This is a genomic window from Aliiroseovarius salicola, from assembly GCF_027891095.1.
GTDB lineage: Bacteria > Pseudomonadota > Alphaproteobacteria > Rhodobacterales > Rhodobacteraceae > Aliiroseovarius > Aliiroseovarius salicola.
The window spans coordinates 115,343-171,852 of the sequence record NZ_JAQIIO010000004.1 but is presented as its reverse complement, the minus strand read 5'-3'; the positions used below and the strand labels follow the sequence as shown (position 1 = coordinate 171,852).

The 56,510-nt window shown below is 55.4% G+C and carries 55 protein-coding genes and 1 tRNA gene (2 of these 56 running past the window's edge); 29 read left to right on the top strand and 27 right to left on the bottom strand.

The genetic code is table 11. From position 1 onward, the window contains the following. From O2N63_RS09295 to lexA, 5 genes are all read left to right on the top strand, one after another. Nucleotides 1–113, top strand: the final stretch of a protein-coding gene (locus tag O2N63_RS09295; RefSeq protein ID WP_271053989.1) for a uracil-DNA glycosylase. It extends 526 nt beyond the left edge of the window; the window shows 113 of its 639 coding nt (coding positions 527–639); its start codon lies off the left edge, out of view; it ends in the stop codon at nucleotides 111–113. 4 nt (nucleotides 114–117) lie between these two features. Continuing rightward, nucleotides 118–921 (top strand): indole-3-glycerol phosphate synthase TrpC, encoded by an 804-nt coding sequence (trpC, locus tag O2N63_RS09290; protein ID WP_271053988.1) that lies wholly within the window; start codon nucleotides 118–120, stop codon nucleotides 919–921. A gap of 9 nt (nucleotides 922–930) precedes the next feature. Then, nucleotides 931–1,410, top strand: coding sequence for a cyclic pyranopterin monophosphate synthase MoaC (gene moaC / locus O2N63_RS09285; protein WP_271053987.1), 480 nt, complete (start codon nucleotides 931–933; stop codon nucleotides 1,408–1,410). A 106-nt stretch (nucleotides 1,411–1,516) separates the two neighbouring features. Then, entirely contained in the window at nucleotides 1,517–2,689 is a 1,173-nt protein-coding gene (locus O2N63_RS09280) for a molybdopterin molybdotransferase MoeA (protein WP_271053986.1), read from the top strand. Between the two features lie 178 nt (nucleotides 2,690–2,867). Further along, nucleotides 2,868–3,572: a transcriptional repressor LexA gene (gene lexA, locus O2N63_RS09275; RefSeq protein WP_271053985.1), complete on the top strand. Its 705-nt coding sequence runs from the start codon at nucleotides 2,868–2,870 to the stop codon at nucleotides 3,570–3,572. Nucleotides 3,573–3,643: 71 nt separating this feature from the next. On the opposite strand, the gene phaR is transcribed toward lexA, so the two are convergent. From phaR to O2N63_RS09260, 3 genes are all read right to left on the bottom strand, one after another. Further along, nucleotides 3,644–4,204, bottom strand: a complete 561-nt coding sequence (phaR, locus tag O2N63_RS09270; protein ID WP_271053984.1) for a polyhydroxyalkanoate synthesis repressor PhaR — start codon at nucleotides 4,202–4,204, stop codon at nucleotides 3,644–3,646. Nucleotides 4,205–4,367: 163 nt separating this feature from the next. Next, nucleotides 4,368–4,811, bottom strand: a complete 444-nt coding sequence (locus O2N63_RS09265) for a Phasin (protein WP_271053983.1) — start codon at nucleotides 4,809–4,811, stop codon at nucleotides 4,368–4,370. 243 nt (nucleotides 4,812–5,054) lie between these two features. Then, on the bottom strand, nucleotides 5,055–6,863 hold the full coding sequence (locus O2N63_RS09260; protein WP_271053982.1) for a PHA/PHB synthase family protein: 1,809 nt from the start codon (nucleotides 6,861–6,863) through the stop codon (nucleotides 5,055–5,057). A 171-nt stretch (nucleotides 6,864–7,034) separates the two neighbouring features. On the opposite strand from O2N63_RS09260, the gene phaZ reads away from it, so the two are divergent. Next, the gene (gene phaZ / locus O2N63_RS09255) at nucleotides 7,035–8,393 is read left to right on the top strand and encodes a polyhydroxyalkanoate depolymerase (protein WP_271053981.1); all 1,359 of its coding nucleotides are present in this window, start codon (nucleotides 7,035–7,037) and stop codon (nucleotides 8,391–8,393) included. Between the two features lie 85 nt (nucleotides 8,394–8,478). Here phaZ and O2N63_RS09250 read toward each other — a convergent pair whose 3' ends face one another. From O2N63_RS09250 to O2N63_RS09240, 3 genes are read right to left on the bottom strand one after another with little or no spacing between them, the layout of a single operon-like run. After that, a complete protein-coding gene (locus O2N63_RS09250) occupies nucleotides 8,479–9,189 on the bottom strand; it encodes an alpha/beta fold hydrolase (protein WP_271053980.1) in 711 nt (236 codons plus the stop codon). A 44-nt stretch (nucleotides 9,190–9,233) separates the two neighbouring features. Next, nucleotides 9,234–10,223 carry an alpha/beta hydrolase gene (locus tag O2N63_RS09245; RefSeq protein WP_271053979.1) on the bottom strand — a complete coding sequence of 330 codons (990 nt, stop codon included), beginning with the start codon at nucleotides 10,221–10,223 and terminating at the stop codon, nucleotides 9,234–9,236. Next, complete coding sequence (locus O2N63_RS09240; RefSeq protein WP_271053978.1) at nucleotides 10,220–10,966, bottom strand: alpha/beta fold hydrolase; 747 nt, start codon at nucleotides 10,964–10,966, stop codon at nucleotides 10,220–10,222. The genes O2N63_RS09245 and O2N63_RS09240 overlap by 4 nt, the downstream gene beginning before the upstream one ends. A 165-nt stretch (nucleotides 10,967–11,131) precedes the next feature. Here O2N63_RS09240 and thrS point away from each other — a divergent pair, with 165 nt between their 5' ends. From thrS to O2N63_RS09215, 5 genes are all read left to right on the top strand, one after another. Then, a complete protein-coding gene (thrS, locus tag O2N63_RS09235) occupies nucleotides 11,132–13,078 on the top strand; it encodes a threonine--tRNA ligase (protein ID WP_271053977.1) in 1,947 nt (648 codons plus the stop codon). Nucleotides 13,079–13,531: 453 nt separating this feature from the next. Then, the gene (locus tag O2N63_RS09230; RefSeq protein WP_271053976.1) at nucleotides 13,532–13,834 is read left to right on the top strand and encodes a BufA1 family periplasmic bufferin-type metallophore; all 303 of its coding nucleotides are present in this window, start codon (nucleotides 13,532–13,534) and stop codon (nucleotides 13,832–13,834) included. A 139-nt stretch (nucleotides 13,835–13,973) separates the two neighbouring features. Further along, complete coding sequence (bufB, locus tag O2N63_RS09225; RefSeq protein ID WP_271053975.1) at nucleotides 13,974–14,855, top strand: MNIO family bufferin maturase; 882 nt, start codon at nucleotides 13,974–13,976, stop codon at nucleotides 14,853–14,855. Beyond that, nucleotides 14,852–15,628: an HvfC/BufC N-terminal domain-containing protein gene (locus O2N63_RS09220; protein ID WP_271053974.1), complete on the top strand. Its 777-nt coding sequence runs from the start codon at nucleotides 14,852–14,854 to the stop codon at nucleotides 15,626–15,628. The genes bufB and O2N63_RS09220 overlap by 4 nt, the downstream gene beginning before the upstream one ends. Nucleotides 15,629–15,630: 2 nt before the next feature. After that, nucleotides 15,631–16,179 (top strand): DoxX family membrane protein, encoded by a 549-nt coding sequence (locus O2N63_RS09215; RefSeq protein ID WP_271053973.1) that lies wholly within the window; start codon nucleotides 15,631–15,633, stop codon nucleotides 16,177–16,179. A 62-nt stretch (nucleotides 16,180–16,241) separates the two neighbouring features. Here O2N63_RS09215 and O2N63_RS09210 read toward each other — a convergent pair whose 3' ends face one another. Together O2N63_RS09210 and O2N63_RS09205 are read right to left on the bottom strand one after the other, a co-directional pair. Next, the gene (locus tag O2N63_RS09210) at nucleotides 16,242–16,598 is read right to left on the bottom strand and encodes a hypothetical protein (protein ID WP_271053972.1); all 357 of its coding nucleotides are present in this window, start codon (nucleotides 16,596–16,598) and stop codon (nucleotides 16,242–16,244) included. A gap of 34 nt (nucleotides 16,599–16,632) precedes the next feature. Then, entirely contained in the window at nucleotides 16,633–16,968 is a 336-nt protein-coding gene (locus O2N63_RS09205; RefSeq protein WP_271053971.1) for an arsenate reductase family protein, read from the bottom strand. Between the two features lie 253 nt (nucleotides 16,969–17,221). On the opposite strand from O2N63_RS09205, the gene O2N63_RS09200 reads away from it, so the two are divergent. Beyond that, a complete protein-coding gene (locus O2N63_RS09200; RefSeq protein ID WP_271053970.1) occupies nucleotides 17,222–17,428 on the top strand; it encodes a cold-shock protein in 207 nt (68 codons plus the stop codon). A 72-nt stretch (nucleotides 17,429–17,500) separates the two neighbouring features. Here the strand turns inward: O2N63_RS09200 and O2N63_RS09195 are convergent, their stop codons facing one another. Further along, a complete protein-coding gene (locus tag O2N63_RS09195; RefSeq protein ID WP_271053969.1) occupies nucleotides 17,501–18,280 on the bottom strand; it encodes an HTH domain-containing protein in 780 nt (259 codons plus the stop codon). A gap of 104 nt (nucleotides 18,281–18,384) precedes the next feature. Next, the gene (gene thyX / locus O2N63_RS09190) at nucleotides 18,385–19,293 is read right to left on the bottom strand and encodes an FAD-dependent thymidylate synthase (protein WP_271053968.1); all 909 of its coding nucleotides are present in this window, start codon (nucleotides 19,291–19,293) and stop codon (nucleotides 18,385–18,387) included. A 197-nt stretch (nucleotides 19,294–19,490) separates the two neighbouring features. Between thyX and O2N63_RS09185 the strand changes: the two genes are divergently transcribed. The 4 genes from O2N63_RS09185 to O2N63_RS09170 are packed head-to-tail and all read left to right on the top strand — an operon-like array spanning nucleotide 19,491 to nucleotide 23,085. Next, on the top strand, nucleotides 19,491–20,474 hold the full coding sequence (locus O2N63_RS09185; protein ID WP_271053967.1) for a hypothetical protein: 984 nt from the start codon (nucleotides 19,491–19,493) through the stop codon (nucleotides 20,472–20,474). A gap of 3 nt (nucleotides 20,475–20,477) precedes the next feature. Continuing rightward, the gene (locus O2N63_RS09180; RefSeq protein WP_271053966.1) at nucleotides 20,478–21,827 is read left to right on the top strand and encodes a surface lipoprotein assembly modifier; all 1,350 of its coding nucleotides are present in this window, start codon (nucleotides 20,478–20,480) and stop codon (nucleotides 21,825–21,827) included. Nucleotides 21,828–21,885: 58 nt separating this feature from the next. After that, nucleotides 21,886–22,314 carry a VOC family protein gene (locus O2N63_RS09175; RefSeq protein ID WP_271053965.1) on the top strand — a complete coding sequence of 143 codons (429 nt, stop codon included), beginning with the start codon at nucleotides 21,886–21,888 and terminating at the stop codon, nucleotides 22,312–22,314. A gap of 45 nt (nucleotides 22,315–22,359) precedes the next feature. Continuing rightward, nucleotides 22,360–23,085 (top strand): DUF1194 domain-containing protein, encoded by a 726-nt coding sequence (locus tag O2N63_RS09170; protein WP_271053964.1) that lies wholly within the window; start codon nucleotides 22,360–22,362, stop codon nucleotides 23,083–23,085. Here O2N63_RS09170 and O2N63_RS09165 read toward each other — a convergent pair. The 3 genes from O2N63_RS09165 to O2N63_RS09155 form a co-directional block, all read right to left on the bottom strand. Then, nucleotides 23,079–23,576 (bottom strand): MarR family winged helix-turn-helix transcriptional regulator, encoded by a 498-nt coding sequence (locus O2N63_RS09165; RefSeq protein ID WP_271053963.1) that lies wholly within the window; start codon nucleotides 23,574–23,576, stop codon nucleotides 23,079–23,081. The genes O2N63_RS09170 and O2N63_RS09165 overlap by 7 nt on opposite strands. A gap of 132 nt (nucleotides 23,577–23,708) precedes the next feature. Further along, on the bottom strand, nucleotides 23,709–24,008 hold the full coding sequence (locus O2N63_RS09160; RefSeq protein ID WP_271054211.1) for an FAD assembly factor SdhE: 300 nt from the start codon (nucleotides 24,006–24,008) through the stop codon (nucleotides 23,709–23,711). A 17-nt stretch (nucleotides 24,009–24,025) separates the two neighbouring features. Next, complete coding sequence (locus O2N63_RS09155; RefSeq protein WP_271053962.1) at nucleotides 24,026–24,430, bottom strand: helix-turn-helix domain-containing protein; 405 nt, start codon at nucleotides 24,428–24,430, stop codon at nucleotides 24,026–24,028. Between the two features lie 88 nt (nucleotides 24,431–24,518). On the opposite strand from O2N63_RS09155, the gene O2N63_RS09150 reads away from it, so the two are divergent. After that, a complete protein-coding gene (locus O2N63_RS09150; RefSeq protein WP_271053961.1) occupies nucleotides 24,519–25,721 on the top strand; it encodes a pyridoxal phosphate-dependent aminotransferase in 1,203 nt (400 codons plus the stop codon). A gap of 11 nt (nucleotides 25,722–25,732) precedes the next feature. Further along, nucleotides 25,733–26,137, top strand: a complete 405-nt coding sequence (locus O2N63_RS09145) for a hypothetical protein (RefSeq protein ID WP_271053960.1) — start codon at nucleotides 25,733–25,735, stop codon at nucleotides 26,135–26,137. Between the two features lie 216 nt (nucleotides 26,138–26,353). Here O2N63_RS09145 and O2N63_RS09140 read toward each other — a convergent pair whose 3' ends face one another. From O2N63_RS09140 to O2N63_RS09120, 5 genes are all read right to left on the bottom strand, one after another. Continuing rightward, complete coding sequence (locus tag O2N63_RS09140) at nucleotides 26,354–27,712, bottom strand: MATE family efflux transporter (RefSeq protein WP_271053959.1); 1,359 nt, start codon at nucleotides 27,710–27,712, stop codon at nucleotides 26,354–26,356. Between the two features lie 45 nt (nucleotides 27,713–27,757). Further along, entirely contained in the window at nucleotides 27,758–28,891 is a 1,134-nt protein-coding gene (locus O2N63_RS09135; RefSeq protein WP_271053958.1) for a lytic murein transglycosylase, read from the bottom strand. 164 nt (nucleotides 28,892–29,055) lie between these two features. Next, nucleotides 29,056–30,072, bottom strand: a complete 1,017-nt coding sequence (gene ppk2 / locus O2N63_RS09130; protein WP_408629799.1) for a polyphosphate kinase 2 — start codon at nucleotides 30,070–30,072, stop codon at nucleotides 29,056–29,058. Between the two features lie 261 nt (nucleotides 30,073–30,333). Beyond that, complete coding sequence (locus O2N63_RS09125; RefSeq protein WP_271053957.1) at nucleotides 30,334–32,625, bottom strand: glycosyl hydrolase family 28-related protein; 2,292 nt, start codon at nucleotides 32,623–32,625, stop codon at nucleotides 30,334–30,336. 270 nt (nucleotides 32,626–32,895) lie between these two features. Beyond that, nucleotides 32,896–34,557, bottom strand: coding sequence for a lysine--tRNA ligase (locus O2N63_RS09120; protein WP_271053956.1), 1,662 nt, complete (start codon nucleotides 34,555–34,557; stop codon nucleotides 32,896–32,898). Nucleotides 34,558–34,748: 191 nt separating this feature from the next. On the opposite strand from O2N63_RS09120, the gene O2N63_RS09115 reads away from it, so the two are divergent. Then, nucleotides 34,749–35,120 carry a tellurite resistance TerB family protein gene (locus O2N63_RS09115; protein WP_408629807.1) on the top strand — a complete coding sequence of 124 codons (372 nt, stop codon included), beginning with the start codon at nucleotides 34,749–34,751 and terminating at the stop codon, nucleotides 35,118–35,120. A 262-nt stretch (nucleotides 35,121–35,382) separates the two neighbouring features. On the opposite strand, the gene dacB is transcribed toward O2N63_RS09115, so the two are convergent. The 3 genes from dacB to mgrA all read right to left on the bottom strand — a co-directional run bounded on the left by dacB (nucleotide 35,383) and on the right by mgrA (nucleotide 38,663). After that, entirely contained in the window at nucleotides 35,383–36,849 is a 1,467-nt protein-coding gene (gene dacB / locus O2N63_RS09110) for a D-alanyl-D-alanine carboxypeptidase/D-alanyl-D-alanine endopeptidase (RefSeq protein WP_271053954.1), read from the bottom strand. Nucleotides 36,850–36,988: 139 nt separating this feature from the next. Beyond that, nucleotides 36,989–37,597 carry a nicotinate-nucleotide adenylyltransferase gene (locus O2N63_RS09105; protein ID WP_271053953.1) on the bottom strand — a complete coding sequence of 203 codons (609 nt, stop codon included), beginning with the start codon at nucleotides 37,595–37,597 and terminating at the stop codon, nucleotides 36,989–36,991. Between the two features lie 34 nt (nucleotides 37,598–37,631). After that, nucleotides 37,632–38,663: an L-glyceraldehyde 3-phosphate reductase gene (gene mgrA / locus O2N63_RS09100; protein ID WP_271053952.1), complete on the bottom strand. Its 1,032-nt coding sequence runs from the start codon at nucleotides 38,661–38,663 to the stop codon at nucleotides 37,632–37,634. Between the two features lie 76 nt (nucleotides 38,664–38,739). Here mgrA and ettA point away from each other — a divergent pair, with 76 nt between their 5' ends. From ettA to O2N63_RS09085, 3 genes are all read left to right on the top strand, one after another. Further along, nucleotides 38,740–40,395: an energy-dependent translational throttle protein EttA gene (gene ettA, locus O2N63_RS09095; protein WP_271053951.1), complete on the top strand. Its 1,656-nt coding sequence runs from the start codon at nucleotides 38,740–38,742 to the stop codon at nucleotides 40,393–40,395. Between the two features lie 4 nt (nucleotides 40,396–40,399). Beyond that, a complete protein-coding gene (locus tag O2N63_RS09090) occupies nucleotides 40,400–40,978 on the top strand; it encodes a hypothetical protein (RefSeq protein WP_271053950.1) in 579 nt (192 codons plus the stop codon). 331 nt (nucleotides 40,979–41,309) lie between these two features. After that, nucleotides 41,310–41,471, top strand: a complete 162-nt coding sequence (locus tag O2N63_RS09085) for an RSP_7527 family protein (RefSeq protein ID WP_271053949.1) — start codon at nucleotides 41,310–41,312, stop codon at nucleotides 41,469–41,471. 6 nt (nucleotides 41,472–41,477) lie between these two features. On the opposite strand, the gene O2N63_RS09080 is transcribed toward O2N63_RS09085, so the two are convergent. From O2N63_RS09080 to O2N63_RS09070, 3 genes are all read right to left on the bottom strand, one after another. Further along, nucleotides 41,478–41,858, bottom strand: a complete 381-nt coding sequence (locus O2N63_RS09080; protein WP_271053948.1) for an acyl-CoA thioesterase — start codon at nucleotides 41,856–41,858, stop codon at nucleotides 41,478–41,480. 87 nt (nucleotides 41,859–41,945) lie between these two features. After that, nucleotides 41,946–42,374 carry a homoprotocatechuate degradation operon regulator HpaR gene (gene hpaR / locus O2N63_RS09075; protein WP_271053947.1) on the bottom strand — a complete coding sequence of 143 codons (429 nt, stop codon included), beginning with the start codon at nucleotides 42,372–42,374 and terminating at the stop codon, nucleotides 41,946–41,948. Then, nucleotides 42,371–42,769 carry a hypothetical protein gene (locus tag O2N63_RS09070; protein ID WP_271053946.1) on the bottom strand — a complete coding sequence of 133 codons (399 nt, stop codon included), beginning with the start codon at nucleotides 42,767–42,769 and terminating at the stop codon, nucleotides 42,371–42,373. The genes hpaR and O2N63_RS09070 overlap by 4 nt, the downstream gene beginning before the upstream one ends. A gap of 299 nt (nucleotides 42,770–43,068) precedes the next feature. Between O2N63_RS09070 and O2N63_RS09065 the strand changes: the two genes are divergently transcribed. From O2N63_RS09065 to pta, 6 genes are all read left to right on the top strand, one after another. Beyond that, entirely contained in the window at nucleotides 43,069–43,767 is a 699-nt protein-coding gene (locus O2N63_RS09065) for a glutamine amidotransferase-related protein (protein ID WP_271053945.1), read from the top strand. A 541-nt stretch (nucleotides 43,768–44,308) separates the two neighbouring features. Then, entirely contained in the window at nucleotides 44,309–45,694 is a 1,386-nt protein-coding gene (locus tag O2N63_RS09060; RefSeq protein ID WP_271053944.1) for an aminotransferase family protein, read from the top strand. A 92-nt stretch (nucleotides 45,695–45,786) separates the two neighbouring features. Next, nucleotides 45,787–46,377 (top strand): GNAT family N-acetyltransferase, encoded by a 591-nt coding sequence (locus tag O2N63_RS09055; protein WP_271053943.1) that lies wholly within the window; start codon nucleotides 45,787–45,789, stop codon nucleotides 46,375–46,377. Between the two features lie 54 nt (nucleotides 46,378–46,431). Continuing rightward, a complete protein-coding gene (gene pdxR, locus O2N63_RS09050; protein ID WP_271053942.1) occupies nucleotides 46,432–47,895 on the top strand; it encodes a MocR-like pyridoxine biosynthesis transcription factor PdxR in 1,464 nt (487 codons plus the stop codon). A 115-nt stretch (nucleotides 47,896–48,010) separates the two neighbouring features. Continuing rightward, nucleotides 48,011–49,786, top strand: a complete 1,776-nt coding sequence (xsc, locus tag O2N63_RS09045; protein ID WP_271053941.1) for a sulfoacetaldehyde acetyltransferase — start codon at nucleotides 48,011–48,013, stop codon at nucleotides 49,784–49,786. A gap of 101 nt (nucleotides 49,787–49,887) precedes the next feature. After that, nucleotides 49,888–50,901: a phosphate acetyltransferase gene (pta, locus tag O2N63_RS09040; RefSeq protein WP_271053940.1), complete on the top strand. Its 1,014-nt coding sequence runs from the start codon at nucleotides 49,888–49,890 to the stop codon at nucleotides 50,899–50,901. Here the strand turns inward: pta and O2N63_RS09035 are convergent, their stop codons facing one another. The 3 genes from O2N63_RS09035 to O2N63_RS09025 form a co-directional block, all read right to left on the bottom strand. Then, nucleotides 50,902–51,774: a phosphate acyltransferase gene (locus tag O2N63_RS09035; protein ID WP_271053939.1), complete on the bottom strand. Its 873-nt coding sequence runs from the start codon at nucleotides 51,772–51,774 to the stop codon at nucleotides 50,902–50,904. It lies immediately after the preceding gene. Nucleotides 51,775–52,140: 366 nt separating this feature from the next. Further along, nucleotides 52,141–54,930, bottom strand: a complete 2,790-nt coding sequence (locus tag O2N63_RS09030) for a bifunctional aconitate hydratase 2/2-methylisocitrate dehydratase (protein ID WP_271053938.1) — start codon at nucleotides 54,928–54,930, stop codon at nucleotides 52,141–52,143. Between the two features lie 451 nt (nucleotides 54,931–55,381). After that, a tRNA-OTHER gene (locus O2N63_RS09025) sits at nucleotides 55,382–55,457 on the bottom strand. A 193-nt stretch (nucleotides 55,458–55,650) separates the two neighbouring features. Between O2N63_RS09025 and O2N63_RS09020 the strand changes: the two genes are divergently transcribed. Then, nucleotides 55,651–56,510, top strand: the 5' portion of a protein-coding gene (locus O2N63_RS09020) for a tyrosine-type recombinase/integrase (RefSeq protein WP_271053937.1). It continues 346 nt past the right edge of the window; the window shows 860 of its 1,206 coding nt (coding positions 1–860); it begins with the start codon at nucleotides 55,651–55,653; the stop codon falls past the right edge of the window.

The window sequence follows — 56,510 nt, the reverse complement described above, 5'->3', positions numbered from 1 at the left end:
AAACCGCTCACCCCTCGCCCCTCTCGGCCCGGCGCGGTTTTTTCGGCTCACGCCCGTTTTCATCCGTCAATAATTGGCTTACAGATCAGGGCCAGACCCCAATAGCATGGTGAACACATGACCCAGACCGTTCTCGACAAGATCAAGGCTTACAAGCTGGAGCATGTGGCCGACTGCAAGGCCCGCCGCCCGATTGCCGAAGTCGAGGCCGCCGCGCGCGAGGCTTCCCCCACCCGTGGGTTTGCGAACGCCCTCTTCGAGGCCTCGAAAACCGGTTATGGGCTGATTGCAGAAGTGAAAAAAGCGAGCCCCTCGAAAGGGCTTATCCGCCCTGATTTCAATCCGCTCGAAATTGCCAAGGCTTATGAAGCTGGTGGAGCCACCTGCCTTTCCGTGCTCACCGATGGGCCGAGCTTTCAGGGCGCAGACGAGTTCCTCGTGGCGGCCCGTTCCGCCGTCTCACTTCCTGCCCTGCGCAAGGATTTCATGTATGATACCTATCAGGTGGCCGAGGCGCGTGCGCTGGGGGCCGATTGCATCCTGATCATCATGGCCTCAGTCTCTGATGCTCAAGCACAAGAGCTTGAAGACGCGGCCTTTTCCTGGGGTATGGATGTCCTGATCGAGGTGCATGACGAGGCAGAGTTAGAACGAGCCGTGGCGTTGAAATCTCCGCTTCTCGGTGTGAACAACCGAAACCTCAAGACATTTGAGACCACACTCGACACCACGCGCCGACTGTCGAAACTGGCCCCGGACGACCGTCATCTGATCTGCGAAAGTGGGCTTTTCACCCCGCAGGATCTGGCCGATATGGCCGAATACGGCGCCCGCACCTTCCTGATTGGCGAAAGCCTGATGCGTCAGGATAATGTCGAAGCCGCCACCCGCGCCCTTCTTGCCAACCCTGTACCTGCTTGAGGTATCACCATGTCTGACAGCCCCCTTACTCATTTCGACGCCGACGGACAGGCCCATATGGTGGATGTGTCCGACAAAGCCGTGACTGACCGCATGGCGCTGGCCGAAGGGTTTGTGAAAATGACCCCGGAAACGCTGGCGCTGATCACCGATGGCACCGCCAAGAAAGGTGACGTTCTGGGCGTGGCGCGACTTGCGGGCATCATGGGCTGCAAGCAGACATCAGCCCTGATCCCGCTCTGCCACCCGCTGCCGATCACCAAGGTTGCGCTGGAACTGGAACCGGCACCCGACCTTCCCGGCGTGCGGATCACCGCCACCGTCAAGACCGGCGGGCAAACGGGTGTGGAAATGGAAGCGCTCACCGCCGTTTCCGTTGCTGCGCTTACCGTCTACGATATGCTTAAGGCGGCAGAAAAAGGGATGGAAATCAAAGATATCCGCCTTCTTCGCAAGGAAGGTGGCAAGTCGGGTGTGTATGAACGCTAAAACATCAAATTTGATGTAGTTCAAGGAAGTCAGACGCAAAACCTGCCAGTTCGGATCCTGCCCGCAAATCCATCCGGCGGGACCAATTCAACCACGAGGCCATATCATGATCCCCGTCACCGAAGCGCTGGCAAACCTGTTTTCACTTGTTGATCCGCTGGACACGGAAGACGTCCCACTGGCCCAGGCAGCCAACCGTGTGCTCGCTTCGCCAGTTACTGCAACCCGTCAGCAACCTCCTTTCGCCGCCTCTGCAATGGATGGCTACGCCGTGAACGGGGTAGAAGCCGACCCGGAGGCGATGTTCCGCGTGATCGGTGAAAGCGCGGCTGGCCACGGGTTTGATGGCAAGATCGGCGCGGGCCAATGCGTGCGTATTTTCACCGGCGCCCCGATGCCGGAAGGCGCAGACCGGGTGATCATTCAAGAAGATGTGACGCGCAAGGGCGATCTGATCACTCTTGCGCGCAAGCTCGATAAAGGACCACACGTTCGCCCTGCAGGCGCAGATTTCGCCGTAGGCGATCAGGTTGAGGCTCCTTTGGTGCTTACCCCAGCGCATCTTGCACTGATCGCCGCCATGAACGCACCAAAAGTGACGGTGCGACGCAAACCCGTTGTTGCGCTGATGGCCACGGGGGATGAATTGGTCATGCCCGGTGAAGATCCCGGCCCCGATCAGATCATTTCCTCCAACACGTTTGGCCTGAAAGCCATGATCGAAGAAAACGGGGGCGAAGCACGGATGTTGCCGATCGCACGGGACAATCGAGACAGCCTTCGGATGGCCTTTGATCTATGTGAGGGGGCAGATTTGATTGTGACCATTGGTGGGGCGTCTGTTGGTGATCATGATCTTGTCGGAGCTGTAACCGAAGAACTTGGCATGGCCCGCAGCTTTTACAAAGTGGCGATGCGCCCAGGCAAACCCCTAATGGCCGGCAAACTTGGCGAAACCCCGGTGATCGGACTGCCTGGCAACCCGGTCTCTGCAATGGTCTGCGGTCACGTGTTTCTGGTTCCTGCGCTACGCGCCATGCTGGGGCTTGGGAAGTCAGCGGCACCCCGCCGCACAGCCGCCCTTGCAGAGCCTATTGCCGCCAATGGGCCGCGTGAACATTACATGCGCGCCATGGTCACAAACGGAATGATTACCGCTTGCAATCAACAAGATAGCGCCCTTTTGTCGGTGCTCGCCGGGGCAAACGCACTGCTCATCCGCCCGGTATCTGATGACGCACAAGCGGCAGGTAGCAAGATGGAATATTTGCCCATTTAGTAACTTTGTTTGCGTCGCCTTTGCCGTGTTAACCAAATTATTACCTTTTGTTGACACAAAAAGAGAACATGGGTAGAACAGAGATTGAACGTCATTGAAAAATCAGGACGTTGGGGTCGTGTGTTTACACTGCCCACACGGGGGAATGCGCCCCCAGCGACAACGGAGGTAAGAGCAGATGCTGACCCGTAAACAATTGGAACTTCTTGGCTTTATCCACAAGCGCATCCAACGTGACGGCGTTCCACCAAGCTTTGACGAGATGAAAGAGGCGCTGGACCTGCGCTCAAAGTCCGGCATTCACCGCCTGATCACTGCACTTGAAGAACGTGGCTTCATTCGCCGTCTCGCCCATCGCGCGCGGGCGATCGAGATTGTAAAACTGCCCGAGACCATGGAAAGCGGGGGCCACGCCGGATTTGAACCGAAGGTGATCAAAGGTTCTCGTCCTGAGACACCGCCCGCCGCGGTGCCGCTGGAAGGTGCCAGCACGCTTGGGATCAGTGACCTTCCGCTATTGGGACGGATCGCCGCCGGTGTGCCGATCGAGGCCATCACCGATGGGGCGCAGCATGTCTCGGTTCCTCAGACCATGCTGGGCCACGGGGGGCACCACTATGCTCTTGAAGTCAAAGGGGATTCCATGATCGACGCCGGCATCAACAATGGCGATGTCGTGGTGATCCGTGAAGCCAGCGACGCTCAGAATGGCGAAATTGTTGTGGCCCAGGTCGAAGGATATGAAGCAACGCTGAAACGCTTTCGCAAGACCAACGGGATGATTGCGCTGGAGGCTGCCAACCCGAATTACGAGACCCGGATCCTGCCTGAAGGGTCTGTCAAAGTGCAGGGCAAACTGGTGGGGTTGATCCGCACCTATTGATCTTGTCCAACTCAGATCAAGATAGTCAAAAGGGAGGCGTTTCGCCTCCCTTGTTCATTCTTTCAGAGAATTCAGCTTAGTCCTGACAACTTCTTTTGAAGCTCTGCCAATTGCTTTTTGATTTCATCCAGCTCTTCTCCTTTGCCACCGTCAGAAGCTTCTTCTTCGGTTGACGACGGAGTAGAACCAGCGGCAAAACCGCCCATCACGGCTTTCAGGAAGGCCTCTTGCTGCGCCTGCATAGCATCCAGCCCAGGCATATTGGCCATCGGATGCCCCATGGTACCCAGGTTTTCCATCATCTGGGATTGGCCATCACGCAGCATTTCAAAACTGGCAGCCAGGAACTGCGGCACCACGCTTTGCGCCTGCGTCGAGTACGAGCGAACGAGATCGGTCAATACGTCAACGGGCAGAACATTCTCTCCCCTGCTTTCGTGTTCCGCAATGATTTGAAGCAGATACTGCCGTGTCAGGTCATCCCCGGACTTCAGGTCGATGATCTGAACATCACGCCCTTCGCGAATAAAACCCGCAATGTCGTCCAATGTCACGTAATCGGACGTCTCGGTGTTATACAAGCGCCGGCTGGCATAACGTTTGATCAGCAGCGTATCTTCTTTTTGTGCCATGTTTCCTCCCCGGGCAGCATTGTGCTGCACTGCAAAAACCCTATGACAGGCGCAGCATCATTGGCAAGCCCATTGACCACTGGATCAAAAACAAGAAAAGGGCGCGCCAATGGCACGCCCCTTGGGAAACGCCGGGGGGAGGTCCCGGCTCAATGATCCCGAATTACTTGGCAGTAGCTTTTTTGGTCGCTTTCTGCACTTCGTCAGTGGCTTTCTTGACAGCAGCCTGAGTTTCTTCACCCAGATCCTTGCCAGCGGCCAGCATCAGTTCAACAGTTTCAGCCTGAACTTTCTTGGCAACTTCAGCGAAAGCGGCCAGGTTTTCAGCAGCCAGTTCAGCTTGAGCCGAAGCGAAGTCGGTGACAGCTTTCGAGTAGTCAGCAGCTTCTTCTTTGGCTTTGGTCACGTCACCCATTTTGGTCAGGGTTTCTTTGGTCCATTTGGTCGAGATCTCGGCCGATTTGTCGGCAGCTTGCAGAGCCACTTTCGAGAATTTCTCACCCAGTTCAGCCTGGCTCTTGAAAGCGTCCTGAGCAACGGTCATGTCAACCGGGAAAGCACCCAGTACGTCTTGGAACATCTTGGTGAAGTCTTGAGCCTTAGTCATTGGTCATCTCCGAATGTTGCGGCCGCCGGGAGGATTGAGGAGGAGGAGCGGCCAATTGCTATACTGTTTCCGCATCTGCGTCGCATCTGGCTCTGATCGTTTGGCCATTCCGCTTCGCTGCGTCTGCAAACAATATGTATGCTGCGCTGCAGCAAATCAAGTTTTTTCTGCACTGCAGCATAAAAAAATAAAACTGCTGAATATCAATGCCTTACAGGGACTTCACCCCCACCACCTCACCAATCAGCCTTTTTTGCGAGAGGCCACAACATAGGTACCCGGCGCTGGAGCCAAGACATCGTGAGTCGAATCACCGGGGACCCGAGCCGCGACTTTCTTACCCGATCTTTTCGCCAGCCATTTGTCCCAACGTCCCCACCATGACCCTTCATGGAAGCTTGCACCTTCCATCCAGTCAGCCGCGCTTTCCGGCCAATCTTCATTGGTATAATGGCCATATTTCTTTTTGTGGGGCGGGTTCACGATCCCGGCGATGTGGCCGCTTTCGGATAAAATGAACGTGCGATCCTTCGACCCTGTTTTGCGCATACTGCTATATGAACTTTTCCACGCTGCAATATGATCGGTTTCACAGGCGATGGCACAGATCGGCACATCGACTTCCGCAATGGACAGATGTTCGTCGAGCAGCTTGAAATCACCATTGGCAAATTCATTTGCCTGGCAAAGCCCCCGTAGATATTCAACCGTCATCTTGGCTGGCAGGTTGGTGCTGTCACCATTCCAATAGAGCAGATCAAAAGCCGGAGGTGTTTTACCAAGCATGTAACTGTTGATCGCCGGACCATAGACTAGGTCGTTGGCCCGCAGGAACGAAAACGTGCGCGACATGAAGAAGCTGTCGAGATAGCCTTTTTCACGTACTTCCTCTTCAATCCCATCAACAAAATCATCGTCAAGAAACACACCAACTTCACCCTGATCTTCGAAATCGGTAAGCGTTGTGAAGAAGGTGGCAGAGTTAATGGACGTATCGCCGCGTTTTTTCATCAAAGACAGGGTCAGGGACAAGGTCGTGCCGGCAATACAGTAGCCCACCACATTCACCTTTTTCTGCTTGGTGATCTTTTTCACCTGCGTAATCGCTTCCAAATACCCTTCTTCAATATAGGTCCCCAATCCAACGTCACGATGGCGATCATCCGGGTTCACCCAGCTGACAACGAACAGGGTATACCCCTGATCAACGATCCATTTGATCAGGCTGTTCTGTTCTTTCAGGTCGAGGATATAGAATTTGTTGATCCAGGGTGGAAAGATGATCAGCGGGCGGGCATGAACCTGCTCCGTAGTGGGCGCATACTGGATCAGCTCCATCATGCGGTTGCGATAGACCACGCTGCCTTTGGTGGTGGCAATATTGCCACCTACTTCAAAAGCGCTCTCATCCACCAGTTTTACTAACAGCTCGCCATCATTGGCTTCGAGGTCATTGACCAGGTTTTCAAGCCCATCAACAAGCGACCGCCCCTCGGTTTCAATTGCACGTTCCATCGCATCCGGATTTGTGGCCAGATAATTGGTCGGGCTCATCAGATCGACAATCTGCTGGGTGAAAAACTCCAACTTGCGCTTATCCCGATCGTCCAGTCCTTCAACGTCGGCCAGACCGTCTTCAATCGTTTTTGCGGTGATCTGATATTGCTGCTTGAGGTAATTGTAATAGGGGTGGGAATCCCAGAGCGGGTTGGAGAACCGACGATCTTTGACCCCGGAATTTTCCGGCACCTTCAACTCGCCTTCCTTCATTCCTTCTGCAAGTGCTTGCTGAGCTTCCATCGCGTGTTGCAGGCTTTTGCCCCAATAGGCAACCTGCTGCTCAATCAGCTTCGCAGGATTGCTCATTATCTCGTTCCAATAGGCCGTCGAGGCCTTGGTCAGGAAATCCTCCCCCGGCACCTGCAGATTTTGGCGCACTCCTTTGCGTCCGGCTAGAGCGGCCGATAACCGTGCTGACAACGTCTCAATCCGGGCAAGATTTTCGTTCAATTCACTCAACTCATGGCCAGGATTTTTTTGATCGGTTGTCATAAGGCAAATTCCTCTCTATCTTATTTCGCAGGTGCAGCATTTTCAAACTAGCAGAGCGACATCGTCGCGGCCCTGCTAATTTGGCAATGCTGCGTTGTTAATACTGCATATATTTATGACTATGCGGTAACACGACGGAAGAATGCAAAGGGTAATTGAAGGGACAGTTGAATGCGGTATATGGCGACCTATGATCTGATGGAGACCTTGCGCAACACCAACCAATGGTTGGGCGCAACGGCAGCTGCCATGGGGTCCTACCCGGCAACCGCTCTGGTTCCGAACCCGTTCTTTCAGATGTTGGCCGCTTGGGGCGATGTCACCGAACGTACCTTTCATCGCATGACCGTGAAGCCAGACTGGGGGATTACTTCAGTCGTGACCAAAGATGGCCGTGAACGTCTGGTCGAAGTTGAAAAGCTCGTTGAGCGCCCTTTCGGGGATCTGATCAAGTTCAACGCCGTTGGGCGCGCACCGCGTGAACGTCGTATCCTTCTCGTGGCCCCGATGTCGGGCCACTATGCCACACTGCTGCGTTCCACGGTCAACAGCCTACTGCCTGACGCGGATGTCTATATCACCGACTGGCACAATGCCCGCGATATCCCGGTGTCGGAAGGCAAGTTTGATATCGAAGACTATACTCTTTATCTTGTTGATTTCATGCGCCATCTTGGGCCTGACATCAACGTGGTTGCGGTCTGCCAGCCCGCCCCGCTGACCCTTGCCGCAACGGCCTATCTCGCTGAGCTCGATCCAGAAGCGCAGCCCCAGACCCTCACCCTGATTGGCGGCCCGATCGACCCGGACGCCGCTGCCACCGACGTGACCGATTTTGGTCGCCGCGTCACCATGGGGCAGCTTGAAGAAACAGCGATCCAGCGGGTTGGTTTCAAATATGATGGGGCCGGACGCATGGTATATCCCGGGCTTTTGCAATTGGCCGGTTTCATGTCGATGAACGCCGAGATGCATTCCAAGGCATTTACGGATCAGATCATGCGCGTGTCCAAGGGTGAGGCTTCGGATCACGACAAGCACAACAAATTCTATGATGAATATCTGGCTGTGATGGACATGACTGCGGAATTCTATCTTTCAACCGTCGAGCGCCTGTTCAAGGACAGCGAAGTGGCGCGAAATGAATTTGTGGTGGACGGACATAAGATCGACCTCGGAGCGGTCACCGATGTGGCGGTGAAAACTGTCGAAGGGGCCAAGGATGACATCACTGCACCGGGGCAATGCATTGCAGCATTGGACCTGCTGACAGGCCTGTCAGATGACAAGAAAGCCAGCCATGTCGAGCCAGGCGCTGGCCACTATGGGATTTTTGCGGGCAAAAGCTGGCGCAACAATATCCGCCCGATGGTTCTGGAATTCATTGATCAGAATACTGGGCGCCACGCAGAGCAGGCTGAAAAGAAAAAAGCCCAGAAAACCAAAGCCAAGCCGCTGACAAAACCCGCCAAGAACAAGAAACGGGAACCGATGAAAGAGCCTTCTTTGCCGACTCGGATCCCGGTCTAAGTCACCGACATGAGAATGTCCCAGCGGGAATAAAAAAAAGGCGCCTCTGGGCGCCTTTTCTGTTTGGTCCTCACAATATTGAGACCTACCGCAATTCCAACGGCATCTGCATCCATGCCCTCAGCCCGATCGTCACTTCTTTTGGGGCCTCAAGCGTTGGCATATGCCCCGCATTGGGAAGGATCACCAGTTCGGCACTGGGGATCAGTTCCGCCATGGTTTCATGGCGTTTGGGTGGGGTCAGGCGATCATGCGCACCGCACAGCACCATGGTCGGAATTTTCAGACGTTGCAGGGCCCGTTGCGCATCTGGGCGCCGTTGCAGGGCACGTTGTTGCCGGATAAAGATCTCTGCCCCAAATCCCTGCGCCATGTCTTGCAACAATGCCAATATCTCGCCCTGCCCTTCACCTGGTGCAAGCGTCTCGGGTGTAACCTCCTCTGCCAGTGCCTCAGCCAACTGCCCAGTCTGTGCGCGGATAATCAAAGGTTCACGCCAGGCCGCTTGCGCAGGAGTGTCCGGCAGCGCGGATGTGGATAGCAGCGCAAGACGCGACACCCGTTCAGGGGCCCGTCGCGCCACTTCCATCGCCACAATTCCCCCCATCGAATGCCCGGCCAATGCAAACCGCTCGGGCGCTTGCTCCAACACAAGCGCGGCCATGTCGCGTATGGTTTCACCATGAGCAATGCTTGCGATCTGAACCGCAAACTCGCGCGACAACTCATTGATCTGCGGTGTAAAGACCCGTGCGTCGCACATCATCCCCGGCACCAGAACCAAAGGTTCCTGCATTCGCTCACCTCTTCCCCTATTTTGTGAGGAAATTACTGCCCGTCTTACGATTCACCTGCAAGCGGCAAGCGACCGATCCAATGCAATATCCCCTGAACCGCGTCCTCTGTGCCACCCGGCGACAGGATATTTCCGGCAATCACATGATTATATGGGTCGATCCCCTCGCCTGGGGCTACTTCGGTAACTTCTACCGTCCCACCCCATTTTGTCGCAACACCACGTGCTGCAGCGGCATCCACCACTTGATCTTGCGGCGAGAAATAAAACAGAGCCGGGATCTTTACCCCAGCATAATCCGCCTCCCGTGCGGCCTGCACCAAGGCGGCCATTGGAAACAAAGCCGCGGATGGATAGCGTTGCGTCCAGTGCTTTGCGTGATCCTCATTCTGAGGGGCAAATTCGCGGGTCTCACCGGCCAGCAATGGCAGCCAGTATCGTGCCCCCGGCCATGTCAGAAGCCGGGCCAATCCCGCCTTGATGCGGAAGTTTGGCGAAACGAAAACCACACCCGCAACATCGCGCGACATCTCAGGATCCTGCGCCATCATCGCTGCAAGGGTCCCCCCGGTGGACGTGCCGATCACCACGACCCGTTCCCCGAGTGTGCGACCGATGGCCATGGCTTCAGCCATATCAATCATCCAGTCATTTACCACAGGGCCTGCCATCGCATCCCCACCGCGCCCATGGCCCGCGAGACGTGCAAAATAGAGGTTGGCGCCCAGATCCGCAGCAATCCGATCCGGCACGGGCCGGATTTCTTCGGAACTGGCGGAAAACCCATGAACATAGACAATCGACAGCGGGGTTTTCACACCCGCTTCCCCGCTCCAGACAACCCGTTTCTCGGCGCCTGCTTCCAGATCATCAAACACGGCCTCACGATCAGCAAGATAGCTGTCCACGTCCGATCCCAACATGGCCTCATCAAATGGTGCATCAAGCGCTACGGACTCATACGGACCAATCCAAATGGCAACTCCAATCAGCCCTGCGAGAAAAACTATGAAAGTACCCAGTCGCCGCATCATCCTGCCCTCATCATTACCACCAGCGTCATTTTTTGTATAAGGTCGAGGCATTCCGAGGTCGAAAAGCGATGATCTGCACCTTTCACGAGGGTCAGACGAATATCTCCGCCCTCAACATGTTCCAAAAGTTTGATCGCCTGGGACGTTGGAACGGCCTCATCCTCGGTCCCTTGCAGGAAGCGTACCGGCATGTCGAGTTTTAGCGGCGACCGCAACACCATGTTCTGGCGCCCATCTTCGATGAGATGTTTGGTGATGATGTAATCTTCGTCATAGTCGGATGGCAGCGTCAGAAAGCCTTCTCGCTCCATTTCCGCTTTCTGCGCGTCCGTGAACCTGGCCCAATAGCCATCTTCGGTGAAATCCGGGGCAGCCGCGATGGTGACGAGTCCAACAACGCGATCAGGTCGAGCGCGCGACAAAAGCAGCGATTGCCAGCCCCCCATGGACGACCCCACAGCGATGATCGGGCCGTCGATCAGGGTGTCAACTACGGCGAGTGTATCCTCATGCCAATCACCGATGCTGCCCTCAACAAATGCGCCCGAGCTTTGCCCGTGCCCGGAATAGTCAAAGCGCAGAAACGCATATCCCTTTTCCTGCGCCCAGGCCTCCAACGCGACCGCCTTGGTTCCCTCCATGTCGGATTTCAATCCCGACAGAAACAGGATGGTCGGCCCCTGCCCTTCAGTCTTATTGTAGGCAATCCGACGGTCCTGAGACGTGTCGAGAAATTCCACCATTTCTGCGCTCCTCATGCTGTGCATTGCGCAAACCATAATCGGTCGAACCCCAAGGGCAATCCCATTTCCGCATTGACATGGGGGTAGCCTCGGGGGAAAACGCGCCATAGACATAACCCGCAACCGGGCGTTCCGTGGGCGCCAAAACGACGAGGAGCTAGGCTGATGAGCCAGATTTCCCTTACTTTTCCTGATGGCAATGCGCGTGAGTTTGACGCAGGTGTGACCCCTGCTGAGATCGCCGCCGGCATTTCCAATTCACTGGCAAAAAAAGCCATTTCCGCCACTGTAAATGGTGCCCATTGGGATCTGCAGTGGCCGATCAATGAAGACGCCGAAGTCGCCATTCACACAATGAAAGATGCAGACCAGGCGCTGGAGTTGATCCGTCACGACTTTGCTCACGTCATGGCGCGTGCGGTGCAAGAAATCTGGCCGGATGTGAAGGTCACCATCGGGCCGGTCATTGACAACGGCTGGTACTACGATTTTGACCGCGAAGAGCCGTTCACGCCCGAAGATCTGGGCGAGATCGAAGCCAAGATGAAAGAGATCATCAACAAACGCGATCCGGTCACCACCGAGATCTGGGAACGTGACCGTGCGGTGAAGTTCTATGAGGCCAACAACGAGCCTTACAAGGTCGAGCTGATCGAAGCCATTCCCGGCGACGAGCCGCTGCGCATGTATTGGCACGGCCATTGGCAGGATCTTTGCCGCGGTCCGCACCTGCAACACACCGGTCAGCTGCCCGCCGACGCGTTCAAACTGATGTCCGTGGCTGGCGCCTATTGGCGCGGTGATTCAGATCGCGCGATGCTGCAGCGGATCTATGGTGTCGGCTTCCAGAACAAGGAAGGCCTGAAGAAACACCTGCACATGCTGGAAGAGGCCGCCAAGCGCGACCACCGCAAGCTGGGCAAGGAAATGAACCTGTTCCACATGCAGGAAGAGGCTCCGGGGCAGATTTTCTGGCACCCGAACGGCTGGACCATCTACACCCAGCTGCAGGATTACATGCGTCGCCAGCAGATCAAAGGCGGCTATGTCGAAGTGAACACCCCGCAGGTAGTGGACCGCCGACTCTGGGAGGCTTCGGGCCATTGGGACAAGTATCAGGAGCACATGTTCATCGTTGAGGTGGACGAAGAGCACGCCCGCGAAAAATCCGTGAATGCGCTCAAGCCAATGAACTGCCCATGCCATGTTCAGGTCTATAACCAAGGTCTGAAATCTTATCGCGACCTGCCGCTGCGCATGGCCGAGTTCGGTTCGTGCAACCGTTACGAACCGTCAGGTGCGCTGCATGGGATCATGCGGGTGCGTGGCTTTACCCAGGACGATGCGCATATTTTCTGCACCGAGGCGCAGATCGAGGAAGAAACCAAACTCTTCATCGAGTTCCTGTCGGACATCTACAAGGACCTCGGCTTTGAAAGCTTCTCGGTCAAATTCTCCGACCGTCCTGAGAAACGCGCTGGCAGTGATGAAGTGTGGGACAAGTCCGAAGCCGCTCTGATGGCGGCGACCAAGGCCGCTGGTTGCGACTTTGACCTCAACCCCGGCGAAGGCGCTTTCTACGGACCAAAGCTCGAGTTTGTGCTGACCGACGCCATTGGCCGTGACTGGCAATGTGGCACGCTGCAGGTGGATTTTGTTCTGCCTGAACGACTGGACGCCAATTACATCGGTGAAGATGGTGCCAAGCACCGTCCGGTTATGCTGCACCGTGCAACGCTTGGCTCGTTCGAACGCTTCATTGGCATCCTGATCGAGGAACATGCAGGCAAACTGCCGTTCTGGATCGCCCCGCGTCAGGTGGTGGTCGCCTCAATCATTTCGGACGCTGACGATTACGTGCATGAGGTTGTTGCCAAGCTGAAAGCACAAGGCATCCGCGCCGAGGCCGACATCCGCAACGAGAAGATCAACTACAAGGTCCGCGAACATTCCGTGGGCAAGGTGCCGGTCATTCTCGCCTGCGGTATGAAAGAAGTAGAAGAGGGCACGGTGTCGATGCGCCGTCTGGGCGAAAAGCATTCTAAAGTGCTGCCGTTCGAAGAGGTGGCCGAGGCGCTGGCCAAAGAGGCCACCCCCCCTGACCTCGCCTAACACCCTGTTCTTTGTTAGTGAAAAAGCCGGAGCATGATGCTCCGGCTTTTTTATTTTCCCATAAAGGTTTGGGACTGCGCTGAATGCCCTTTGGACAATTGGTCACAAACTTCACGAAATGCGTGATCACGGTAACGCATGAATAGTTTGCACCTGAAACATATCCCTGTTTTTCACAATTATTACGTTGCCACTGACATAAGAACACATATGCAACACCTCTGTGCCTCTCTCGTTAAGCGTTGTTTTTATGTAATATTTCCCAATCACCGCCTTCCGCCAGATCACGGTTCCGTGAATAAAAAACGCCTAGTTAATAACGCCCCCGTGACTAACGTCCTCGTGAGTGGAGAGCTTGGGTCAGGCCGCCTAACTTTTCTTTACCGGCCTCGAGCAACCAACTCAGCACAGCGCGTGGCACGGAACGAGTTTAAAACCTGAAAGGAAGTACACATGTCGAAAGCAAAAACCATCGCCGTTCTGGGTGCCGTATCCGCAGCCGTCGCCGCAAACGCAACCGCCGCCCTTGCTGATGGCGATCAGGAAAAATGCTTCGGTGTTTCGCTGGCTGGTCAAAATGACTGCAAAGCTGGCCCCGGCACCACCTGCGCTGGTTCGTCAACTGTGGATTACCAAGGCAATGCCTGGAAACTGGTCCCGGCCGGCACCTGCGAAACCATGGAAATCACCGATGCTTCAGGCAAGATGATGAAAGGTTCGCTGACCGAAACCGAAATGAACCTGCCGGCGTCATAAGACACTTTGCGGGCCCTGCCCGCTCATTTTCAGGGTCGGCCCTGCCGTAAAACCGGGCCGACCCATTCTCGAATTTTCACACACAGCTGCTTGAACGGATGGAGTTTCACCCCAACGCCCAAGCCACCAGGAGCTTTTAATGCTGGACACATCTCCAAAATCTGGTCCCAAAAAGGCCCTGCCCAATTCTGTAGGTGTTGGTTACAAACCACAGCATTACAACGATTTGATGGAAGATCCTGGCGCTGTCACCTGGCTTGAGATCCACGCCGAAAACTACATGGGCGACGGTGGAAGGCCCCTTGCACAACTGAAACATCTGTCAGAGCGTTTCCCGATATCGGTCCATGGTGTGGGCCTGTCAATCGGTGGAGAGAGCCAGCTGGACCCCGAACATCTGGCACGCTTGAAGAAACTTGTTGATTGGCTGAACCCTGCAAAGTTTTCCGAACATCTTGCCTGGTCCACCCATGACAGCCAGTTCCTGAACGATCTGCTGCCACTACCATATACAAATGACACGCTTGCCCGTGTAACCCGCCATATAAACGAAGTGCAGGAATTCCTTGGCCGCAAGATGCTCTTGGAAAATCCCTCCTCTTATCTGGCCTTTGCGGAAAGCACCTGGTCCGAGCCCGATTTCATCCGCGAGATCGCTCGTCGTACCGGTTGCGGCCTGCTTCTTGACGTGAACAATGTCTTTATCTCTGCCACCAATCTCGAATTTGATCCGCGCGCCTATATCGACGCCTACCCGCTTGAACTGGTGGAGGAATTTCACCTTGCTGGTCATGACGAGGATGCCGACGAGCTTGGCCGCAAACTCTTGATCGACAGCCATGGCAAACCCGTCGATGAACCGGTTTGGGCGCTGTTTGATTACGTGGTAGCCAAAGGGGGCGCACGCCCTGCTCTGGTGGAATGGGACAATGATGTGCCAGAGTTTCCAGAATTGGAAGCCGAAGCTGCCCATGCCACAAACCACTTGGCCGCTGCCTCAACACGGCAGGTGCCCGCATGAATATTGATGTGAAACCCAAATCATCCGAGGTCAGCCAAACCGCGTTTCGCACAGCAATGCTCGACCCCAGCACCCCCGCCCCCGAAGGGCTGGTCAATCCAGATGGATTGCAGGCCGAAAAACGCTTCGATGTTTATCGCAATAACGTGGCCCATTCTCTGGCCACCGCGCTGGCCGAGGGGTTTCCGGTTCTGGTCAAACTTCTGGGCGAAGAGTTCTTTCGCCAAATGGCGCTGGTTTATCTGCGGATCCATCCACCATCCTCGCAAATGATGATGCATTATGGCGCCGCCATCCCCCAGTTCCTCGTGGGCTTCCCCGGTACGGTACACCTGAAATACCTGCCCGATGTGGCCAAGCTCGAACTCGCCTTGCGCCGCGCCTATCACGCGGGTGACAGCGAGGCGATTGATCCTGTGAAACTGACCGCGCTAAGTCAGGCTGACTTGATGGATGCACGTCTCACCCTCGCACCCGCGGTCGAGATCCTGCGATCCGATTTTCCAGCGCTTTCGATCTGGGAATACAACATGCAAGACGGTCCATCGCCGGTAATGTCACCCGAAGACATCCTGATTTCGCGCAAAGGGTTTGATCCGATTGCGCAACGTCTGCCAATGGGCGGCGCAACTTTCGTCGAAGCGCTTTTGAAGGGGAGCACCTTCGGCACGGCTCTGGGTCTAGCCACATCAGAAGTGGCCGATTTCGACCTAACCATAACGCTGGGCGCGCTCTTTGCCGGGCACGCCATCATCAAGATCGATAGGGGATAACGATGAACGTTCTTGTAACTATGCACAATTTACCGGCCGAGAAGGTCGAGAACCTCGCCCCGGCGATACTGCCGCTCATGGCCAGATTCACTTTTGCCGCCACGCTGGCAGGTTATTTCTGGGCCTCGGCCATGACCAAACTCGGCGACGGGATTTTTGGCGTGTTCAGCCCCTCGCTGGGCGCCTATGCGCAGATTTTCCCCAAGGCGATGGAAGCCGTGAACTATAATGCCAGCGAGCTTAGCGCGTTTCACACGCTGGTCGTGATTGCAGGCACATTGGCCGAGTTCATTCTGCCGCTCCTGTTGATCATTGGCCTGTTCACTCGCCTCGCAGCAGTGGGCATGATCGGCTTTGTCGTGGTGCAAACGCTCACCGATCTTTTTGGTCATGACGCCCTTCAGCATCCCGAAACACTGGGCGCGTGGTTTGACCGCATCCCCGACAGCCTGATCCTTGATCAGCGCCTCTTCTGGATGGTGGTGCTGATCACCTTGGTGATCAAAGGGGCCGGACCATTGTCAGCCGATCGTTTCCTAAAGCTGCGTTAACGCCTCACCCTATATGTACCAAGTACCCCGCCCCGTCTGTCCCGACGGGGCATTTTTTTTACTCAATGCGAATCGGGTTTGATAGCTGCAATTGCCAAAATCCCCCCAAGCCCCGCCAGTGCAATTGGGAACATGGTAAAGACGCCATAGCCAAAGGCGAAATACATGCCTGCCGCCGAGGCCAGCAGCAATACTCCGCCGATTTGCGCCACCGACCGAGCCATGGCCCCACCGGCCAGCGCCAGCAGAGGCGCAATCAGCGCAAAAGCGCGCACGCGGGCCGGGTGATCCACCTGCTCCGCCAGATCCGGCAGCTCCCCAAACCGGTCGATCAGCTCGGTATAGCCATACCCGAAAAACCCGACGACCATCCCCCAGATCCCGGCGATGATCCCCAAAACCAATGCAGCGTTGCGCATATACTCACTCCTCTTTGCGTTAGGAGATAGGGGGTCAGCTGGCCGTGTCCAACCACAGGGCGCTTGTTTTCTTGTCCCAACCCAACGTCAACTGATCCCCTTTTTCAACAACTGGACGCTTCATAAGCGTCGGGTAAGTCGCCAGAAGTAAAAGAGGATCCCCTGCCCGCTCGTCCTCCGACAGGCCGCGCCAGGTGGTTGAACGCTTATTGACCAATGCCTCTCCGAACACCCCATGAAATCGCGCCAGATCTTCGGGCGCAACACCATCTGCCCGCACATCCGTCACATTCAGATCATACCCAGCAGCCACCAAAGCCTTCTGCGCCTTCTTGCAGGAATCGCAGTTTTTCAAACCCCAGAACCGCATCATGCCCCTCCTGTCATTTTTTTGTCACGTTTTGTGTTCAAACTTGCCCCGTTATGGGCGCTGATGATTGCAAGAACAAGACAGACAGACAGGAACAATTGCAGGAAAGCCTTGATTTTCCCTTCGCGACAGGCCATGTGAGTTCTGTACGACAGACTATCTTCCGCCTTCTCACTACGCAGTCGGTAAGTTCAAGACTGCGCTACCAGGGTCACCGCATGTTGTGGGTGGCATAAATTAGGAGAATACGGAAATGGCTTCAGGCACCGTAAAATGGTTCAACAGCACTAAAGGCTACGGCTTCATTCAACCCGACGACGGCGGCGCAGACATCTTTGTGCACATCTCGGCCGTTGAGCGCGCCGGCCTGCGTGAACTGCAGGACAACCAAAAAGTCAACTACGAGCTGGAAACCGGCCGTAATGGCAAAACCTCTGCTGCCAACCTCGAGCTGGCCTAAGAGGTTTCCCGCTTAGGGAAATTAAAGAACCCCCGCGAACCGAGAGGTTGGCGGGGGTTTTCTTTTTGGGGGTCACTCTCCAACTATAGCCGACATCATAGCTTGCATCGCCATAGCGACCGCTTTGTTTTTTTCAGGATCCGCCACTTGGAGATATTCAACTGTCGAAAGTTGATCTCCGCGTTTGCGGTTCTGAGGCGGTTCCAACGCCTCGATCAAAACCGATTCCAAAGTGGCGATAATTACATCTGCGTCATTACCCTGAAGATTTACATCGCTCAGTTCACCACTCTCACTGACTGATTTCAATCCGAACCACGAAAATCTATCCCACCGTCCATTCAATCTGCCTTTTGTGTGCTCAAACAGTCGTTGCCCTATAGGTCTATCTGTCGTTCGACCAACATAAACGACACGGTCGCGATCATGAAGAATATAGACCCCAACTTGTTCACTAAAATCTACAACATCCGAACCCACCTGCTCTTGACCAAGCAACCGTGGTGACGACTTCCATTCAACATCAGTATGGCGCCAGTACATGCCTAAGGCTTGAACAACTCCCGAAGCCTTTTGGTCACTTTCTTGCTCAGAAGTATTTTTAACTTCCATCGAGGCCAGTTTGGACTTCAAAAAATAGTAACCGCGCCCGGCCTTCACGAACGGGCTTTGGTCACCATCATTGTTAATTGATGTGTTGATGTAAGCATTCACTGTATTAGCGGGTGTTGCGCCAATGCTAGCCCGCAACTCCAGTTTTGAAATCTCTTCTGCAATCGTTTTGTAATGCATTGGATCTGGCGAGTTTTCTAATACCTGCTTAATTGCAGAGATCCAGGGTAAATCCCCCATCTAATGTCTCCCACTTGCATAATGGCCGCGCTTTGCAGCGCGCCCGTTCTTCACTTCATTTGATCCCCCAGATCAAATGATCGGGGCTTAGCCCCGACCGTTCATCACCCATTCAACTCCGCCTCAAACTCACGCCATTCGCCCTTCGACATACCCGAGTTTTCCTGCGTGACCTCTTCGCCTTTCAGCATCCGACGGACGCAGTCCATGGCGCGGCCGGACATGTTGGCGCCGCCCATGCGGTAGTCTTCGAATGCGCCGTAAGCGGCGGGCACCCAGTCGGCGACGATCTTGCACATGGCGTCGGCGTAGACGCGGATTTCATATTGGGCGTGGTGGTCGGCGCGCAGGCGCAGGAAGTGGAAGAGGTTGTGCAGGTCCACTTTCCAATACCACTGGGTATAGATGTTTGCGGGCAGGTTCATCCGGGCAAGCTCGCGCGCCAGACCGTCCTGACCATCCTGCGAGATCATCTCTTCATAGTGATCATAGGCCCGGTTGCTGTCGGCCTTGAGGATTTCCAGAACCCGCGCGGCCTCTTCGCCCTGAAGCGCTGCCCCGCGGCCTTGGTTGTTCACCACGGATTGCGCAGCGACATGCTCCGGTGCGGGGATGTAAAACTCCCGATCCAGAATGGAATAACGGGCTGAATATTCATTCACATTGGCGGTGCGGTGGCGGATCCATTGGCGTGCCACAAAGACCGGCAGTTTCACATGCAGTTTGATTTCGCACATTTCGAACGGGGTTGAGTGCCAGTGGCGCATCAGGTAGCGGATCAAACCGGCGTCATTCTGCACCGATTTGGTGCCCTTGCCATAGCTCACCCGCGCGGCCTGACAGATCGCGGCATCGTCGCCCATATAGTCGATCACGCGGACAAATCCGTGGTCGAGAACCTCATGCGCCGTATAGAGATGTTTCTCCATCCCCTCGCTGACCACACGCAAAGTCTTGTTAGACTGGCTGCGTTGCTCTTCGATCTCGGCTTTCTGCTCAGGGCTCAGGGACATGGCGAATCTCTCTCTGGATGTGACTGGGGCCACTATATCTAGTCCGGTCGCCGATCTGAACTGCTAGATGACGTAGGAATGCAAGAAGCGGCGCAATCACCACACACCGCAAGGAATTTGCATAGAATTTCATTGCAATCTTGACAAAATCCTGAGGTCTGTTCCTGATTAACGCGACGAAAACCCGAGGCAGGTTCATGAAAAATATATTAAAAGCAGGAATTCTCATCGCTGCAGTGTCAGCATGTGATAATGGCGGAAACAACCCGATCACCAATCCGGGACCGGGGGATGACGATCTTTTGCCGGGCACAACCAACCCGAGTTCAAGCCGATCCATCACTCGCTATGAAGAGGAAGACGGAAGCGGCAATGGTTACGCCCAGTCGATCTCATACAATGCGGCAGATGACACGTTCTCGGTCGACAACCTGGCCTTTGATGGTGACAACACTTACAGCCGCGACAACCAGGTTGCCTCGCTGAACGGATTCCGTGTGTACGAAAATGACAGCATCTTCCAGGACAGCGTGACCGGCGCACCGATCAACCAGTTCTCGCACAAAGCCCTTTATGGTGTCAGTGACAACACTGATGCGGACGGAAAGCCAATCACCCGTTTCGCAATCGTGCGCACCGGGGCCTATTCGGGATTTGGCTTCGGCGGCTTCCTTTACGAACGCAACGGCGGCGTAACGATCCCCACCTCTGGTCAGGCCCAGTTCACGGGTGACTATGCTGGTATTCGGGACTTCAATGGATCTGGCGGACTGGAATATGCCACCGGTGACATGATCATGCGCATCGACTTTGATGACTTCAACCAAGGATCCGGCGTAGATGGTGAAGTGACCAACCGCCGCATCTTCAGCACCAATGGGACTGAGCTTACCAGCGCATATCTCGCAGAACTTGGTATCTCGGCACTGCCGACGATCCTGTTCAAAGTTGGACCGGGCGTTATGAACAACGCCGGAGAGATCGCTGGCCAACTCGGCAGTACTTACTTCGATGCTGCCGAAAACAAGATTGTCCAGTATGAAAGCGGTAACTATTACGCGGTTCTCGCTGGTGAAGGCGCCGACATGGAAGTGGCGGGTATCATCGTCGTGACAAGCGAAGATCCCTTCGTCGATGGTGTGATCGCTCGTGAAACCGGTGGCTTTATTTTGTATCGCTAATCCATGCGTATCCTGAACTATTGCATCAGCGCCATCTTCTTGGGGCTGATGCCCGCGTCTGTACATGCCGAAGCCCTCACACTGAGTAAGACCGGTATGGTCGAAGCCACGCGTCTGGCGCTTCAGGCCCGCAACCCTGAACTTGCTCTGGCGCTCGCTGAAGCCGTGCTTGAGGTCACTCCTAACCGTGTCGACATGCTGGTTCTGAAATCCCGCGCACTGCGGGATCTTGGGCGTTACGGCGATGCGCTCGATACAGCCAAACAGGCATGGACATTCGCAGAAAACGATTTGCAAAAATTCGCAGCCGCCCTTGTCGCGGCGCAAGCGCAATCTTCGCGGGGGAATAAGACCGCTGGTCAGTTTTGGTTGCGGCGTGCCGCAAACCACGCCGAAACTGATGCTCAAAAGCTGCAATTGCGGCGGGATTTCAGATATTTGAAGGATCGAAATCCATGGAATATTCGCCTTGATTTTGGCCTTTCCCCAAACTCCAACGTGAACAATGGGTCCTCGGAAGACACGATCACGCTTTTTGGCCTGCCCTTCTCGCTGTCCCCGACCGCACAGGCATTGTCGGGCCTTCAGGGAAATGTGTCGATTGATCTGTCCTACCGTTTCCGCGAAACGCAGCGCAGCCGTACCTTCCTCGGATTTCAAGCTTATCACCGTGAAAGCTGGCTCAGCTCCTCGGCGCAAGATGCGGCACCGAGCGCGAGTAACAGTGATTTCCGGTACAGTTCCGCAGCATTGACTTTCAAGCACCAGCAATTGTTTCCAAAGGCGCGCCTCGATCTGTCAGCGCGTTTCGGACGCAACTGGTATGCAACCGAGGTTCTTTCGGATTTCGTCAGTCTCGGCACGGAGCTCCTTCTTCCGCGTGAGCATAATAGGCAACTGATGTTGCTGGGCCGCGTGGATCACCAAAGCCATGCCGCCCCGAGCAGGGCTGATCTTACTGTGGCACGGGTCGGGATGCGCTATCGGATACCCCAAGACGGGCGGACCTGGACCCTTTCTGCGGATGCCCAGCAAAGCTTCTCCGACAATTTATCGCAAGAATACAAAGAAATATCAGCCGGGGTCGATGTATCGCTTGGCCAAATTTTTAAAGGTGCAAACCTATCTCTGGGGTTGAGCGCAGCTCATCGTCAATATGATATCTCGCCCTATTCGGTGGACGGTCGAACCGACACAACAATCGAAGCCCATTCAGATGTCATTCTGAGCGAGATCACCTATTTCGGATTTGCTCCGGTTGTAACTCTGCGTCACTCAGATACCCGATCAAATATTACTCTCTACAGCAAACGAGAAACATCGGTGGGTCTGTCCCTGACATCGCAGTTCTGAACTGGCCCACCTGATACAATGTGTTAGGTTAGGTCGGTACAGCAACGGGAGAGACAGGTTGGAAATCAAGTATCTGCATACCATGGTCCGGGTCAAAGACCTGGAAAAAAGCATGGCCTTTTATGAACTGCTGGGGTTGGAAGTAATCAGCCGCCGCGATTTTGAACAGGGCCGGTTTTCGCTGATCTTCATGGCGCCTCCCGGTCAGTCCGAATGCCCGGTGGAACTGACGTATAATTGGGATGGGGATGAGGGGTTGCCGTCGGACAGCCGCCACTTCGGACACCTCGCCTATGGTGTCGAGAACATCTACGAGATGTGCCAGCAGCTGATGGACAATGGCGTGACCATCAACCGCCCGCCGCATGACGGGCGCATGGCGTTCATCCGCTCACCCGACAATATTTCCATTGAACTTTTGCAGATCGGTACTCCCCTGCCCCCGCAGGAACCCTGGACCAGTATGGGCAACACGGGACATTGGTAAATGCTATTGCGCCGGGCAATTTATGGTTTGAGAGCGGGGCTGGCAGTGCTGATCTCTCTGTGTGTTTTGTCTGGCGTATCCAATGCCGCCGCATGTCGGCAGGCGCTGGCCCTGGGGATTGATGTTTCGGGATCCGTGGATGACCGGGAATATCGCCTGCAACTTGACGGAATCGCCAGTGCCCTGCGCAGAAAAGATATCACTTCGGTGTTGCTTTCAAATCCTGAAGCACCCGTTGCCCTCGCAATCTATGAATGGAGCGGGCCGAACAATCAGCGGGTGCTTATTCCCTGGCATAATATTCAGAGCCTTGCTGACATTGATGCAATAGCGTCAAAGCTCGTCCACCAAACCCGTCGCCCCGGGGATCCGTCCACTGCAATCGGCAAGTCGTTACTGTTCGGAGCAGAGCTGCTGATGCAACGCCCGGACTGCTGGCAACACACCTTGGATTTATCCGGGGATGGTATGTCAAACTCGGGACCACGGCCCAGCGAGGTGGAAGATGCCCCTCTGCTAGGACAAATCCTTGTGAACGGATTGGTGATTTCTCCTGACGGTGCAGATGATCACGAGGGGTTGGAGCAATTGACCACATACTTTCAGGAACTGGTCATTCGCGGCCCTTTCAGCTTTGTCGAGCAGGCGGCAGGCTATGAAGATTATACAAACGCGATTGCCCGCAAGCTGTTACGCGAACTGTCGGGAATAGTCGTTTCCTACCGCCCCCGTACAAAGCAGCTGATCAACCCGATCGTAACCCGTCAATAAATATAGCGGATCTGATCGGTCCAATAGCGTTCCACACGTTTCAGCGCTGAATTGATGTTCTCAACGCCTTCCGCGCCCAAAACCCCACGCGATTGCAATCCTCCCGCGTGACGTTCAAACAAACCGGCGACGATGTCCCGGATGTGACGCCCCTTTTCAGTCAGCCGCACGCGCACGGATCGACGATCAACCTCACAACGTTGATGGTGCATGAACCCCATCTCGACCAGTTTCTTGAGATTGTAGGACACGTTGGAGCCCTGGTAATAGCCTCGTGACTTCAGCTCGCCCGCAGTCACTTCGTTGTCACCGATGTTAAAAAGGAGAAGCGCCTGGACAGCGTTCACTTCCAGAACACCTACACGTTCAAATTCATCCTTGATCACATCAAGCAGCAGCCGATGCAGTCGCTCGACCAAGGCCAAGCTGTCAAGATACTGGCTCACGAACGCCTGATTGGCGCTCTGCGGAAAGGGGGAATGCATGCTCATTCGTTACTCCGACATTTTTCTTGTCGAACAGTCTTCCGAGCAAAATCATTATTTTCTGTTAAATGCGCCGATAATTGTGACGGGGAGTTGCAGAAAATTTTCGACAAATCCCGTCAACAGTTGTTCCCCCACTCACCGCGCGCCGGTAAAAATGGCGATTTCCTCGATCAGTGGCGCAAACTCTTCGGGCGCAGCAACCTGACCGGAAACCCACTGATAGAGGTCTTGATCATTTTGGCCCAACAGCGCCTCATAGTCATCAAGCGCCTCAGGGGACATTTTAACCAGATGGGCTTCCGCATATTTCTTCAGGATAATGTCCATTTCCTTGATCCCGCGACGCATCGACCGCATGGCAAGCCGTTTCACGCGGTTTTCCGGGGTTTCCCCTTCGGGGCCACCGGGCAATTCACTCAGAAGAGCGTTCAGCATTTCATCATTTTGACCGCTCATTGCTGACTTCCTTCCATGCGTTTTCGCAACTTTTTCTCAAGTCTTGCCAACCGATCAGCAGATGTGGTCATTTGCGTGCGGATGTCGCGAATTTCCAGCAACAGGTCACGGATTTCCGGGGTTTGCTCAGCTTCATCCTCGGGATTATTCACACCTTCCCCTTCGCCCGTCAACAACCAGCGCAGCGAGACATTCAACACGCCAGAAGCCATGCTCAATTTATTTGCGCGCGGCTCGGACATATCGTTTTCCCAGTTGCGCAATGTCTTGACTTTGACCCCTAAACGACGGGCCAGGTCGGATTGGCTCATGCCGACGGCTTCGCGGGCTCCGGCCAGACGATCGCCAAATGTGGCCTCTTCTTCCGAGTACCAACCGCCGTTGTGATCTGCATCATCCATCAATCTGCCCTTTTCCCGTCAACATGCTTGAACGCAATTCCAGCGCAACCTAGAAGCTTTGTGACCAATATACAAACAGAGGCCTGCTATGACTTTCCTGTCTGCGACACTGAACCGCGTTAAACCCTCACCAACCATTGCGGTTTCCAACCTTGCAGCAGAGCTGAAAGCCCAAGGAAAGGATGTGATCGGCCTTGGCGCGGGAGAGCCTGATTTCGACACGCCGCAGAACATCAAGGATGCTGCGAAGGCTGCCATTGATGCCGGCAAAACGAAATATACCGCCGTTGACGGGATCCCCGAGCTAAAACAGGCGATCTGCGCCAAGTTCAAACGGGACAACGGGCTGGACTACACACCCGCGCAGGTATCGGTTGGAACCGGTGGCAAACAGATCCTGTACAATGCGCTGATGGCCACCCTCAATCCCGGTGACGAGGTGATCATCCCGGCGCCCTATTGGGTGAGCTACCCAGACATGGTGCTGCTTGCAGGTGGCGAACCGGTGGCGGTGGAATGCCCCATTGAGACCGGCTTTCGCATGACCGCCGAACAGTTGGAGGCGGCAATCACCCCGAAGACCAAATGGTTGATGTTCAACTCGCCCTCGAACCCGACCGGAGCGGGCTATTCGCGTGAGGAATTGAAGGCGTTGACCGACGTGTTGATGCGCCATCCTCATGTCTGGGTGATGACTGATGACATGTATGAACACCTGGCCTATGGCGATTTCACCTTCTGCACGCCCGCCGAGGTGGAGCCCGGCCTTTATGACCGCACGCTCACCTGCAACGGAGTGTCCAAAGCCTACGCGATGACCGGCTGGCGGATCGGCTATGCCGCCGGTCCGGTAGAGCTGATTGCCGCCATGCGCAAGATCCAGTCGCAATCGACTTCAAACCCCTGCACCGTCAGCCAATGGGCCGCTGTTGAAGCGCTCAATGGCACACAGGACTACATCCCTGAAAACAACAAGATGTTTGTGCGCCGCCGGGATTTGGTGGTCGAAATGCTGAACGCCGCCAAAGGGTTGGAATGTCCGGTGCCGGATGGGGCGTTTTACGTTTACCCATCGATTTCGGGCTGCTTAGGAAAAACCTCGGAAGGCGGTGTGAAAATTGAGAATGACGAGGTGTTTGCCAAGGCGCTTTTGGAAGAAAAAGGTGTGGCTGTGGTGTTTGGCGCTGCCTTTGGCCTGTCCCCGAACTTCCGAGTGAGCTACGCTACGTCTGAAGAGGCGCTGAAAGAAGCCTGCACACGCATTCAGGATTTCTGCGCCAGCCTGAGCTAAGGACACCAAGAATGGCGGCAGATCTGCCCGAATATTACTTCCGCATCCGTGACAACGGGGCTTTTGTCTTTCGCATCGACACTGAGAACCGGCATCGGCGCATCGACATGGATCAGATTGCCGTTGTGAACATTCGCAACGGTGAGGTGAAACCTCAAGGAGACCGGGTCTTATCGGACGCAGACCGGCTGGCGATTTCCGACTGGATGGAAGAGCGTCGCGCACTTCTGGCGCAGCGTAATATCGACGACATTCTGCGCACGGTGGATCACCTGAACCTGACCGCTCATTGGGCGCAAAGCAAAGCTGCGGAGGATGAATTGGAAGCGATCACCGACGCGCTTTTGCTGGCCATGCATGATCTGCGCACGGTTCTGGTGCGCAAGAAGGCGGATCGATTGCTGAAAAAGCGCTGATGCCCCCTTATGCCAAGGCATTGCACCTGCGCACGGGTCGACAATTTCTTATTCAAGTATTGGAATGCAGGGTCAAAAAAAGGGGCGCAGCCCCTCGGCTTGCAGCCTCACCCCGGGATATTTGAAGACCAAAGAGGGATGCGCGAAATGCTGCCATCTTTGGTCTTCAAATATTCTGGGGTGAATTGGCTCGAAGAGACAAGAGGGGCAAAGCCCCTACCCACCCGATAGGCGTGAGGAACGCGTCCAGAAGCGCCAGCTCATGAAGATACCGGCGATCAGCAATCCAAGCACAAGCCCAGCCCAGACACCTTCTCCGCCCCAGCCCCAACGGACACCCATCACGTAGGACATCGGCACACCGATCACCCAATAGCTGATCGTGGCAATCACCATGGGCACTTTGGTGTCATGTACCCCGCGCAAAAGCCCCAGAGCCATGACCTGTGCCGCGTCCGCAAACTGGAAAATCGCCGCTACGACTAGAAGTGAGGTCCCGATCCGCAGAATATCGTCGCGCAGCGGTTCCGTAGGATCCAAGAACGCGCTGATCATGGGGTGAGGCAAACCAATGAAGATCAGCACAGACAGACCGCCAAAGACAAAGGAAATGATGGTGATCGCCAGCGCCCCTTTGCGCAGGCCGGTCTCGTCCTTGCGTCCAAGCGCACGCCCTGCCCGCACGGTCGCGGCATTGGACAGTCCAATGTGCACCATGAAGAAGGCGGATACGATCTGCAGCGCAATCCCGTGTGCTGCAAGTTCCAGTGTCCCAATCCAGCCCATCACCACGGTCGAGGCCGAAAACAGCCCCGCTTCGGCCAGTGACGTGAGGCCGATCTGGGTGCCCATGCGCACCACCTCGCGCAATGCTTCCCAATCCGGGCGCCAGACCCGCTGAAACAGCGTATGTTCCGGCAAGACGCGCACCGCGTATAGGGCCAGCACAAGAAATGTGACGAGGTTCACGATCAACGAGGCGGTGGCCGCGCCACGCACGCCCATTTCAGGGAATCCAAAATTGCCGAAGATCAGCGCATAGTTCAGAACCGTGTTGAGCACAGCGGCAAATAGTGTTGCGTAAAGCACCACCTTGGTGCGCTCAAGCGCTGAAAGATAGCTTCGCAACACCATGATGCCCAGCGCCGGATACAGCCCCCATCCCATAATACGCAGATAGTCCTGCGCGGTGGCGGACAGGGACGCCTCTTGCCCGATGGCAAGCAGTAAAGGTTCAGACCACCAGAGCGCGGGCATTACAAGCGTGGCAATGATCATTGAAGACCAGAATCCCATCCGCGTGACCCGCCGTACCCTTGTGTCATCCCCCGCCTCTGAGGCAGAGGCGACCATTGGCATCACCGCCCAGGCAAAACCTGACCCCATGATCATCAAAACAAAGAAGAGTGTGCCCGCAAGAACAACCGAGGCCAATGCCTCGACCCCGTACCACCCCAGCATAATGGTATCGATGATCTGGATCGCGAACTGCGCCAGATGTGATCCGATCAGCGGAAGGCCCAGAAGCAGCGCGGCGCGCATGTGTTGTGGAAGTGATTGCGGTAACGTGTTCATCCGTCCACCGCTAGATGGAATTTTTCACTCTCGCAAGTGGGGAAATCAAAGCCTGGACAGAAGCGCCAATGAGGGCTGCCCGGAGACTGTTAGCCCTTGCGCCTGCTCATAGGCACTTATGGCGGCGAGCGTCTTGGGGCCAATCACCCCATCTGGTTCGCCAACATCGTAACCTGCCCGTGCCAGCCCCTTTTGCAGGGCGATCCGGTCCTTCAGGCGCATTCCATTGACATCCGGTCCAAATTCATGCCGCAGGCCCGGTCGTCCGGCAATCAGATCCGATAGGATCCCCACGCCAATGATATATTTCTGCGCGTTGTTGTAGCTGCCCAAAACGCGGTAATTCGCACCCTTATTGAACCGTGGACCAGAAGATCCGGCGGGTGCAATCGCCCCGCTTGCGCTCTCTTGCCCCCAGCGCGCCCCTTTGCGCCAGCCGTTTCGGGCAAGATAGGCAGCCGCCGAAGCCAGCGCATCTGTGGGGGTTTCTCTCCAGATGTCGCGCCGCCCGTCATGGTCAAAATCCACCGCAAAAGACAGGTAACTTGTCGGCATGAACTGCGTGTGCCCCATGGCCCCAGCCCAGCTGCCCATCATTCTGGCAGGCGTGATATCTCCGTTTTCAAGAATTCTCAGCGCCGCCTGAAACTGTCGTTCAAAAAGACGCGCACGACGCCCATCATGGGCCAGCGTTGCGAGGGCGGAAAGAGTGGGCACATCGCCCTTGCGCGCGCCATATCGGCTCTCAAGCCCCCAGACGGCGATGACCACCTCTTTCTCAACCCCATAGGTGGCTTCGATCTTTGACAGCAACCCGGCGTGCCTGCGCAGCATCGCGCGCCCCGTGGCAACCCGGTTTTCCGATGTGGCAATGGCGAGGTAATCTTCGAAACTGCGCTTGAATTCGGTCTGGTTGCGGTCGATGTTCACCACTTCAGGCAGGAAGCCGATATGAGGTTTTGCGCGACGCAGGGTCCGGTCTGATATGCCATTGGCGCGGGCACGGGCAAAGGCCCGGTTCACCCAAGCGTCGAGCCCGGCATTCTTCTGGGGCAGAAATCGTCGGCTGTCTGACCGTGTTACAGGGGGATGGGATTGAGGCACATTCTGTCCGGCGCTATTGCATCCCGCTAGAATTGCCGCCCCGGTCATCATCGAAAACTGCCGTCGATCCATCATACACACCTGCGAAAAAACTGCGCTCAATTGGATCCAGTGTAGCGCATGACAGACCCCTGACAAGCTGGGTCAGACGGGGCAAAGGAAAAGAGGCGGCAAGTTGCCCTGCCACCTCTGAGTACAACAAACTTGTAAACCACCCCGCAAAACGATTGGCCTGAGGATCAGCCGCCGCGTCGATGATGCGGGTGCAGGCTGGCCCCCAAGATGTGGTCCGCATTATGGATCACCTGACTGGCCTGTCCCACGATCAGTGGATCGGGATGCCCCACAAGCTCGTGGTCCTTGTCGGGATAGTCGACGGTCGACAGGAAGTGGCGCATGCACTCAAGCCGGGCGCGTTTCTTGTCATTCGACTTGATGATGGTCCAGGGCGCATCTGCGGTGTCCGTGTAGAAAAACATCGCCTCTTTCGCTTCGGTATAATCGTCCCATTTCGACAGCGACGCCACATCAACAGGCGAGAGTTTCCAACGCTTCAACGGGTCATCCTTGCGCGAGTCGAACCGGCGTTTCTGCTCTTCGCGTGTCACCGAGAACCAGTATTTATAGAGGCGGATCCCCGAGCGGGTCAGCATCCGTTCATATTCCGGCGTCTGGCGCATGAACTCGAGATAATCATTTGGCGTGCAAAATCCCATCACACGCTCCACTCCAGCGCGGTTGTACCAAGAGCGGTCATAGAATGCCATTTCACCCTTGGTCGGCAACTGCGAGATATAGCGCTGGTAAAACCACTGGCCGCGCTCTTCATCGGTGGGTTTGTTCAGAGCGACAACGCGAGCTTCACGCGGGTTCAGATGCTCCATGAACCGCTTGATGGTGCCGCCCTTGCCCGCCGCATCGCGTCCCTCGAACAGCAGCACAAATTTCTGCCCGGTCTCACCGACCCATTTCTGAACCTTCAAAAGTTCAGCCTGAAGCTTGCTTTTCTGGCGCTCATATTCCTTGCGCCCAAGCTTCACATCATAGGGGTATTTTCCGTTTTCAAATGTTTCGCGGATCTGGTCGGCCGACACTTGTGGAAAGCCTGTGTCATCTTGCGGTGACACCTTCCCGCCTGCAGCAGTGCTCGGCGCACCATCCGGTCCGTTCAGGATCGGCGTCGCCTCTGCTCCATCGGCATTTTTGGCATCTTTTTTCGCCTCAACTACACTCTTCGGCTGGCTCGTTTGCACCATGCACAATCCTCCTATCTGTCCCATTTTTGAATATGGATCCAGTGTATCTGATCTGCGGCTCTGATGCCTTGATCGGCGTCAAAAAATAATAAGTTTGGCATTCAAATTCACAACTACCTGACCTGCGAACTGCGGACGTCCTCATCGGTACAATCCTGCACGATGAGCTCGTGACACTGCCCCTGAATTTGCGCCTCGACACACACAAAACCGCCCTGACAAAACGTCAGGGCGATCGGTGAAACAGGCCCTCAGGGCCGTTCAGATCGGGTTGTCGGTTCGGATCGTTGCATAGACTTTACCACGCACCGAACGGGGCCATTTCAACTGAACCAGCTGGTTTGAACTGCCCTGTGCCAGCTTGACCAGTGGCATGTCATGCACCGCCGAGTTTGAACTGTCCTTCAATCCATCTTCAAACACCAGGCTCTCGCATCGACGTGCCTTGCCGCCAAACGGCATATAGTCGCCCGCATCCAAATTCCAGGTCGACGCGTTGCTGTTTTGGTCAAATTGCAGCATCACCGGCGAGGACGTGCGCTGATTGATCCCGAAATAGGAATTGTTCTGGAAGGTGAGGTTTCGGTAGCTCCAGCCATTCAGCGTGGCATGGGTGGTTGATACCCCGTCGACCCGGTTAATGGTCCCCAGATAGGCCCGGAACGTGTTGCCCGTGACATGCATGCCGGAAACGTAGTGCCCCGTCCCAAAAGGTTTGACTATGATGAAGTTGAACCATGGGGCGGCATCGATGGTGACAAAGATGTTGTTGGTGATCGTCATGCCGCCAAAGGAGTATTCCGAACTGAAATCAGGAAAGGCGTCATGTTCGTTGTTCAGTTCAATCGAGCAATTGTCGATATAATTGCCGGTGATCACCGTGTTGTTGTTTTCATATGTAAAGACCAGCCCTGAAGTGCGTGGCCCCTGGTCCACCTCATCCCCTTGGAACATGTGGTTGCCCTGGATGATGTGATTTGACCCGTGCATCACTGCGGTGCCGCCCATACGCTGGAACCGGTTGTCACGGATCTTGGCGTCATTTGCGTTCATGTTGAACGCCCATGACGTGCGGGCTGTGGCCGCCAACCCCTGCTCGTTCGAGATGAACTGGCAGCGTTCGATATGCAGGTCCTGACAGCCGCGACCGATTGAAGTGATGCCGCGATCCTTTGGTTTGATGAAGAAACAATCCTGAAAGATTGCGTTTTCTCCATCGCGGGCAAGGCGCACCCCAGAGGCATGGCCGTTGCACTGGAACTCCACCTCGGAAATCGTCATGCGGTGGATCTTGGCAAACCCGCCAAAATCGAGGACATATTTGTAGTTGATGAACGTGTAATTCTGCGAGGCGCTCGGACCATAGAGTGCCTGCGACAGGGTCACGATATTGTTTGCCGTATCCACGTCCCGCACATAGACCTCACGCCCCACACCGTTCCCGGTGACACGTGCGCCAACTTGAATGGCGTTGATATTGCTGACGCTGCTCAGGACATAGGGGTTGTTCGGATTATAGCTGCCGGTGGCAGAGGTGCTGTCCACATCCCATTCCGGCCCGTCAATCACATAGAACTGCCCGTTCTTGATCACCCGGCGGATCAGGAACTGGTCCGAACTGGCATAGGCCGCCTGCAGGTCGATAGGCTCGGTCACATCGATGCGGCGGCCACACATGTCAAGGATCTCATGATCGGCATAGTTCAAGAGCGCCTGAAACGCTTTCTTGAACCCGAGCATCTCGCCCCCGAACGCATCGATATAGGTGGGCAGGTCGAAACTGCGCGTGAGTGACAAATAGACATTGTCCGGCATCGATATGGTGCCCTCGAACCGCATATCGGCGTGTATTGTAAGATTCGAGGTGATCCGATAGCTTCCTTCCGGCACAAGGACTGTGCGCCCGTTTGCGGCGGCATCTGCGGCAAGGAAGGCCGCATGATCATTGGTGCTGCCATCCCCGGCGGCGCCAAAGTCCCGGACATCGACCCAATCCATCATGTCACGCAGATAGGCGCCGGTGATGTCTTCAATCACGATATCATCAATGCGGATGACAGCGCCATTTGACCCGGTGAATTCCAGCCCAAGATGGCCATAGGCCACATCAGCGCCCCAGATCATGTCCACCCCGTTGCGCGATCCCGATCCGATAATCGCTGAAATTTCAACGACTTCTCCGTAGGAAATGAGTGGTATACTCGCGGATTGCTCAACATAGCCCGTTGCGTGCGCCCCACCGGATTTGAACGGCTTTGCGACAACGCGTACCGACGGCAGCGGACCGCTGATGGCTTTTACTTTCGCGGAGATGCGCAGGTAACACCCCTGCTCAAAATCAGTCTGCCCCATATAGGTCAGCTTGACCGAATTGTCGCTTTTGAAAAGCTCAAGGCATCCATCAAAATCCTGATCCGCCGGAACCAGAGCAGCATTAAACGCGCCATCATACGTGGGGCTGCCGGGTGATCCATCCCCGCTGGACCAGACATCCAGCCCATCAGCGAAGGGAGGCGGCATGAAGACCACCCCGTCGGTAAGTGCCTTGTTCATCGAATTCCCTTTCAGCTCTCAAAATACGGCCTCACCCGGCGGACCAAACGGCCTTCGCACAGGTGGTCGGACTCGCGCGGTCCAAAACGGGGAAAGGGGTAACAAAGCGGATTTAACGGGGATTAATGGGGGCGTACGTTGCATCGTGAGGATGCTGGGGCAAAGGGGCGCTGCCCCTCGAGCTGCGCTCTCACCCCGAGGTATTGGAGGCAAGAAAAAAGGCAGGGGCGCTAAGCCTCTGCCTTTTCAATTCAACCAAATTTTTGTGCTTTAGCTGACCAGTTCCCCCGCCAGCGCACGGTCGATCAGCGCGGCTGTGTCTTCGACACCGTAAAGCGCTGCAAATCCACCAAAGCGCGGGCCCTGGCTGGCGCCGAGCAGCACTTCGTAAAGCGCCTTGAACCAGTCACGCAGGTTTTCAAACTCATGTACCTTGCCCACCGCAAAGACGATGGATTGCAGGAACTCGTCGGATGCGAAGTCCACTTGCGGAAGCGGGTCTTCGTTGCCGACGATCTCGTTTTTCTTGGCGATGAGCCCCAGCGCTTTATCTCCATCACGGAAGGCCGCGGCGAGGTCCACCATCGCGGCGCGCTCTTGATCGGTCGGCAGGCGGAAGACCTTCTCGGGCTCCACGAAGTCTTCATAATACTTCACCGCATAGCCGGCGGCGGCATCCAGATCCGGGTGGGTTTCCGGCGAAGCATCCGGCGCGTAGCGCTGAATGAAGCCCCAAAGCTGGTCTTTGTCATGAGCTGAGGCCACGGACGCCAGATTGAGCAGCATCGAAAACGGCACCACCATGTTCGAGCGCGGCACGTCGCCGCCATGGATGTGCCAGACCGGGTTGTTCAGCTGCCCCTTCAGGTCCTGCTTGTGATAGGCGTTCAGCTGCTGGTGATACTCATCCATCGCCTTGGGGATCACGTCGAAATGCATCCGCTTGGCCGTTTTCGGCTTGAGATACATGAAGTAGGCGAGACTCTCGGTCGAGGCATAGGTCAGCCACTCGTCAATCGAAATCCCGTTGCCCGAGGTTTTCGAGATCTTCTGGCCGCTGGCATCCAGAAACAGCTCATAGGTGAAATGCTCTGGCGCACGCCAGCCGAGGATACGGCAAATCTTGTCGTAGATTGGCGTGTTGGTGGAGTGATCCTTGCCATACATTTCGAAGTCGACCTCGAGGGCCGCCCAACGGGCGCCGAAGTCAGGCTTCCATTGCAGTTTCACATTGCCACCGGTGACCGGCAGGGTCCATTCCTTGCCGTCTTCATCGTCGAAGGTAATGGTGTGGTCTTCCGCGTTCACCTCTTTCATTGGCACATAAAGCACGCGGCCGGTTTCCGGGTGGATCGGAAGGAAGATCGAATAGGTCTGGCGACGCTCCTCTCGGAGGCTCTTCAGCATCACCGCCATCACCTCGTCATATTTCTCAACTGCGCGTTTCAGCACTTCATCGAACTGGCCGGAGTTGTAGAACTCCTGCGCCGAATAGAAGTCGTATTTGAAGCCAAAGGTATCAAGGAAGCGGCGCAGCATGGCGTTGTTGTGATGGCCAAAGCTTTCATGCGTGCCAAAGGGATCGGGTACCGAGGTGAGCGGTTTTTGCAGATGCTCATGCAGGCTTTCCGAGTTCGGCACATTGCCTGGCACCTTGCGCATCCCGTCCAGATCGTCCGAAAAACAGATCAGCTTGGTTGGGATATCCGAGATCACCTCAAACGCGGTCTGGATCATGGTGGTGCGCGCCACCTCGCCAAAGGTGCCAATATGCGGCAGGCCTGACGGGCCATAGCCGGTTTCAAACAGCACATGGCCCTTCTCAGGCGCGCCCTTCTGATAGCGTTTGAGCACCCGGCGCGCTTCTTCAAAGGGCCAGGCTTTCGAGGTCATCGCGGCCTCACGCATTTCAGGGCTGATCTGATCAGTCATCTGCTGTTTCCTTCATATCTTGGCGCCATATTGCACCTATTCGGGACCGTTTGCCCCTAAGCCCTTCTCCCTATTGCGTCGGGTGGCCGGGGTCAATATTCTGCATTGCAACAAAAGGCGCATTTCGCAGGAGTACCCCCGTGCAAGACATTCCCCATTCCCTCACGGCGCAAGACAGTCTTGTGGCTGTGATGATGGCCGTATCCGCCTCGGACGAGGAGATTACATCGGCTGAACTTCTGACCATCGAGCGGGTGGTCAACCACCTGCCGGTCTTTGCAGATTACGACCCGGATCGTATGAAAAATGTCTCGCAAACGGTGTTTGACCTGTTTGCCGTCGAAGATGGTCTGGATGCATTGTTTGGTCTGGTGCGCGACAACTTGCCTGAGCATCTGTGGGAAACCGCCTATGCGCTGGCCTGTGACGTGGCCGCATCGGACGGTGTTCTGCACGGGCCAGAGCTTCGCATCCTCGAAGAAATCCGCTATGAGCTGAATATCGACCGACTGCATGCCGCCGCCATTGAACGCGGTGCCCGTGCCCGTCATATGGTGTTGTGACTGGTCTAATGTTGCGGCTGGCCTGTCTGCTGGATAGGATGAGTTGAAGTTTCCAAAGGGGCCGTGCGGCCCCTTTTTCAATTTTTCACCTCAGTTTGGGCGACAAATGCTGCGGGCATTGAGCCGCCCTGAAATCGCGCCGCTCGCAAATTTACAAAGATTAAAGTTTCGGATTTTCACTCATAAAAAGTTTAAATTTTTGGAAACCACCCCTTGCAAAAGTTTAAAGAATCCAAATCGCATTCCAGCACCACAAAACCGCTCAACTTCCGTAAAGCGCAGCCCAGCGGTTGAGGAGTTGATACTGGAGCCAACGCGACCGCGTGCTCCAGGTTCTTGCCCCTGGGGGCCGTTCGCGGTCGGCCCGTTTGATCGATTTGCGTTTGTCCATATCGGCGGTGAAAATTGCAAAGGCCAAGGGGGTTCCATCTGCCCCGGTGACAAATCCGGACAGCGCAGAAACAAAGTTCAGTGTTCCGGTTTTTGCACGGATCTTATGACCCGCGCCTGCAAGTTTTTTACCGTCTTCGCCACGTGGGGTGATCTCTTTCATAAGCCCGTGAAGCGCATGATCCGGGCCAAGGTTTACCAGCAAATCGACCATATCATCCGCTGAAATCCTCGATGCATCCGACAACCCGCTATGATCGACAAAGCGTGCTGATTTTAAACCATATTTTTCTTTTGCCCACTGCGACATAACCCGCCCGGACGCGGCCAGTGTACCCGGTTTGGCACTGCGCCTCTGGCTCGCCATCACACCGATGACTTCTGCTGTCAGATTGGTGGAATATTTCAGCATCTGACGCGCGATCACCCCGAGATCCTCACTGCTGTCGCGCGCGATTTCGGTTCCATTGATCGCAGATTTGCTTTCGACCGGTTTGGGAAGTTTGACCCCATATGATTGCGCCAGGACTTGAAACACTTCGGCGGTGTAAAGCGCAGGTTTTCGCACGGGCAACCAACGCGATCCCCCCTTGCCCAGCGCGCCACGCGCGACCGTCCAATTGTCCACCCCAGACACCGCTTTGTAAGTATAGATCGGGGCTTTGCGGTTGACGACTTTCATCCGCGCCGACGTAACCGCAGGCTTGAACCGATCAGACCGCGCATCCATCGCAACCGCATAGCTGTCACCTGATCGTTTCCATTCGAAATACACGCGGTTGTAATTCAGGTTAAGCCCGGAAATCGCGGGGTTATAACCCAGATGATCCGGTTGCTGAGGGTCAATGGATTGCACATAAGGCAAATCGTTTGCTTTGTAACGAAACCTTCCCGTTATTCCTTTTATACCCTTTGTTTTCAGGGCCTTGGCGAGCTCCGCAAGCTGGTTGGTGTCAAGGGTTGGATCCCCTCCCCCAACGAGGACAAGATCACCTTGGATCTTGCCTCCTGTAATCGGGCCGGTTGCAATAATTCGGGTCACAAAGCGATGCCCGCTTCCCAAAGTTGCCAGGCCATAAGCGGTTGTTACGGCCTTCGCCACCGAAGCAGGAGGAAGATCCAAGGTAGGATTGCGTGCCTCCAGCACCAACCCGGTGCGGGCATCTGCCACAACAAACCCGATTTGCCCTGAAAGATTGGCCTTTCCCAGAAGGGTATCCAGCTCCGACACCGTGCGTTTGATGGCGTCACTTGGGCGTGGTTTCGGGACAAGACTTGTCGTTGGTGCATTGGCCAGTGCAGAAGACGACAACGCCGCGGCGGTCACACTGGCGCTCATTCCAATCAACAGCCCGCGCCGTGTCATTTTTCTGCTCGTAGGAGTTCGGGTCATCTGGCCTTCACGGTCATGAGTTTCACCTTCGAGTTAACCGGGGCAAATGAGGAAATTCAAGCTCTGATCATCAAGATGACGGAGACTAATCGCGATTAGACCACTTGCCGTCCGCGCGGATTTGGGAAGAAGAGATATCGCGCATGGGCGCATTGATCAGGGTCCAGGCCGGAGCAACCCGGTGGGACAATTTCTGGGCTTCTCGTCCCCGGATCCGAGCATCGCGATAGATCAGCGCAGCGGGGGACATACGTGCCTGAACCCGATCACCGGGACGCGCGATCACCCCCACAGGAACATGATCCATGATCCAGCGCCAATTGTCCCAATGATGAAACCCTGCCAGATTGTCGGCCCCCATCAGCCAGACGAACCGCACACCGGGGTAAAGTTCCATCAAGGCTGCGAGCGTTTCGGCGGTATAACGCGTACCGGTATGTTCCTCGATACGCGTAATCTCGACCCGCGGATGCTGCATCACCTCTTTAGCGCGCTTCATTCGGCTCCCAATCGGCGCAGGACCACTTTGTTTCAATGGGTTACGCGGGGAAATCAACCACCAGACCCGGTCCAGCCCAAACCGCTTCAACGCTTCCCGCGTGATATGTGCATGGCCTTCGTGGGCCGGATCGAATGACCCGCCCAACAACCCAATCACCTGACCGGGCACGGCATATGGAAGTTCGTGACGCATTTGACAGCTTCTGCCTGACACCAATTGTCCCGACCTATTCCGTCTCGGAAGACGCGGCCCAGAGATTGACCGTCTCTTCACTGATGCAAGCGTCGATCTCACGCAATTCATCTGCCGAGAATTCCAGACAATTGATGGCCGCGGCACAATCAATAACTTGTTCGGGACGCGATGCCCCAATCAAAGCTGAGGTGATCCCTCCTTCGCGAAGAACCCAGGCCAATGCCATCTGCGCAAGGGTTTGACTCCGCCTCTCGGCAATCTCAGCCAAGGCTCTGAGACTGTTCACCACATTGTCAGATACCAGTTCGGGTGCCAGAGATTTGCCCTGGCTGGCACGGCTGTCCCGCGGGATGCCATTCAAATATTTGCCCGTCAGCAATCCCTGTGCGAGCGGCGTGAATGCAATGGATCCAACGCCAAATTCGCGCAAGGTATCCTTCAACCCATCCCGCTCGACCCAGCGGTTCAGCATATTATAGCTCGGTTGGTGTATGACGCAGGGCGTGCCCAGATCTTTCAGGATTGAAACCGCTTCACGTGTGCGCTGGCTGTTATAGCTTGAAATCCCGACATAAAGCGCGCGTCCCGAGCGTACGATATGGTCCAGCGCGCCCATGGTTTCCTCCAGCGGGGTCTCGGGATCAAACCGGTGGCTATAAAAGATGTCCACGTAATCTACACCCAGACGTTTCAGGCTCTGATCGCAGGAGGCGATCAGATATTTGCGACTGCCCCATTCGCCATAAGGTCCGGGCCACATGTCGTAACCAGCTTTCGAACTGATGATCAGCTCGTCTCGATATCCCGCAAAATCGGTCTTCAGGATCTTGCCGAACGCTTCTTCAGCACTCCCCGGTGGTGGACCATAATTATTGGCCAGATCGAAATGCGTGATCCCGCGGTCAAATGCCGTCCGGCAGATCTCCTGCTTCAATGCATGCGGGAAATCATGACCGAAATTGTGCCACAGACCCAGACTGATCGCCGGAAGCTTCAATCCCGACGCACCACATCGGCGATATTCCATCGTTTCATACCGGTCTTCGGCGGGATGGTAGCTCATGTGGTCTCCTTCGGGATTGCCCTGCGCTCTTTGTCTAGCTAAGACAGCCGGAAGTCAAACACGAGGACGTATCCCTATGGCCGCTTATCAATATGTCTACCACATGGACGGGGTTTCCAAGACCTACCCGGGTGGCAAGAAATGTTTCGAAAATATCCGCCTGAGCTTTTTGCCCGGCGTGAAGATCGGTGTGGTCGGTGTAAACGGCACCGGTAAATCGACCCTGATGCGCATCATGGCCGGTATGGATAAGGACTTCACCGGCGAAGCCTGGGCCGCCGAAGGGGCCAAGGTCGGCTATCTGCCGCAGGAGCCAGAACTCGACGCGTCTCTCGACGTGCGCGGCAATGTGATGCTGGGTGTGAAAGCCAAGAAAGACATCCTTGATCGTTACAATGAACTGGCCATGAACTATTCGGACGAAACCGCCGAAGAGATGGCCAAGCTGCAGGACGAGATCGACGCACAGAACCTCTGGGATCTTGACGCACAGATCGACGTGTCGATGGAAGCGCTGCGCTGCCCGCCAGATGACGCGGACGTGTCGACGCTTTCAGGTGGTGAGAAACGCCGGGTGGCGCTCTGCAAACTGCTGCTCGAACAGCCAGATATGTTGCTATTGGACGAACCGACCAACCACCTCGACGCCGAAACCATCGCATGGCTGCAACAGCACCTGATCGATTACAAAGGCACCATCCTGATCGTCACCCACGACCGCTATTTCCTCGATGACATCACCGGCTGGATCCTTGAACTCGACCGTGGCTCGGGCATTCCCTATGAGGGCAACTACTCTTCGTGGCTGGAACAAAAGGCTAAACGGCTCGCGCAGGAAGCCCGCGAAGACAAATCCAAGCAGAAGACGCTGGAACGCGAGCTGGAATGGATGCGTCAGGGCCAAAAAGCCCGTCAGGCAAAATCCAAAGCCCGGATCGCCGCCTATAACGAAATGGCCAACCAGTCCGAGCGGGACAAGGTGGGCCGCGCCCAGATCGTCATCCCAAATGGCCCCCGCCTTGGTGGCAAGGTGATCGAAGTCACCGGTCTGAAGAAACACATGGGCGACAAGCAGCTCATTGAAAATCTTGACTTTTCCTTGCCGCCGGGCGGGATTGTCGGGGTCATCGGCCCCAACGGCGCCGGTAAATCGACGCTGTTCAAAATGCTGACCGGGCAGGAACAGCCCGACGACGGCACAATTGAGCTGGGCGACACCGTACAATTGTCTTACGTTGATCAGTCCCGTGATGATCTGAATGCAAATGAAACCGTTTGGGAAGCGATTTCCGGTGGTGCCGAGATCATCGAACTGGGCGACGCGCAAGTGAACTCCCGCGCCTATTGCTCGTCCTTCAACTTCAAGGGCGGCGATCAGCAGAAGAAACTGAACCTTCTGTCGGGTGGCGAGCGCAACCGTGTTCACATGGCGCGTCTGTTGAAAGAGGGCGGCAATGTGCTGCTGCTCGACGAACCGACCAACGACCTCGACGTGGAAACGCTCCGCGCGCTGGAAGACGCGCTGGTGGATTTCGCGGGCTGCGCCGTGGTCATCTCGCACGACCGCTTCTTCCTCGACCGGATCTGCACCCACATCCTCGCCTTCGAAGGCGACGCCCATGTGGAGTGGTTCGAAGGCAACTTTGAGGATTACGAAGAGGACAAGAAGCGCCGGTTGGGACCGGATGCGCTGGAGCCCAAGCGGTTGAAGCATAAGAAGTTTACGAGGTGATCATTTGATTTTCAGCTCCGAGGAAAGCCGGGAAGACATTCTCGGCTACCTTGAAAACAGCTCTCAAGCACAAGACAACCTGCTCGCCATGGCATGCATGGGGGCGGCGTTTTGTTCAATCTGCACTTTCGAGGACCTTGTAGTTGGCTTGATAACTTCGTCAAAAGCACAAATTGGGAAGGTGCCAAACTCAGATGCAGAAGCCTTTCTACAGCGTTACGAAACAGCTACCGGTGCGACCTTGGGAAAACTTATTTCGGCGCTTGAGCAAAGTGGAATAGAAGGTCGCGATATTGCTTATTTAAGGGCGATTGCACGAGTCAGAAATGACTTTATTCACCGGTTCATGAGCAACGCCCCTTTACCTGGCGACTGGGATAGGTACGATTTCACCCTTGAACGTTTCTCAAGTTACACTCTGTATGTTCAAAGACACCTATTATTCGCTCAGAGCCACTTGTCAAAAATCTTTGTGAAACATGGGCTCCTTGTAGGTCATTTTGGCTCTTACGGTGCACTGTTATGGCACCCAGACGACCCACTTCAGAACTGTAGTGACAGCACAGTTGAAGGTACCGATTAGAGGTTTCTTTCCCAAGAGAGTACTAGTTCAGCCCAAATAAAGCATAGTTGGACATTGGACGGCAGCTGACCCGAAGGGTTGGCGTGGAGCGCCCACCCTGTGGGGGCGGGTCATCTCTCGGTGATTGCAAGCAATCACCTGCCGATCAGTGGGGCGCTGTCCGGCGTGCCACCGGACGGATCGTTAGCAACCGCCAATCGCACTCATTCAATCAGGCCAACCTCCCCCCTTGCATCCACAACATAACCGGTATTCCCATTTTCGCCGGTGTATCCCCCGGCCTCCCGCCCTATCTGTTCGGCAACTGAAAACAGATGAAATGAGACCGGTCATGGACCAGATCCAATACAAACCTCTGAGCCACGAAGAAATGAATGAGATCATGCGCGAGGCCCGTAAGGCTCAAGGCGAAGCGCTTGCGTCGGCTTTCCTCGCATTGTTCCGTTGGATCGCCCATCCACGCGTTCCGATGCTGGGCCAGCGTCACGCCTGAGTGATATCAGCCCTGGTCGACCGATTGCGGTCGGCCATCGTCATTCAGTGCCACAAAGGTAAACACCCCTTCTGTGACCTTATGCGCAGACCGGCCCCGGTCGCGTTCAGACCAGGCTTCGAGATGGATGGCAAGCGAGGTGGTGCCGATGCGGCCGACCTCTCCGTAAATACAAAGTACGTCGCCCACTTTCACTGGTGAGATGAACTTCATCGCGTCGACGGCCACGGTGGCCACCCGGCCCCCTGCCCGTTCAGCGGCAAGCACGCCCCCCGCGATGTCCATCTGGCTGAGCACCCACCCGCCGAAAATATCCCCGGCGATATTGGTGTCTTTCGGCATCGCAAGCGTGCGCAGGATGATGTTGCCTTCGGGTTTCTCGGTCATGGTCCGCTCCTTATTTTTTAATGAGCGTATGCAATCCCGCTGCCAGAGCAAGCAGGTCGCAGCGTCACAAGAAAACTGCCTTGGTTCTCAGTGATACTCGGCCACTTCGCGCAGCTCGGTCAGAAGATCCAGCAGGGTTTCCATCTTCTCTTCGCCAAACCGTCCTTCAAGATCTTCATAGATCACCGCAGATTTGACCGACATTTCCTGATATTTTTTCTCACCTGCCGGTGTGATCTTGACCCGGCGACGACGACCATCCTTGTCACCCACCCGCTCGATGAACTCGCGTTCCGTCAGGTTTTTCAGGATCCGGCTCAGGCTGGGCGGCATCAACACGCAACGGGACGCGAGTTCCGTGGCGCAGCAGGGTTTACCTTCGGCCAGCACGCGGATCACCCGCCATTGCTGTACAGTCAAGCCGATCTGATCAAGCTCGTGGCGAAAGGGTTTCAACGTGGCCTCGCGGGCATGCAGGAGCGCAATCGGCAAGGCGCGATCAAGGGTTTTCATCATCGGCTGGTCCTCTTTCGGATGTCCGTATGAGCTGAGGTCCAGCATAAACGGCCCGTCCCGGTTTTGATTTCCTGGTCCTGAGCGCTAAGGGTGATTGGTGTCGGGATCAGCTGCGGGCGCAGCTGGATTTCAAACACCTTGCAGGCTCGATTTCCGATGCTTTCGCGCACAGCATCAAAATGGCCTTGTCCCACCCTCAACATCTCTCTCAGGAATTGACAACGTTCTGTGAAACCCATGATGGCGTTTATTCCGACCTCAAGGTTGCGCATATGATCACCGCCATATCGGCATTCTGCAAATGCGACAAAAGCACCCCGCAGATGGTTTACCAAGGCGCGCTGTTTGGCGCCCCTGTTCAACCCAAAGCCAAATTCAAATGGCAAATGCGGCATGCATCCTCCTTGTTGAAACGAAGCCCATGGATCCATCCTTCGCGCTTCATTTCGATCAGCACAGAACACCCCACATGAGCGGGGCGCGTCAGATCTAACGCGTTAAGAATTTCCCCACCTTGCCCTAGATCAAATTGGCACCTCAGGTCGCGGTAAAAAACATGAGCCGTGACTTGACATGCCGAACTTACCATCGTCGTTTGGCAGGGACGCAGTTCAGGTGCAGGAAGCAAAATATTGATTGCGTTTGAGCAGGCAAAACAGTGAAAGTCGAGGCCACAATGCGTATCGCCGTCCTGATGACGAATACTGACGAAAGTGAATTTGCTCAGGCCCACCCCACCGAAGGGGACAAATGGCTGAAGCTTATCGCCCCAAAGCGGCCAAACTGGATTTTCTCGACCTTCTCGGTCAAGGATCATCATTTTCCGAATAACGAAGAACAATTTGATGGGTGGATTGTCACCGGCAGTCCAGCCTCTGTGCATGACGCGGAGAAATGGATCGAAGATCTGCTTGCCCTTCTCAGACGGATCACCCTGCGCCGCTCACCATTATTTGGGGCCGGTTTTGGCCATCAGGCCACTGCCCTGGCTCTGGGTGGATGCGTCGAAGAGAACCCAAACGGTTGGATCTTTGGTTCAACTGAAATGATTATCACGGCCCCTCCGCCCTGGATGCGGGCGAAACGGATTTGGCAATATGGCGCGCATATCGAACAGGTCACCGAACTACCGGACGAGGCCAAAGCCATCATGTCCCACAAAGGTTGCCAGATCGGAGGCTACGTGATCGGTGATTATGTATTCACGACACAAAATCACCCGGAAATGAGTGACAAGTTCTTTGCCGGGCTTGTTGAGAGCTCGATTGACAGCAAACCACTGGAGATCGTTGAAAAAGCGCGCAAATCCCTACCTCTGGGTGCTGACAATGGTGTCTTTGCCGATTGGATCATTCGCTTTTTTGAGCGCGATTTCGACCCAAATGACATGTGAGGCATTGTGCTTTTCAGGCAGCATGAGCGAAAAGGCCCGCAGTCGAACCACCACTGTCAGACCAATAGCGCACTTGCGACTACCATCGTTGCCGCACCATGATTTTCGATCTGATCCCACCAATAGATTTGGTTTAGATGCCACAACAATCCAAACGAGGCGCGTCGCATTTTCCAAATCAACAACTTCCTGTTAGGCCAATTAAATTGAGGCACTGCGGCCTTCCATCATTGTGTTTCGTTCACCGCGTTGCCTTACGTCACTTCGCTATGACCAACTTCGAAAAGATTGAAATTCACAAAATTCACATGAGCAATCAAAAAACATTTTAATCTACCATATTCAAACATATCCAAACCTCATGGCGTTTCCACGTTTGAACTGACCCGGCACCTTGGCCCGCCGCCCCCTTCTGGACATAAACAAAGAGCCTTCTGGCCCTATTCACACGCTCCCCATTCTGGCCTGATAATTTGATCAAAGAATCAACAAATCCGCCCCCTGCATGTGGATCGGCGGCGCAGCTTAAGGAGGTCCAGTCATGGATGGTGGATTGAACGACAACGACATCAGCAAAGTGATTGAAGCTGACAAGGCACATGTCTGGCATCATCTGACCCAGCACAAACCGTTTGAAACCAGCGACCCGCGCATCATTGTCGAAGGCAAGGGCATGCGTGTCTGGGATCAAAACGGTAAGGAATTCCTTGATGCTGTTTCAGGCGGAGTGTGGACCGTGAATGTAGGCTATGGTCGCACCGAAATCGCGGATGTGATCCGCGATCAGCTGGTAAAACTGCCCTATTTTGCGGGTTCTGCTGGCTCGATCCCCGGCGCAATGTATTCCGAGCGTCTGATCTCGAAGATGCCGGGCATGAGCCGCGTGTACTATACAAACTCGGGGTCGGAAGCGAACGAGAAGGCCTTTAAACTGGTGCGCCAGATCGCGCACAAGCGTTACGGCGGCAAGAAGACCAAGATCCTTTATCGCGATCGCGACTATCACGGATCGACGCTGGCCACCATGTCGGCTGGCGGTCAGGACGAGCGCAACGCGCAATACGGTCCCTTTGCCCCTGATTTCATCCGTGTTCCTCATTGCATGGAATACCGCGCCCAGTGGGATCTGTCCGGCGAAGAATATGGCCAGCGCGCCGCCGACGCGATTGAAGAGGTGATCTTGGCTGAAGGCGCAGACACTGTTGGTGCGCTCTGCCTCGAACCCGTCACCGCAGGTGGTGGCGTGATCACCCCGCCCCCGGGCTATTGGGAGCGCGTGCAGGAAATCTGTGCAAAGTACGACATCCTGCTGCATATCGACGAAGTGGTTTGCGGTGTAGGCCGCACCGGCACCTGGTTCGGTTATCAGCAATACGGCATCAAGCCCGATATTGTGACAATGGCGAAAGGTGTGGCCTCAGGCTATGCGGCAATCGCATGTTGCGTGACCACCGAAGAGGTGTTCGATATGTTCAAAGAAGACATGTCGGATCCATTAAGCTATTTCCGCGACATCTCGACTTTCGGTGGCTGCACCGCGGGGCCGGCTGCAGCTCTGAAAAACATGCAGATCATCGAAGACGAAAACCTGCTCGAAAACTGCGTATCCATGGGCGACCGCATGCTGGGCAATCTCCAGGCGCTGATGGAGAAGCACAAGGTGATCGGCGATGTGCGTGGCAAGGGCCTGTTCCTTGGCGCAGAGCTGGTATCTGATCGCGGTACCAAGGAACCGGTTGCGGAAAAGGATGTGGGTGCAGTTGTGGCCGAATGCGGCGCACAAGGCGTGATCATCGGCGCCACCAACCGCTCGATCCCCGGCCTGAACAACACGCTTTGCTTCAGCCCGGCCCTGATCGCAACCGCCGATGATATTGATCGGATTACAGAAGCCGTCGACAACGCCCTGGGTAAGGTCTTTGGCTAACGGTTCAATCCAACAAAAATATGGGCGGGTCTTGCAAACAAGGCCCGCCCTTTTCCTGTGCGGATGATCGCAGTCTATCGAAAGTTCACCCCATGTGGCCAACGCCTATAACCCTTACCGGGCAGCATGTGATGCTTGCCCCCCTCTCGCATGAACATCTGACCGACCTGCAGGAAGCCAGCGCAGACGGCGAGTTGCATCGCCTCTGGTACACTTCGGTGCCTGCGCCCGAGGACATGGAGGCAGATATTTCACGTCGTTTAGCGCTTCAGACGGCGGGGTCGATGCTCCCTTTCACTGTCATGACGTCCAACGGAAAACCGGTAGGAATGACAACCTACATGAACATTGATGCGACCAACAAACGCGTTGAAATTGGCTCAACCTGGTATCGAAAATCCGTTCAACGCGGACCACTTAACACCGAAGCGAAGCAACTGCTGCTGTCACATGCGTTTGAAGAGCTGAACTGTATTGCGGTGGAGTTTCGCACCCATTTCATGAACCGGCAAAGCCGCGCTGCCATAGAACGTCTCGGAGCAAAACTGGACGGGGTATTGCGCAGCCACATGCTTGGACCAGAAGGGTCGCTTCGCGACACGGCTGTTTATTCGATCATCAAGTCAGAGTGGCCTGCGGTAAATCAGAACCTGACCTGGGCGCTGAAACGGCCGCGCGACTGACGCATGGCATTACACCAGATTGATTCTGACCTAAGTCCAGATTAAACTGAAATCATGTCAGTTCCTGTCGAAACCTTCTTTCTGGACCCAGATGCCCAAGGCACGCTGCAAGCCCAGATCCAACAGATGATCGCCGAGGCGATCCTGTCGGGGCGCTTGCCGCGCGGTGAAAAACTACCGTCCACACGCGCCTTGGCGAAACATCTCGGCGTCAGCCGTATCACTGTTACGCTGTCTTATACAGAACTACAGGCGAGTGATTACCTGACCTCAAAAGGCAGAAGTGGCTTCTATGTCTCTGATAACGCACCGGAACCACCAACATTCCAACCCCGCAATCAGACCGAAGACAGAATTGATTGGAGCCGGGCGATCGGCAATTCGTTCCGAGAAGTCAGTACACCTCAAAAACCGCAGGATTGGCGGCAACATCGTTACCCCTTCACATACGGCCAATCGGATGAAACCCTGTTTGACCATAACTCCTGGCGGCTGTGTGCGCTGAAAGCACTTGGACAGAAAGACCATGATTCCATGGTCCGGGATTATTATGACCAGGATGATCCAGAGCTGGTTGAATTCATTGCCCGTCATATTCTCCCTCGCCGCGGAATTTTGGCACGGCCTGAAGAAATCCTGATCACGTTAGGCGCGCAAAACGCGCTCTGGCTGTCAGCACAGATCCTGCTGACCCAACGGCGTACAGCAGCCATCGAAGACCCTTGCTATTACTCCCTTCGCGATATTCTGATGCAGAGCCGCTGCCATCTGGAACCCGTACCCGTCGATGCAGACGGAATGCCACCCGAAGCGCTTCCGGATGAGACGGATGTGATCTTTTCCACGCCAAGTCACCAGAGCCCGACCACCGCCACGATGCCGCTGGAGCGGCGCAAACGGCTGTTGGAACGGGCCCGCGAACTCGATGCGCTGGTTGTGGAAGATGACTACGACTTTGAAATGTCGTTTCTACACCCCCCGTCTCCGGCACTGAAATCGCTGGATAAAGAGGGTCGGGTGATCTATGTGGGCAGCTTTTCCAAATCCCTTTTTCCAGGGCTTCGTCTTGGTTATCTGGTTGGGTCAGAACCATTCATACGCGAAGCCCGGGCGTTACGCTCGACCGTTCTACGCCACCCACCCGGCTTGATTCAGCGCAGCGTCGCCTATTTTTTGTCACTGGGGCATTATGATGCGCTGATCCGGCGGATTGGTGCAGCATACGAAGATCGCCGCAATGTGATGGAAGAGGCAATTGAAAAACATGGCCTAACTGTTTCAGGAAGCGGTGTTTTTGGCGGATCTGCCTTCTGGATGGAAGCCCCTGAAAATGTGAACACGCTTGAGCTGGCCGCCAGGCTGAAAGAGAAATCCGTTCTGATAGAGCCAGGAAAGCCATTTTTCGCAGGTGAGAACCGTCCACAACACTTCTATCGCCTTGCCTATAGCTCAATACCGGCTGACCGGATTCCCACAGGGATTTCTCTGATCTCTCAAGAGATCTCCAATCTCACCTGACTTGGCCTCATCCGGCCTTTCAATCTGGCCCTATAGGTCCCCCCTTTCACTGCCGTATTGTCCTTGCAACGAATAAAGGGCCATGTGCCACGCTTGTGATAGAGGACAACCACCCATGAAGATGACAACGGAAGAAGCTTTTGTGAAGGTATTGCAGATGCATGGGATTGAGCATGCATTTGGGATCATTGGGTCGGCGATGATGCCGATTTCGGATATTTTTGAAGATGCGGGCATCAACTTCTGGGATTGTGCGCATGAAGGGTCCGGTGGTTTCATGGCCGACGGCTACACCCGCGCAACCGGCAAAATGTCGATGATGATTGCGCAGAACGGCCCGGGGATCACAAACTTTGTAACCGCCGTTAAAACTGCCTATTGGAACCACAGCCCGCTCTTGCTGGTCACGCCGCAGGCTGCCAACAAGACCATGGGTCAGGGTGGTTTCCAGGAAATGGAACAGATGCGCGCTTTTGCCGACTGCGTTTGCTATCAGGAAGAAGTCCGCGACCCGTCGCGCATGGCTGAGGTACTGAACCGCGTGATCATGCAGGCGAAACGCAATTCCGCCCCTGCGCAAATCAACGTTCCGCGCGACTATTTTACTCAGATTGTCGATATCGACCTGCCTGCCATTGTCGATTTTGAAACCCCGGCAGGCGGCGCTGATGCGTTGGATCAGGCGGCTGAGCTGCTGTCGGGTGCAAAGTTCCCGGTCATCCTGAACGGCGCTGGCGTGGTGCTTGGTGGCGCCATCGAAGAATCGAAGGCACTGGCTGAGCGCCTCTCAGCCCCGGTTTGCTGCGGCTATCAGCACAATGATGCTTTCCCGGGTTCGCACCCTCTGCATGCCGGTCCACTTGGCTACAATGGGTCCAAGGCTGGGATGGAGCTGATTTCGAAGGCTGATGTTGTCCTTGCCCTCGGCACGCGTCTGAACCCGTTTTCGACCCTGCCCGGCTACGGTATCGACTATTGGCCCGCCAATGCCAAAATCATCCAGGTTGACATCAACCCAGACCGTATTGGCCTGACCAAGACTGTGAGTGTGGGGATTGTTGGTGACGCCAAACAGGTTGCAACCACTCTTCTGGGTAAACTGTCGGATACGGCCGGTGACGCAGGCCGCGAAGACCGCCTGAACCTGATTGCCACCACCAAATCGGCTTGGGCCCAGGAACTGAGCTCGATGGACCACGAAGAGGATGATCCCGGCACAACCTGGAATGAGCGTGCCCGTGCTGCCAAACCTGATTGGCTGAGCCCGCGCAAAGCGTGGCGCGCGATCCAGCAAGCTCTGCCGGCCGAGGCGATCATCTCGTCCGACATCGGCAACAACTGCGCCATCGGCAACGCCTATCCGTCCTTTGAGGAAGGGCGCAAATACCTGGCGCCGGGCCTGTTTGGCCCCTGTGGCTATGGTCTGCCGTCGGTTGTCGGTGCCAAGATCGGTTGCCCAGATGTACCAGTTGTGGGCTTCTCCGGTGACGGTGCTTTCGGCATCGCGGTGACCGAACTGACCGCCATCGGCCGTGAAGAATGGCCCGCCGTCACGCAGATCGTCTTCCGCAACTACCAATGGGGCGCGGAAAAGCGCAACTCGACCCTGTGGTTTGACGACAACTTCGTTGGCACCGAGCTGGACACCCAGGTCTCTTACGCTGGCATCGCCAATGCCTGTGGCCTGAAAGGTGTGGTCGCCCGCACCCAGGACGAGCTGACCGATGCACTGAACCAGGCCATCACGGATCAGAAGAACGGTATCACCACCCTGATCGAAGCGATGATCAACCAGGAGCTTGGTGAGCCCTTCCGCCGCGACGCCATGAAAAACCCGGTCCGCGTCGCCGGGATCAGCAAGGACGACATGAAACCGCAAGCTGGTGGCTAACTCCCCTTGGGGCCATCCCGGATTATTCTGGCGTGGCCCCAAACAACAAAACGACGATGCCGTTTCCAACGGCGTCGTTTCCCCGTTTTACAAGGTGCCGTATGAAACCGCTTGAGACGCTTTTGAAAAACGCCGCGCGTTCGCGGTTCCGTATCGTACTGTCAGAGGGCGAAGATCCACGTGCAGTCGAAGCTGCACTGGCTGCCCAAGGGGATGGAATTGCGCGAATGATCCTTGTCGGGGGCGAGGCCGCCATCCGGGACGAGCTTTCGAAACAGCAAGCGCCTGAAAACCACGGTATCGAAATCCATGATCCAAGCTCCTCTCATTTGCTGAATGAGCTGGGGGGGCTTTACCACAAGCTCCGCGCGCACAAAGGTGTCAGCGCTGAAGACGCACAGAAAGCAGCACAAAACCCGCATATTTTCGCCGCGCTTCTGGTCAAGTCAGGCCACGCTGACGGAACGGTTGGCGGCGCAGTGGCGACAACCGCAGATATCGTGCGCACCGCCATTCAGGTGATTGGAACGGCGGCCGGCAATAAGCTCGTATCCTCCTTCTTTCTCATGCTGTTCTGCGCCAAACATCACCCCAAGAAAGGTGCATATATCTTCGCCGACAGTGGGTTGGTTGTGGATCCGAACGCAGAAGAAATGGCACAGATCGCCCAATCTTCCGCGGCCTCCTTCGAAGCCCTGACTGGTGAAACCGCCCGCGTTGCGATGCTGTCTTTCTCGACCCATGGCAGCGCCCAGCATGAGGCGGTGTCCAAAGTTGTCACCGCAACAGAAATCGCCCGCGACGCCGATCCGAATTTATTGATTGATGGCGAACTGCAATTCGATGCTGCGTTTGTCCCGGATGTGGCCGAGAAAAAAGCAGAGCATTCGCCGCTCAAGGGGGAAGCAAATGTCTTTATCTTCCCGAATCTCGAAAGCGGGAACATTGCCTATAAAATCGCGCAGCGCATCGGCGGGGCGACGGCAATCGGACCCGTACTGCAGGGGTTGGCGAAACCCGCCAACGATCTATCGCGCGGCTGTTCAGCTGAAGACATTCTGCACATGATTGCCGTGACCGCAGCTCAGGCCACAGCAGCTGAAGCGGCGGGCTGATCAGCCCTCAATAGCGGGCTGAGCAAGTGCAACCGACAGGATGCTTGAGGCAACAATTTCATCGACTGTCGCACCTCTGCTGAGATCGCAGACCGGCTTACGAAAACCCTGAAGGATCGGCCCGTAAGCTTTCGCACCAGCCAATTCCTTCAAAAGTTTGTAGGCAATGTTGCCTGAATTCAGATCTGGAAAGATCAGTGTATTGGCAACCCCTGCCCCACTTGCGCCCTTCTGTGCGGCAATCGCCGAATTGAGCGCCGAATCCGCCTGAATCGGCCCCAGATAACCAGTGGCAGTCGCCGCAAATCGAACCTTTTCCACAGATGCACCGATGCCTGAATGGCCTGTGGCATAAGATAGCAACGCCACATCAGCACGCCCCAACAACTTGCGGGCGGAGTTTGCGGAGGAACGGGCAATATCCGCCAATTCTTCGCCAGTTGGATCCTGGATCACAGCACAATCCGCCAAAATCATTTCCCGCCCATCCGGAAACTCCATCAGAAAAAAAGATGAAGCCGTCTGAACACCGGGGGAATATCCAAGCGTCAGCGCCGCAGCTTCGATCACCCGCCGTGTCGGTGAAGCAGCCCCCGCGACCATCACATCCGCCTCATTGTTTGCAAGCATTGCTGCAGCCCGGATCAAGGGGCGTTCCAGCATTCTTTCGGCAATACTGGATCGCATGGGACGGTGAGAAATGAGAGCATCAAACTGAGCTTGCGTCGCGGGGCCAACCTGTAAGGGGTCTGCCATCCCAGAGGCGGCGAGCTGTTCCATCGCCTGCGCCACACGAGGATCCTCGCTTTCCGGGAACACAACCCGCAAGGGTCGTGAACTGGCTCGCTCCTTCGCTTTTTCAAGCGTATTCATCCACATCCCTTCTACTCAGCTTTTCTATTCTTGATCTGCGCAGGAGATCTTCATCGCAATTATGTCGCAAGTTCCTCACATGCACGTTGCCAGAGGGATCGCGACAACGCTCCGGTGCAGGCACCTCTCCGCACTAAAGTCGTAAATAAGTGGTCGCGGCTGAAGGAGCAATCATTTCCGGGCAGCTCTCAGATCCTGCCCTCCATCCCAAGTCGCGACATAGACACAAAAGGCGCCACCGGGATCAGTGACGCCTTTTGCATTTTTCTATCGTTTTCTTCCAAAGATCAGAGAGTGGGGGTCAGCCGTCCGGCGTATGTCATTGTGAAGACCTTGCACCGGATGAAACTTTCCGCCCCCCTAACCTTAGAAGTGCGCCGACTTTGCACCTGCCGGCTTTTCAAGCGGCGGTGTAAATTTTGTCAGGTCGATCCCCTCAACCGCGGCCTTGTACTCCTCCATGGTTGGAGTGCGGCCAAGGATGGCAGACAGAACGACAACCGGGGTCGAAGCCAGAAGCGATTCACCCTTCTTGTCCGGTGCATCTGCGACGACGCGCCCTTGGAACAGGCGGGTTGAGGTTGCCAGAACCGTATCGCCCTTCTCGGCCTTTTCCTGGTTGCCCATGCAGAGGTTACAACCGGGACGTTCGAGATAGAGAATATTCTCATACTCGGTCCGGGCCGTGGTTTTCGGGAACAGATCATCGAACTCAAAGCCCGAATATTTCTGCAGGATTTCCCAATCCCCTTCTTCTTTCAGCTCGTCGACGATGTTGTAAGTTGGGGCGGCCACGACCAGTGGGGCCTTGAATTCAACCTTGCCCTGAGCTTTCTCGAGGTTCTTCAGCATCTGGGCCACGATCTTGATGTCGCCCTTGTGCACCATGCACGAACCGACAAAGCCCAGATCGACCTTTTTCTCGGCCTTATAGAACGAGATCGGGCGGATCGTGTCGTGGGTGTATCGCTTGGACACATCAGCATTGTTTACGTCAGGGTCGGCGATCATCGGCTCGTCGATCTGGTCAAGATCAACCACAACTTCGGCGAAGTATTTCGCATTGTCGTCCGGTGTCAGCGCCGGCTTTTCGCCCGACTTGATCTCGGCAATGCGCGCATCAGCGATACCGATCAGTTTGGCGAGCATACCGTTTTCATGCTCCATACCTTTGTCGATCATGATCTGGATGCGCGACTTGGCCAGTTCCAGCGAACCGATCAGGGTCTCGTCGTTTGAGATACAGACCGAAGCTTTCGCCTTCATCTCGGCGGTCCAGTCGGTGAAGGTAAAGGCCTGGTCCGCCAGAAGCGTGCCGATGTGTACTTCGATCACGCGGCCCTGGAAGACGTTGTCGCCGTGTTGGTCCAGCATCTGTTTCTGTGTGGCATGGACCACGTCACGGAAATCCATATGGTCGGCCATGGTGCCTTTGAACGTCACCTTGACTGACTCGGGGATCGGCATCGAAGCTTCGCCAGTCGCCAGCGCCAGCGCCACAGTGCCTGAGTCAGCGCCAAACGCCACGCCTTTCGACATACGGGTGTGGCTGTCGCCGCCGATGATGATCGCCCAGTCATCCACGGTGATGTCATTCAGCACCTTGTGGATCACGTCGGTCATCGCGTGGTATTCGCCTTTCGGGTCGCGCCCGGTAACGAGACCGAATTCGTTCATGAATTTCATCAGACGCGGGGTGTTGGCCTGAGCCTTGGTATCCCATACCGACGCGGTGTGACAGCCCGACTGATAGGCGCCATCCACGCTTGGCGATACGACTGTTGCAGCCATGGCTTCCAGTTCCTGCATGGTCATCAGGCCGGTCGTGTCCTGCGAGCCTACGATGTTGACTGCAACGCGCACATCCGAACCGGCATGCAGAGCTCCCTTGGCGGAAACGCCACGAGCATTGCGGTTGAAGATCTTTTCAACCGCGGTCAGGCCACGACCTTCGTCAGTGATCTCTTTCGAGGGGGCAAATACCGCCTTCGGCTCAACGCCCAGTGCTTCTGCGGCAAAGCTTTGCAGCTTTTTACCAAAGACGATGGCATAGGAACCGCCCGCCTTCATGAATTCCACCTTTTGCGGTGTGAATGCCGAGGACACGTCCACCAGCTCTTCACCATCTTCACTCAGAAGTTTTTGATCCTTGGAGTTGATCTTCAGAACAGTGCCGGTCGCGACAGAGTATTTCTGCTCCAGAACCGGGTTGCCATCATTGTTCAGAATGGCCTTGCCATCCTCATCAACCTTCTTGACCCAGTTCTTCAGGTCAATGCCAACCCCGCCGGTTACGCCAACAGTGGTCTGGAAGATCGGCGAAATGCCATTGGTGCCGGCGACAACCGGGGCGATGTTCACGAAGGGCACATAGGGGCTGCCTTGTTTGCCCATCCACAGCGCCACGTTGTTGATGCCCGACATGCGCGAAGAGCCTACGCCCATGGTGCCCTTTTCCGCGATCAGCATCACGCGCTTGTCGGGGTGCTGCAGTTTCAGCGCTTCAATTTCCTGCTGCGCTTTTTCGGAAATGAAACATTTACCATGCAACTCGCGGTCTGAGCGCGAGTGGGCCTCACCGCCCGGCGACAGGAGGTCAGTCGAAATGTCACCTTCAGCGGCCACATAAGTGACAACTTTGATTTCTTCTTCAACTTCTGGAAGTTTGGTGAAGAATTCAGCGTTTGCGTAGCTTTCAAGAATTTCCTTGGCGATGGCGTTGCCTTGTGCCAAGGCCGTGGTCAGACGATCCGTATCAGCCTCATAGAGGAAGACCTGAGTCTTGAGCACATCTGCGGCTTGCCGAGAGGTAGATTCGTCATCGCCGAGCGCCAGATCCAGAAGCACCTCGACCGAAGGGCCACCCTTCATGTGCGATAGCAGTTCGAAGGCAAACTCTGGTGAAATCTCTTCGACAGCGGCTTCACCCAGAATGATCTCTTTCAGGAACTTCGCCTTCACACCAGCGGCGTTCGTGGTACCTGGCAACGTGTTGTAAATAAAGAAGTTCACACAGTCGTTCCGGTGCTCACTCGAAGTGTCCTTGATATGCTCGATAAGCTCGGCAACCAGCGCGCCATCGTCGATGGGCTTTGGGTTCAGGCCCTGCTCTTTGCGAGCATCAATCTCATTAAGGTAGTCGGTGTACAAGCTCATGACGATCCCTACGGTTAAGCATTAGATTCTACATTGACGCCAGTGTAACAGAATTCTCTGATGTTCTAGGTCAAGCATTCAGTATGCGATTGTATACCCACATCATCTGACTTGCAAGATGATCCGTGATGAAATGACAGCAAATGCCGACGATACAGCCCTGAACAGTTGAGCAAAACAGAATATCAAAGATATGTGTTTTTCCTTCTTCTCAGCTGGGATCGTTTTGCCAAAACCAGCTGTGGCGCCCCAATAGATCTCGATTTTCTGTAGGGAGCCCCAGATATAAATGATCAATTCACGCAGCTTGGGTTCCCAACGGATGGCCCCTAACGTGATAGCGATGCTGAAAATATGATCCTGACACACACTATCCGACTCGGACGCGCTCAGACATTCGGACGGTTAACACCCTGGAAAACGGTGTTTCCCTTAAAAATCAAATGATTGATGGTGCCCCCACACGGACTCGAACCGCGGACCTACTGATTACAAATCCGAAGTCACGGGAAATTTGCACCTCTTACCCATGACCTCGCATTTCCTCTCAAACCGCCCCAGATAATTGCAAATTTATAAAGAGCCTTTGTCTTTATTACCTTTATTGAGTTTGTCCCCCAGTCATCATGTGTGTATAACTGTGTCATCAAGCATCAAGTCGCGTCACACAAGCGCGTCAAAATTGTCCCCCAGTTGTCCCCCAAAAGGAGTTTGACTGTGATGCACGACCTGACCGACAGATTTTTAAGGAGCCTGACGCCTCCCGAAACCGGGCGGCTTGAGGTTTCAGATACCAAGCGCAAGGGGCTTCGACTACGCCTATCAGCGACGGGGAAATCCGTCTGGATGTATGAGAAGCGTGTGAAGGGTGGCCCGAAGCGCAAACACACTCTCGGATCTTGGCCAGCAGTATCGCTCGCGCAAGCCCGCGCCATTGCGCTTGAGATTGAGGCTGAGGCATCCCGTGGTATCGACCGGGTTGCCTTAGAGAAGGCGCGTGTCCTGAAAGAAGAAGCGGCAAAGGCGAACCGATCCACTTTGCAGCAAGTCATCGACACCTACAATGAACTACACCTTTCCCAGCTTCGTACGGGTAACGAGCGAAAGCGCCAGTTGGAGGCTGCACTGCAATCAAAGCTCAATCTCCCCATATCAGAACTGACGCATTCCGATTTGCAGGCAGCAATCGACGAGAAGCTATTGGCGGGGCGCAAGGTATTCGCCAACCGTATCCGTGCGGCGCTAGTCGCGTTTACCAGTTGGGCATGGATGCGAGGCTACCTTGATGATCACATCGGGCTTCGTCTAGCCAAGCCAACAAAGGAAAGCGCACGGGAGCGAGTTCTCAACCTCGAAGAGGTGCAGGCCATCTACAGGACCAGCTATGAACTAGGGCCGCTGTGGGGGCCACTGATGCGACTTCTACTTCTCACAGGTCAACGCCGTGGAGAGATTGTCGGCCTGCGCTGGGATGAGATTGATCTTGATGCTACGCGCATCACTAAAGCTGGCAGCACAACCAAGAATGCCCGTCCACATATCACGCATTTATCAGCACCTGCACTGGCTGAACTTGAAGC

Excerpts from the sequence above, each read along its gene's own strand:
- trpC (WP_271053988.1), top strand. The coding sequence starts at position 118 with ATGACCCAGACCGTTCTCGACAAGATCAAGGCTTACAAGCTGGAGCAT.
- moaC (WP_271053987.1), top strand. The coding sequence starts at position 931 with ATGTCTGACAGCCCCCTTACTCATTTCGACGCCGACGGACAGGCCCAT.
- O2N63_RS09280 (WP_271053986.1), top strand. The coding sequence starts at position 1,517 with ATGATCCCCGTCACCGAAGCGCTGGCAAACCTGTTTTCACTTGTTGAT.
- lexA (WP_271053985.1), top strand. The coding sequence starts at position 2,868 with ATGCTGACCCGTAAACAATTGGAACTTCTTGGCTTTATCCACAAGCGC.
- phaR (WP_271053984.1), bottom strand. The coding sequence starts at position 4,204 with ATGGCACAAAAAGAAGATACGCTGCTGATCAAACGTTATGCCAGCCGG.
- O2N63_RS09265 (WP_271053983.1), bottom strand. The coding sequence starts at position 4,811 with ATGACTAAGGCTCAAGACTTCACCAAGATGTTCCAAGACGTACTGGGT.
- O2N63_RS09260 (WP_271053982.1), bottom strand. The coding sequence starts at position 6,863 with ATGACAACCGATCAAAAAAATCCTGGCCATGAGTTGAGTGAATTGAAC.
- phaZ (WP_271053981.1), top strand. The coding sequence starts at position 7,035 with ATGCGGTATATGGCGACCTATGATCTGATGGAGACCTTGCGCAACACC.
- O2N63_RS09250 (WP_271053980.1), bottom strand. The coding sequence starts at position 9,189 with ATGCAGGAACCTTTGGTTCTGGTGCCGGGGATGATGTGCGACGCACGG.
- O2N63_RS09245 (WP_271053979.1), bottom strand. The coding sequence starts at position 10,223 with ATGATGCGGCGACTGGGTACTTTCATAGTTTTTCTCGCAGGGCTGATT.
- O2N63_RS09240 (WP_271053978.1), bottom strand. The coding sequence starts at position 10,966 with ATGGTGGAATTTCTCGACACGTCTCAGGACCGTCGGATTGCCTACAAT.
- thrS (WP_271053977.1), top strand. The coding sequence starts at position 11,132 with ATGAGCCAGATTTCCCTTACTTTTCCTGATGGCAATGCGCGTGAGTTT.
- O2N63_RS09230 (WP_271053976.1), top strand. The coding sequence starts at position 13,532 with ATGTCGAAAGCAAAAACCATCGCCGTTCTGGGTGCCGTATCCGCAGCC.
- bufB (WP_271053975.1), top strand. The coding sequence starts at position 13,974 with ATGCTGGACACATCTCCAAAATCTGGTCCCAAAAAGGCCCTGCCCAAT.
- O2N63_RS09220 (WP_271053974.1), top strand. The coding sequence starts at position 14,852 with ATGAATATTGATGTGAAACCCAAATCATCCGAGGTCAGCCAAACCGCG.
- O2N63_RS09215 (WP_271053973.1), top strand. The coding sequence starts at position 15,631 with ATGAACGTTCTTGTAACTATGCACAATTTACCGGCCGAGAAGGTCGAG.
- O2N63_RS09210 (WP_271053972.1), bottom strand. The coding sequence starts at position 16,598 with ATGCGCAACGCTGCATTGGTTTTGGGGATCATCGCCGGGATCTGGGGG.
- O2N63_RS09205 (WP_271053971.1), bottom strand. The coding sequence starts at position 16,968 with ATGCGGTTCTGGGGTTTGAAAAACTGCGATTCCTGCAAGAAGGCGCAG.
- O2N63_RS09200 (WP_271053970.1), top strand. The coding sequence starts at position 17,222 with ATGGCTTCAGGCACCGTAAAATGGTTCAACAGCACTAAAGGCTACGGC.
- O2N63_RS09195 (WP_271053969.1), bottom strand. The coding sequence starts at position 18,280 with ATGGGGGATTTACCCTGGATCTCTGCAATTAAGCAGGTATTAGAAAAC.
- thyX (WP_271053968.1), bottom strand. The coding sequence starts at position 19,293 with ATGTCCCTGAGCCCTGAGCAGAAAGCCGAGATCGAAGAGCAACGCAGC.
- O2N63_RS09185 (WP_271053967.1), top strand. The coding sequence starts at position 19,491 with ATGAAAAATATATTAAAAGCAGGAATTCTCATCGCTGCAGTGTCAGCA.
- O2N63_RS09180 (WP_271053966.1), top strand. The coding sequence starts at position 20,478 with ATGCGTATCCTGAACTATTGCATCAGCGCCATCTTCTTGGGGCTGATG.
- O2N63_RS09165 (WP_271053963.1), bottom strand. The coding sequence starts at position 23,576 with ATGAGCATGCATTCCCCCTTTCCGCAGAGCGCCAATCAGGCGTTCGTG.
- O2N63_RS09160 (WP_271054211.1), bottom strand. The coding sequence starts at position 24,008 with ATGCTGAACGCTCTTCTGAGTGAATTGCCCGGTGGCCCCGAAGGGGAA.
- O2N63_RS09155 (WP_271053962.1), bottom strand. The coding sequence starts at position 24,430 with ATGGATGATGCAGATCACAACGGCGGTTGGTACTCGGAAGAAGAGGCC.
- O2N63_RS09150 (WP_271053961.1), top strand. The coding sequence starts at position 24,519 with ATGACTTTCCTGTCTGCGACACTGAACCGCGTTAAACCCTCACCAACC.
- O2N63_RS09145 (WP_271053960.1), top strand. The coding sequence starts at position 25,733 with ATGGCGGCAGATCTGCCCGAATATTACTTCCGCATCCGTGACAACGGG.
- O2N63_RS09140 (WP_271053959.1), bottom strand. The coding sequence starts at position 27,712 with ATGAACACGTTACCGCAATCACTTCCACAACACATGCGCGCCGCGCTG.
- O2N63_RS09135 (WP_271053958.1), bottom strand. The coding sequence starts at position 28,891 with ATGATGGATCGACGGCAGTTTTCGATGATGACCGGGGCGGCAATTCTA.
- ppk2 (WP_408629799.1), bottom strand. The coding sequence starts at position 30,072 with ATGGTGCAAACGAGCCAGCCGAAGAGTGTAGTTGAGGCGAAAAAAGAT.
- O2N63_RS09125 (WP_271053957.1), bottom strand. The coding sequence starts at position 32,625 with ATGAACAAGGCACTTACCGACGGGGTGGTCTTCATGCCGCCTCCCTTC.
- O2N63_RS09120 (WP_271053956.1), bottom strand. The coding sequence starts at position 34,557 with ATGACTGATCAGATCAGCCCTGAAATGCGTGAGGCCGCGATGACCTCG.
- O2N63_RS09115 (WP_408629807.1), top strand. The coding sequence starts at position 34,749 with ATGATGGCCGTATCCGCCTCGGACGAGGAGATTACATCGGCTGAACTT.
- dacB (WP_271053954.1), bottom strand. The coding sequence starts at position 36,849 with ATGAGCGCCAGTGTGACCGCCGCGGCGTTGTCGTCTTCTGCACTGGCC.
- O2N63_RS09105 (WP_271053953.1), bottom strand. The coding sequence starts at position 37,597 with ATGCGTCACGAACTTCCATATGCCGTGCCCGGTCAGGTGATTGGGTTG.
- mgrA (WP_271053952.1), bottom strand. The coding sequence starts at position 38,663 with ATGAGCTACCATCCCGCCGAAGACCGGTATGAAACGATGGAATATCGC.
- ettA (WP_271053951.1), top strand. The coding sequence starts at position 38,740 with ATGGCCGCTTATCAATATGTCTACCACATGGACGGGGTTTCCAAGACC.
- O2N63_RS09085 (WP_271053949.1), top strand. The coding sequence starts at position 41,310 with ATGGACCAGATCCAATACAAACCTCTGAGCCACGAAGAAATGAATGAG.
- O2N63_RS09080 (WP_271053948.1), bottom strand. The coding sequence starts at position 41,858 with ATGACCGAGAAACCCGAAGGCAACATCATCCTGCGCACGCTTGCGATG.
- hpaR (WP_271053947.1), bottom strand. The coding sequence starts at position 42,374 with ATGATGAAAACCCTTGATCGCGCCTTGCCGATTGCGCTCCTGCATGCC.
- O2N63_RS09070 (WP_271053946.1), bottom strand. The coding sequence starts at position 42,769 with ATGCCGCATTTGCCATTTGAATTTGGCTTTGGGTTGAACAGGGGCGCC.
- O2N63_RS09065 (WP_271053945.1), top strand. The coding sequence starts at position 43,069 with ATGACGAATACTGACGAAAGTGAATTTGCTCAGGCCCACCCCACCGAA.
- O2N63_RS09060 (WP_271053944.1), top strand. The coding sequence starts at position 44,309 with ATGGATGGTGGATTGAACGACAACGACATCAGCAAAGTGATTGAAGCT.
- O2N63_RS09055 (WP_271053943.1), top strand. The coding sequence starts at position 45,787 with ATGTGGCCAACGCCTATAACCCTTACCGGGCAGCATGTGATGCTTGCC.
- pdxR (WP_271053942.1), top strand. The coding sequence starts at position 46,432 with ATGTCAGTTCCTGTCGAAACCTTCTTTCTGGACCCAGATGCCCAAGGC.
- xsc (WP_271053941.1), top strand. The coding sequence starts at position 48,011 with ATGAAGATGACAACGGAAGAAGCTTTTGTGAAGGTATTGCAGATGCAT.
- pta (WP_271053940.1), top strand. The coding sequence starts at position 49,888 with ATGAAACCGCTTGAGACGCTTTTGAAAAACGCCGCGCGTTCGCGGTTC.
- O2N63_RS09035 (WP_271053939.1), bottom strand. The coding sequence starts at position 51,774 with ATGAATACGCTTGAAAAAGCGAAGGAGCGAGCCAGTTCACGACCCTTG.
- O2N63_RS09030 (WP_271053938.1), bottom strand. The coding sequence starts at position 54,930 with ATGAGCTTGTACACCGACTACCTTAATGAGATTGATGCTCGCAAAGAG.